Here is a 57,671-nt window from a genome sequence, read left to right as displayed (position 1 = left end):
AGGCAGCACTTATCGTATTTGAATATATCGAGACTTGGTACAACCGTAAAAGACTACATTCTGCACTGGGGTACTTGTCCCCAGAAGAATTTGGGAAAAACTTAAATAAACAAAATATTGCCGCTTAACTAAATGTCAACTTTAATGTTGCAATTCCAAATAGCAATAACGAACATCTAACTAGCTATCCATAACTAACATCTAATAGCAATCCATAACAACATCTAATAGCAATCCATAACAAACATCTAATAGCAATCCATAACGAACATCTAATAGCAATCCATAACGAACATCTAATAACAATCCATAACGAACATCTAATAACAATCCATAACGAACATCTAATAGCTATCCATAACGAACATCTAATAGCTATCCATAACAACATCTAACCAGCTATCCATATTTTTCACCTCCTAACCAACCACCACAAGGTTGTGAATAAACGATTGCCTGGTAATGCTGCTGCAACGGTGATCTGGAAGTATTAAAATCCGGATCAATAAAAAAAGGTTTAGCGATTTTCTGAGCCTCGGATCCCTCTTCAGGGAACGCAAGCCAGAAAACTGCTAAACCTTTTTTTAATTGACCCCGGGGAGAAACCTACCCAATCACCGTTCCATCACTTATTACAGCATCCTTCTTCACAACCACAATCCCATCCTTAACCGCATAAAACTCAAAATCCCCATCCTCTAAATGGATCCCCCCATTGATCACAACATCGTTTCCAATCCTGCAATTCTTATCAACGATCGCGTTAAAAATCTTGCACCTGTCCCCAATCCCGATCAGCGGTCTTCCCGCAGCATTTTCCTCCGCAATTTCTGAAAGCGTCTGATACCTGTCACTACCCATAATATAAGTATTCTCTATAGACGTACCATTACCAATCCTTGACCTGATACCAATTACAGAATGCTTAATCAGGTCCGCATTTAAAATACAGCCCTCCGCAATAACCGCTTTCACTAACGAAGTACTTAAAATTTTCGTTGGCGGCAACATCCTTGGCCTGGTGAAAATGCTCTGATTACTATCAAACAAATTGAACTTGGGAATATCATCCGTCAACCCTAAATTCGCCTCAAAGAAAGAGCAAATATTACCAATATCTGTCCAATACCCCTCATACTGAAAACTCAGTACACGCTGCGTCTGTAACACACGCGGAATAATTTCCTTACCAAAATCCTTCTCATCAGGATTCTCCGCAAATATCTTCACCAGTAAATCCCTGTTGAAAATATAGATACCCATTGAAGCCAGGTAATTACGGCCCTCAGCCTGCATTTCCGGTCCCGTATCAGAAGCCCAGTCTACCAATAAATCGGCACTAGGTTTCTCAATAAAAGAAGTAATTATATTTTCCTCATTCGCCTTTAAGATCCCGAAGCTTGTCGCATCCTTGGCCGTACTTGGAATTGTTGCTAAAGTAACCTCAGCCCCACTCTCCTCATGCGCCAATAACATTTCGTTAAAATCCATCTGATACAGCTGATCGCCCGATAAGATCAGGACATACTCAAAATCATGCTGTAACAAATGGTGCATCGTCTGACGCACCGCATCAGCCGTTCCCTGAAACCACGTTGGATTATCAGGCGTTTGCTCCGCCGCAAGAATATCCACAAAAGCATCACTAAAATGACTAAAATGGTATGTATTTTTAATGTGCTTATTTAAAGATGCTGAATTAAACTGAGTAAGTACAAACATGCGGTGAATACCAGAATTCAGACAATTAGAAATAGGAATGTCTACCAAACGATATTTCCCTGCAATCGGAACTGCGGGCTTGGAACGGGTCTGCGTAAGCGGCGATAATCTGGAGCCCTGGCCACCGCCAAGGATAACTCCTAAAACTTTTTCGGTCATATGATAAATTACATTTGATACAGATCTATATATTGTTGGGCTGCCTTATCCCAAGAGTGGTCCAATTGCATGGCGAACTTCAAAATATCCTTTACCTGTTTCTTATTCTGGTAAAGATCATAAGCTCTTCCAATCGCATGTCCAACATCTTCTACACTTGTTTGGTCATGGCAAATACCAAACCCACCATCACCTATATCCACCACAGTGTCTTTTAAACCGCCAATTCTTCTTACAACCGGTATCGTACCATAACGCAAAGCGTACATTTGATTTAACCCGCAAGGCTCTACCCTTGAAGGCATCAGCAAAAAGTCCGCTCCCGCATAAATCTGGTGAGATAACGTTTCATTGTAACCGATATAAGCATTATAATTTCCGGGAAACCATTCCTTTAACTCCACCAATCTTTCCTCAACCTCAGGATCACCCGAGCCCAGCACAAGAATGTTTATATTCCCATAGCTATGCGCTAAAGAATTATGGAAAATTGCAGGCAATAAATCCGCCCCTTTTTCTCCTACCAACCTGCCAATAAAAGTAAACAGCGGTTTTGCCGGATCTAAATTAAAAACATCACATAAGGCCGCTTTGTTTGCTTTCTTTCCGCTTTCTACCGTCCTTACCGTGTAATTTTTACTTAACATAGGATCTTTTTGCGGGTCCCATACCTCATTGTCTATACCATTTAAAATTCCGGCAGACTTTCCGCGTTCACTAGCTAAAAGATTTTCCAGTCCATTCGCATTATAACTGATTTCTTCCAGATAACTCGGAGAAACCGTCGTTACACGCCATGCACATTTAATCGCTGAAGCCAGCGGATTAATATCTTTTTTCCATTCCAGTAAGCCCGATCTCCAAAGATCAAAAGCAGGCAGATAATGTAGCTTATCCCATCCAAACTGCCCCTGATATTGCGCATTGTGGATAGTGAGTATAGTAGGGATGTTTCTAAGGTCTTTATACTTCTCACAATTGCCCGTCATAAAAGGAACAAGGCCAGTATGATGATCATGACAATGGATTACATCCGGGCGGTGCTCCCACTGATTGATCCAGTCGAGTGTAGCAATCTGGTAGGCAAGAAAACGCTCCGTATCATCCTCATAACCATATACCTTATCCCGATCCGTAAGTCCGGCGATATGAACCAGGTAAAGATCAAAACCAAGCTTATTGGTTTTCTCTCTGAAGATGCGAACAGGGAAATGACGTGTTCCAAGGTTGCCCCATCCATCATAAACTACTTCAAATTCGTTTTGCAGCAAGAATGAATTGTTATACGCAGGCATGACCACTTTGGCAAAATGGCCGAGTTTGGTTTGATATTTCGGCAATGCGCCCACTACGTCCCCTAATCCGCCAACTTTAGCTATCGGATAACATTCTGCACTAAGATGAATTATTTCCATAAATTATTTGGAGTACTGAGTAAGAGGCTGTTTATAATCTGCTATTAAAATATGAGTTATAACCCAAATAAGCGCAGTTTGTTTTCCATTAAATTGTATTATTTTTTTTCAAAGCCTATCACGCTTATTTTGTTATTGTTAGGATATTTATTTAATATTTAAACACTATCCGGAAATACAGTAGTAAGTTGAGGTTTTAATTAAATCTTAAATTTATTATTGATATGGAAATTTACAAAAAATGCTTATGGATTGGCTCAATCTTTTTATTGGGATGCTGGGGATGTAAAAAGAAAGAAGAACCGGTTCATACGCCCGAAACCAAACCTCCCGTAGTGGAAGTTGGAACCAGAAAATTAATTCCAGTTCAGCTGGGTACTGGTAAATCAAAAGTAATCCTGAATTACACCCTTCAACTCGCTATTCAGAAGATCACAAATGAAGACGGGAGAGCCATAGTGATTACTTATGATCAAACAGGCAAGCCTATAGAACTGGAGCGCTTTAAGAATGAGGAACCAGTTTCTGGCACAAGTTACGAACTGGATGAAAAAGGCAGGGTGATTACCGGTACCACCTATAAGATAAAAGGGAGTAGCTATATGCAGACCGGGATTTACGAACTGGATTACAATAAGGAAAACCAGGTCATTAAAATAAGTTATTTCGATATAAATAATAGAAAGATAGCTGAACAGGAGAAAAGCTATAATCATACCGGCAGTCTGACTATAGAAAAAGGCATTACCAGCAGTTCAAACTATGATTATGATCTCAAAACCGGCTTATTTAAACAAATCAGTTACCTGTGGCTGCTTCAATTGGAGAAAGAGAACAACCTCTTCCCTTCCGGAATGAACCTCTTTCTTTCAGGAGTAAATAACATACAGCTGTGCAATAACCTGCTCAGCCCGAATATGCAGCAGAGTTTTAGTTATATTTTTAACAAGGATGGTTATCCGGAGACTATCAATGCAACAATTGATGGCGTAAAAAGTGCTGTAAAGGTAACTTATCAGGAGATCAAATAGGTTGTATTTTAAAGCTGCCGGTTAAAAGAAACAAGTATTGTTCCGGCAGCTTTAAAATAAAATCCTAGAAATTAAACCCTACAGAGATATAAGGCATCGTACTTTCTTTTGAAAAGCCAACAGCAGCCTGGATCAGAATTAAATCTGCCGGAACAATATAAATTCCGCCTCCATAACCATGATGCCACTGATTGGAAGTTTGTCCCGGCACCCATACACGTCCTACGTCATTAAAACCTAAAAGCCCTAATGAACCCGGTACGATGTAAGAAGTAAAATCAAACAACTTCAAACGCAGATCAAGATTGTAATATAACATAGATTTCCCTGTAAAGCGGTTCGTATGGAAACCACGCAAATTATGTACACCACCTAACTGCATCTGCTGGAAAAACTCGGGGTTTCCAACTGTTGTACCGCCACCCAGACGATTGGCGATTACAAAACCAGACTGTCCTGGATTCAGATAATAACGGAATTCAGATTGTATTTTTCCGTAACGTTCCTGATCACCATTAAGCTGCTGGTTAGCAGTAATCCTGGTATTCCAGTACATTCCCTTTTTAGGGATGGAAATATTATCCCTGGAATCATATTTGACTTCAGTGATCAGCCCTGCATAAACACGATCCGAGAAAACTGATTCTTCCGGATTACTCTGATTAAAATCATTCAGGAACCGGTTTTCATTTGCTGAGCGGCTGCTCGTATAATATTCTGTGGCCAGTCCCCCGCCAATTGTCCATTTATCCACTTTTTTGTAAGCTTGGAAATCTGCCGTCAGGTAATCATATCGGTTTCTGTAATAAGACATCCCTTTAGGATACTCTTTAATAAAAGCAGTTTCATTACCCAGGCCAAAAAAGTTACTCAGGTTATTTGGCCCGAGCAGGTTCGCATTGACCTTTAAATTAGTATTTCCGATTGCTTTTTTAAAGTCTCCCGCATAACTTAAGATAAAGGATTTTCTACCCGTTGAATAATCTACCCAAAATTCCTGGTGAGACGCATAAGGAGTTTTTCTGAAACCCTGTTTCTCCAGAATCAGCCCCACACCTGCCTGTATCCCCTGGTCAATGTTGTAATTCACATGAAAAAGCGGGCCAAACTGATCAAATACAAAGCTTCTTTTATTGTATTGATTTACACTGGTATCAGTTGATAAACGAAGTTTGGCAACACCGGCAGCCGGAATTTCATTCTGTTCGTCCGAACGGTCATAGATATAAGTATTCGATTTATGGTTCAGCTCCTTTGCAATTTCAAACTTATCATTGCCATCTCCACCAATCATACGGACTTTGATCGGTGATTTCGTTTCTCCGGTAACTTCAAAAATATCGTCCCCCCCCATTCCATATAACCTGATTTCCCGGGTTAACTTAGGGTCAAAAGTGCGGTGATATAACTTTCTGCCTGTTTCACCAGTTTTTTTAATATTTCTAACCGTCAGTTCGATGCGCCCATTTTTTTTATGGTTCACCTCAAAGAATTCCCTTTTATCAGAAGCAGGGATTTCAACTGTAGTTGCAAGGAAACGATAATAAGTCATTGCACTTTTTTCCAGGTTATCTTTCCTGGCAATCATAATTTGCAACGTCTGCTCTCCACCTTGCGCAAAAATAATAGCCGGCATTAACAACATTGATTTCCTTAAGATGGCGGGAGTCAGTTTTTCCTGCACATAGCTGATTTCTTCCTGCCAGTCTTTTTCACTCAGTCCGCTCAGGAAATATCTGTCAAAATAACGCTGATAAAAATTCCACTGGTCAACAGCCCTGATATTTGGCTCATAAGGCTGGTGTTTAGCATTCAGCCATTGATGAGAAAGTATCCACGGAAATACACCAGAAGACTTAAAAAAAACTTTATCCCGGTCACGCGGAACAGGAACATATTCCTTATCCCCTTTTTTATCTTCCAGCTTCAGCCACCTCCAATTGTCTTCATGTCTGTCCCAGTCTCCAACAATAAAATCAAGTAACCTTGCTCTTAATACCAATTTTTGATTAAAATGAATATCATTGTCCTCTTCTACTTTTCGCTGTGCTTTGATTGTATTATCACTTTTCTCATAGCCTGTAGGCATACGCTCTTCCAGCAGATAAACCGCGTTGGCAAAATCCTTTCTGTACTCACCTAATGCCGGATCGTCCCCAACATATACAATTTCGGGATTCGCATGCGGAAGGTCAAGCGCCTCAGCTAACGGAGGAACAATCAATGCAGAATAAGGGTGACTCGTAGAGATCTGATCCTGTACAATGTCTTTTGCAATGGTCGCCCTGAGATTTTCAGGTAAACCTCTTTCAGAATACTTTTGTACCGTTCTTAATACCCATTCTCTGCCCGAAGCATCTTCTAAACGCATAGACCGGGTTTGCATACCTCCGCCCATTTGCAGGAATTTCATTCCTCCCTGTTCCTTCTGCAAATCAACGATCCGCATTTTTACAGGCGTAGCCCACTGCTTACGGTAATTTTCACCTAAAAAGAAACGGTGTGTTTTGGATACTGCGTCATATTCAGGAGCAATCGCCACAGTAATAGAATCCTTTGTATGCTGCAGCTGTGCTAAAGTAAATAGCGGAAAACTAAAAAACAGAGTAGTTAATGATACTGTCAGGTTTATTTTATTCTTTCTGGAAATTATGATCATTTAATCTGTTTTTAAACGGCGACTGTCACCCGCAATGCTTTAAGTCCTTCAACGCCTTGTAATTCTTCTACCTCCAGGTTTTCTACCTGATCAGTCAGTATTCCCTGTTGCTGTAATTTATGGATATAACCCAGGTATTCATCTGCCTCTGCGCCATTGAAATAGACGATTGCTATTTTACCCGGTTGAGTCAGCCGCTCTGAACTTTCTTTGACATGTGCTTTGTCAATTCTTTTCTTCACCATCTGATACCTGATATTGTAACTTCCTTCCACATCAAATCGCTGTTCATCAATCCGGAAGCTAATATCAATGATCTTTTCATAAACAAAGATCAATTGTGTCGTTTCCAAATGAATGGGTAAGGTTGGCTTCAGCTCATGCGTGAGTTTAGTAATTTCCGCAATGGCTTTCAATTGTCTCAGCCGGAAATCGGCCACCAGATCATCGCCGAATTCTCTGTCAGGGGCAATCGAATGTCCCAGGTAAATATCAAACTCTACCCCGTCAGTTCTGAATTTCTCAAAATAACAAGGATGTAGCTGCTGTAATTCTGCATTGAACTGATCCAGGTGTTTATTGACTGCCTTATTGATGGCCTGCATACTCTGTTCATAATTATCCCTGTTTTCAAAGATCCTGCCCCCCTGGCGTGTCAGCTCAAAATATTCATTGATAATGCCTTCAGCTTCAGGATATATTTCTTTAAGCACGTTCAGATATGGAGGAAGCTGATGTTGTAAATAGTCATCAGTTTTCATGATTTCCCGATCAGAGATCTCATCAAAACCTTTATGGTCCCAGGAAGATTGCTGTCTTGGAAAATCATCTGCTACAATTTCAGGAATAACAGCTTTCAGGTTTCCCAATGCCGTTTCCAGAATCTCAAAGTGTGCAAATAAATCTTTCCGGATCATCAGGTTTCTTTCAATACTGGAATTCCTAATATCAATTGCCCCATAAAAAGGATGTACATCCTTAAAATAAACGGGCTCAATAGGAAGGTCTTTCTTCCACCCACCAGATTGCATATAATTGTAAGCAACCTCGTTGAAACGCCATCCTACAGAAGATTGCAGGGCTGTAAATTTATCTGTTACAATAGACGTGATCTCATTGTTAAAATCAACAATAATATTTTGGTACAGTTGCGCAAGTAAAGGAAATGCGCTTTCAATTCTGGATAAAGTATTCCCATTGAAAGCAGCACTGTCTTTCGTATAAAGTTCCAGACAGCCGATCAGCCGTGCATTATAGTACAATGGAAAAATAGCATAAGCCTTAATTCCTGAATCTGCAACCAGCTTCAGCATTGGAAAGGCCGAATATTCTTCGATATTAATCTCAGGAAAGATCAGCCTTCTTGGATTCGCAACAAAGCCTTCTACAAGTTTAGAATATTCTGCTTCACTTACCCCATTCAGTTTAGCCTGCTGAATAATTACACTTTGAAAACCCTCATGAAAATAAGGTAAGAGCTTATCGTTCAATTTTAAATAAGGCAATAGTCCGAAGGAAATCTGATCACTGCCTACTAAAGATTTCAGTGCTGTAGAAATTGAAGCTGTACTCCATCCTACCTGACATTGATTGTGCGATATAATCGCATTTTTAATAGACTCCAATGCGTATTCTGCAGTAATATCTACTAAACTTACAATGGAGATCCCTTCTACACGGAACATTTCCGAAGGCAATAAATTCATCAGGGTATCCAGGCTGTTAGTTTCATCCTGCATATACTCCTTTACATTTTGAAGTGTCAGCTCAGGTAAGGCCTTAGTACTGGTCAATTCTACAAAACGGGTATCTATGTTTAATTTGTAATATTTTACTAACTGTGTATCATGGTCAACAATAGATTTAATAATATGCTGATCTGTTCCCAGGCTAAAGTTGTAAAACTTTTGCAGCACGAGATTGTACAGCGTGGTCAGCATCGTCTTTTGCATTTCCTGCTGAGAAGGTAAGGCCAGATCTGTATTCAGGCCTTCTTTTCTGTCATCCAGCAGCACCTTATAAAAAGCATTCGTGCCGTAGTGAAAACATGGGCAAACCGGTTTACTTAAAGCCCAAAGCTGCTCTTTCTCATCGTTGATAATAGGAGACAGTGCGGTATAAATCAGTTCATACAGGTGATTGTATTTAGCTACATTGGCAGCAGGGATTGGGTCCATCAACTCTGGAAAAGCAGAAAACTGCTCCAGCAGATAGTTGTAGAAATTAATTTTGGCTGTCTTTTCTACTTTAATCTTTTCCGTCAGAAAATTGATGAATGGTTTTAAAGAAAGCCGTATATCTGCCTTCATCCCATTTACCTCATCCCCGCACACGTACTTGTTAAAGTCAATCGTTATTGCCTGCATTTTTTATTTTCAATTATAAGAGTCATTAATTCAATCCAAACCTTTTTAACCGGGTTGTGATTGGCGTTTATATAAATTTACGCAGATTCTCATGGTTTACGTTTAAACTTTAAAATATTTCCCGAACTCAGTTCATCCCCTTCATTAGAAATGTACAGGTTCATCTGGTTGTCAAAAGCTATGCCCTCGGGCTGGTCAAACGTTGCCGAATTTAAACGGTGTACGCTTTTAACTTTCCAGTCCGGGCCCGCTACCACCAACAGTTTATTCACCGAAGAAAGAATGTACCAGTCTCCTGAATGCGGATCTTTTGTTAATGCAGAAGCTTTTAACCCGGTTTTCAAAATCTGTCCGGAAGATACCAGTTCGCCCAGATCCATAGAAAAATTCCCCGAAGCAATCAATTCCTTTTTCACCGGATTATAAGTAAAAATAGAACCAGACATCGTCTGACTTTTTTTATCTCCTTTACAGTTTTTACACAGCAGATAAACCTGGTTGGTTTGCTGGTCGGCATAAATACTCTCGTATTCACCATCTGGCAGCATATCGTTCCATTCTTTGACATTTCGCACTTTCTTTTGAATAGCCTCCGTAAAAGGAAAAGTAAAAAGTGTACCGTCACTTCTTAAAATAATGACCGTCTCATTCAAAATGGCCAGATCTTCATAATCTCCCTTTTTACCAAAAACTGCATGCTGCTGCTTTTTATTCCCCCAGGCTTGTCTGTAAAGACGGCCTTCCTCATCCTGTATAGAATAAACGGTGTCACTTTTACCTTTGTAAAAAGCAATTCCAGAAATCTCATGCAAACTTTCAGGCATGATAAATTTCTCAGGATGATTGAAATCATATCCTTTAGGGCTTGAATAAGATTGTTTTGCTGGCTTACAAGCATAAAAACCGATAAGTATCAGTAGCGGCAAAAGGTAACTCATCTTTTTAAGAATTGCTTTCATGATGCGTTATGTTCAATGGTATGTGCGGTAGTCTCTTCCAGGAAACTATAAATAGCCTGCTGAGAGCGGATTTTGTGCTCACCAGCACAATAGTTATTTTGCAGCTCGTTGTTAAGTTCAACTGCCTGAACAGTATCGTTTAATTGTAAATTTAAGATTTCTATCAGTCTTATTTTTAATTCCTGATCGTAGATTGGGAAACAGACTTCTATTCTTCCGTAAATATTCCGGTTCATCCAGTCGGCCGATCCCATATAAAGCTCCTTTTCCCCGTTGTTATGGAAAAGAAAGATCCTGCCGTGTTCCAGGTACTTATCTACGATACGTTTTACGGTAATGTTCTCACTTTGCCCTTCAATTCCAGGGATCAAACAACAAACACTGCGTACAATCAATTGTATTTTTATGCCCGCAGAGGAAGCCTCATAAAGCTTGGAAATTAAGACCCGCTCTTCCAGATTATTCATTTTGATCACTATTCCTGAAGATAACCCCTTTTTAGCATTGCTGATTTCCCGGTCTATTAATGCCAGAAACCGTTGCTGCAAATTGAATTGTGCAACCAGTAAATGTTCAAAATTAATCGCGTCTTCAAGTTGTGGTTTTTTCTTTTTCTTGCTCAGGAAACCAAATAGCTGTTTCAGCTCTTCGAGCATAGCCTGGTTCGCCGTTAATAAAATATGATCGGTATAAAAACGGGCTGTTGATTCGTTCAGATTACCTGTAGCCAGCAGCCCAAGGTAATGGCTTTGGTTCCTGACCGTTCTTTTAACCAGTGCCACCTTCGCGTGTACCTTCAATTCTTTGTTGCTATAAATAATTTTTACGCCCGCAGCCTTCATCCGGGAAGCCCATTTGATATTATTAGCTTCATCAAACCTGGCTTTCAGCTCCACCATCACAGCAACCTTTTTCCCATTTTTAGCCGCAGTCATCAGCGCATTGACAATTCTGGAATTATCTGCAACCCGGTAAAGCGTTACATAAATTTCTTCCGTAAAACTATCATTTGCAGCTTCATTGAAGAATCTTAGTATTGGATCATAATTCTGATAAGGAACATGAACCATCAAATCCCTTTTAAAGATTTGTTCAAAAAGAGTGTCTTCCTTTTTCAGCAGCAGGTTCGGCAATGCCGGCCACTTCGGATAGTTTAATCCGGTTTCCTGAAGAGGAAAATTACTCAGGTCCTTCATATTATGGTAATACCCACCTTCTACAACCGAAGAATTGGCTAAGTTAAGCGCATAAATAATCTTGTAAAGATGCCGCAGGGGTATTCCCGGCTGACATAAAAACCTGGTAGCCGTCCCCAGATCCCTTTTCTTTAATTCTTTTTCCAGTGCAATCGTAATATCTTCATCCAGGTCTTCGATTTCCTCTTTGATATTCATTTCCGCATTCCTGGTAATCTTAATATTAAAGACTCCTTTAATTTCTTCAGCAGGGAAAAGATAGTTCAGGTTATTTCTGATCACATCATCCAGGAAAACAACATATTTCTCCCCCTGTTTATTGACCGCATATAATCTGGGTAACACATCAGAAGGAATAGTAATCAGTTCCAGACGTTCTATACCGGCAGCATCCGACAGGATTACGGCCTGGTACAGCCTGTTATTTTCAGCAAAGAAACCATCTTCATCCTTCGCTACTGAAAATAACCTGATATAAGCCAGTACTTTATTAAAGAAGATCCGGGATAATTCATCTGTTATGGATTCAGGAACAGGCTCATTGTATAACCAATGTATATCTTTTGCTTTTAAAGCAGGTAAAAGCTGGTTAGCCAGTAAATGCCCGAACCTTTGCTGCTGCTGATTAATTAGAAATTGAGCTTTATAATAGTTATTATTTAATCCGGTACTGTCATCAAAATTATCAATAGCCATCAAAACCGGCATCCTGACCCGGTAAAACTCGTCCAGATTGGAAGAATAAATAGACAGAAACCTGATGCGTTCCAATAAAGGGACCTGCTCATTTTCGGCTTCCATCAGCACGCGCTCATTAAAACTTAACCAGCTCAGGTCACGGTTAAAAAAGGTATATTCTGTCATCGTATTTTTATAAAGCTACGACCGCACTGGCAATAACAAAAGCAAGAACGGCAGCAATAATACCGAACATAAACACATTATAGGCAATTCTCAGCAAACGGTATTTACGCCCTAAAACTACACCCTGAGAATATAAATCACGGATTAAACTCCCATACAAGAATTCTCTGTCTTCCATCATTTTTTGCATCCCGTTCACATAATCAGGCAAAGCCATCCTGTAAAAATTACCAAAGAACAATAAATTCACCTTTTTTTCTTCAATATCCTGCTGGCTGAAAGTTCCCGGAGGAACAGTAGGCCTGGTCGCCAGGATAGAGAATACCATAGTCACCACACAAATAATCAACAAGATCAGCGTAGGAATGATCAAATGAGGATTATCTTCCAGTTTACGCAGCAGCACACTTAAGGTAACAGACAAAATGATAGAATTGGTAGAGATCATGATATGCGCTTTATTATCTGCCATATCACTTAACCGCTGGTGGTTACCAGAAGAAATGCGGAACATCGTTTCTATCCCTTTATCAGGACGGTCACTTTTTTGCTTCTTATCTTTATCTTTTTTCTCCACAATTATTTCAGTATGCTTTTCTGAACTCACCGGAGCTGAATCATGAAACCCCTTCTCCTTTGTTTTTCCATGATGAGCTTTAAATACTTTTTCTCTCAATTCGTTCAGATTTGATTCTTTTTTAGCTGCCAGCAAATCCTGACAGTAATCTGTGTGGTAATGGTGCATTTCAAAAAGCACAATGGTCTTTGCACGCCATTCCTCTTTATCAATATCCCTGCCCGAAAAAGCAATAGCCTCTTTACGGATCAGTTTATTTCTCTCCTTAAAGTCTTCACTCCCCAAATGAAAAAGATCTGCATCACACACAATCTCTTCTAACAATCCAACCGGACGCTGCGGCATTTTTGTGGCCAGGATACAATTGCTTACCAAACCAGTTAATTCCGGTTCCGCTCCTTTGGATTCTAAAAAATCTTTAGCTAATTCTGCGCCGCGCTCTTCATGCTTTTCACAGCTGGTCAGATAGCCGATGTCATGGAACCACGCGGCTACGTTCACCACGAAAAAGTCATGATCTGACAGTTGATAATGGTTGGCTATTTTGACTACAGCCTTCACAACCTGCTCGGTATGCAACAAGTTATGGTAAGTTAATCTCTCGTCTTTATGCGTGTGAAACAAGTTTGAGACATGCGCTCTGACCTGATCTAGTATATCCAGGTAATTCATCATATAAATATGGAGGTTTAAATTCTTAATTCCCAATGCCTTCAATGAGCATTTCTACCAGCTCATCAAAATATTCATGGGATTGTATTTCAGAAGGGTTAATCGAAAGCGGAAAATGCAGACCTCTGAAAGCGACGATCAATACAAAAGACATCTTATGAATACTTTCGGCAGAAAGATCTCTGAACTCACCGCTTTGTGTACCACCCAGAATAATTTCACTGATCATGCCCAGCTGCATTTGTTCATATTTCAATCTCAGGGGCAGCAACATCCTTCTGGATTCAATCATATCTTCAAAAATCACTTTATAAAGGCTGCGGAATTCCAAAATAGCTGTACTTTGAAAATTCAGAAAAGCTTTTAGTTTATCCTCTGCAGAAAGTACGCCGTTTACTTTTTCGCGCAGGTTCTTGATCACTGCTTTCATTTCATCTTTAACAACGGCAGCGAAGATTTCGTTTTTTCCGGGGAAATAATAATAAAGGGTACTTTTCCCTTTTCCAGCTGCCGCAGAGATATCTTCTATAGTCGTCTTTTTTAAGCCAAATTTCCCAAACAAAGATTTGGCGGCAATTAAGATCTCACTAATTACGATTTCATCTTTATCCATAAGTATGGTTTCAATAGGTCTTTATGATCAGGTCTGCTGAATTTCAGGCAGCGGATTGAATTCCAAAAGTATTGAATTTAACTGGGGAAAATAATACCCTAATGAATAAAAAGAAACCCTTTCCTTTCTGAATAAATGACAAGATTAAATGGTAACAAAATAATGACAAAATGTTTTAGACAGAGGAAGACAACAAGTTATCATGAACTCAATTTATTACCAACAGAAGAGGAACGATCTTTGTCTATTCTTCTGAGAACAGACAAAATAAATGAATTCTTAATTTAACAACCCGATCAGCGTAGTGAAGTTATACTAAAAATGCAATAACGAACTTAGCAACCATAATCAGAACGGCCTGACATTATTCAAATGATTAAGAAAATATCACTTAATTTTCTTATATTAATACAATACCAGTCAGAACGTAATTTTAACGCAAAACCAATCGCATTCTTAGAATGGCAACACAATTTATCAAAAGGATGCTCGGCATTCATCATCAATCCAACGTACAACCATTGAAAAACTTAAGCTATTTCGGCTCCGCAAGACATGGATATATGGTTCCTGACCACTTTTTAGGATCACATTCCATTTGTTACTGTGTGGGCGCTGGCGAAGATATTTCTTTCGATACAGAGCTTAAAATGGCTTTTGATGCAAACGTTTATATTTTTGACCCTTCGCCTTATGGGATTAACCACTTCAATCAGGTGAAAGATTATGTTCATTATGGAATCCCGCTCACCCTGGATAAAACCCTGGCCCCTTACGTTTACAATATCAGCAGTAAACAATTTTCTGAAATAGAATTTGTGCCGGTTGGCCTTTGGGACGAGAAGAAAACATTGAAATTCTATGATCCTGAAAGAGAGAATTATTCGTCTCATTCTGCCATTTTATTTACGGAATCAAAGAGTTTTATTGAAGCACCTGTTGACCGTCTAAGCAACCTGATGAAAGAACTGGACCATCAGCATATAGATCTGCTTAAAATAGAGATAGAAGGTGCTGAATACAAAGTGATTGATACGATTATTGAAGATAAACTAAATGTTAAAGCTATCTTGGTAGAATTTGACGAAATTTACAATACAAAGGATAAATCATTCCATTTCAGAATAAAAAGAAGCTGTGATAAATTAAGGAAAGCTGGTTATGTACTGGCACATTCCACGGTTGCGATGAAACGCCTGTTTATCAGGAAAGACATTTATGATCAGTTAAAAAAATTAGAAGTTAATGCATAATATTACAAAACAGGATTTGATTGATCCGGGAGCAGTTCCATCGGTTTATTCTCTCTTTGAGGGTACGGCAAAGGATTTCCCTGAACTAACTGCGCTTTCTTTCGGGCAGGAGCAGTTCACTTATAAAGTACTTTTGCAAAAAGTTACTGCCTTAAGTGCAAAAATCACTGAATTAACGAATGAAGAGCTTATAGGTTTAAGTACAACCCGGTCTGCGGATATGATTATCGCAATGCTGGCTATACTTAAATCAGGAAAAGCATATCTGCCTTTAGATCCCTCCTATCCCAAACAAAGACTGCAGCAAATCATTACAGATTCAGCTATTAAAACCTGTATTTGTCCTGCTGAAGAGCAAGAATTCTTTGGCTCTTTCGCATTAAACACACTGACTAATTATACAGCTTTAACAGCCACACCACCACTTCAGGAATCCCCTGCCAGGCAAAATCCAAATGCTTATGTATTGTATACTTCAGGCTCTACAGGCATTCCTAAGGGAGTATATATGACGCAAAAGGCGTTGGTAAACCTTATTTTATGGCAGCAGAAAAACTCAATAACAGGGCCGGGCAGTAAAACCTTACAATTCGCCCCTATAACTTTTGACGTATCTTTTCAGGAGATCTTCTGTACACTTACCACCGGTGCAACTTTAGTCCTCATTCAGGATGATTTAAGACTTGATCCTGTTAACCTGCTTAATTTTATTAGTGAAGCAGCTATAGACCGTATTTTTCTGCCTTTTGTAGCGCTGCAGTTTTTAGCTGAAGCGGCCACCGGCAACAAACAATATCCTGCGCATTTAAAAGAAATCATGACTGCGGGTGAGCAATTGAAAATCACTCCTCAGGTCAGAGAATTCTTCGAAGGATTAAATAACTGCGTCCTTTTTAACCAGTATGGCCCTACAGAATGCCATGTAGTGACTGAACTTAAATTAACCGGGGCACCCGCCAGCTGGCCGGTATTACCAAATATTGGTCAGCCGATTTCCAATACCACGATCTATATATTAGATCAGGACAGCAATTTACTGGAAGCGGGAGAAACCGGAGAACTGGCCATTTCAGGAATTAGCCTTGCGGCAGGTTACCTGAACAGACCGGAACTAACAGCAGAAAAATTCGTCTGGATCGCTGTAAATGGTCAGCAGACCCGCGTTTATCTGACTGGTGACCTTGCCCGTTATGAAAATGATGGCACCATAGCTTTTTTAGGAAGAAAAGACGATCAGGTAAAAATCAGGGGTTATAGAATTGAACTGGGAGAAATTGAAATCCTGCTCAACCAGATCGCTGGCATCAAACAAGCTGTTGTGATCGCTAAACCTGATTTAAGTGGTCAGTATAGGTTACTGGCTTACCTGGTTGCTGATCAGGAAAACAGGAATACAAGTCTGATCAGAAATGAACTGGAAGCACGTTTGCCTGAGTATATGATCCCCTCTGCTTTAATCTGGATGGAGAAACTGCCTAAAACAACCAGCGGTAAAGTAGACAAGAAAAACCTTCCTTTACCAGAACGTAAAAGACCGGAATTAGCTGCACTATATAGTCCGGCTAAAACCCCGCTGGAAAAAAGAATCGCCGCGATCTGGAGCAACGTACTGGAAATAGACCGGGTCGGTATCCATGATAACTTCTTTGAACTGGGCGGTAACTCTCTTTTAGCATTAAAAACAGTTTCTTCTTTAAGAAATGAATACCATATCACACTGCCAATTACCAAACTTTATCAATTCCCGCAAATCAGTCAGCTCGTGAAATACCTTGATACAGCAGTAGCGGAACCGAAAAAACAAAGAGAAAGATCTTCTGATCCGGAGCAGCCTGTAGCCATTATTGGCATGGCCGGAAAATTCCCTGGTGCAGACACGATCGAAGAATTATGGGAAGTACTGCGCAATGGAAAGGAAACGATCACTTTCTTTAAAGAACTCGATTCTTCAATTCCTGATGATGTTAAAAATGATCCGCAATATGTAAAAGCGAGAGGAATTTTGAATGGAGCTGATTTATTTGACCCTGCATTTTTCGGGATCAATCCTAAACTGGCCGAACTCATGGACCCGCAGCAAAGGGTATTCCTGGAAATCAGCAGAGACGTACTGGAAAAATCGGGACATCTGCCAGCAGTTTATGATGGCCTGATCGGCGTATTCGCAGGCTCTGGAAATAATAGTTATTTCCCTCACAATGTGGCAGGCAATACCGATTTGATTAATCAGGTTGGCAGCTTCCAGGTTATGACCGTCAATGAAAAAGATTATATCTCTTCGCGCACAGCTTATGAACTGGATTTGAAAGGCCCGGCAGTGAGTATTTTCTCTGCTTGTTCTACTTCGCTGCTTGCGGTTACCCAGGCAGTGGAAAGTCTGCGGAAAAACCAATGTGACGTTGCTATTGCTGGTGGGGCGAGTATTACCTCTCCCATTCACAGCGGACATATTTACCAGGAAGGCGCTATGTTAAGCCAGGACGGACATTGCCGTTCTTTCGATGCAAACGCTACCGGAACTGTATTCAGTGATGGAGCCGGAGTGGTACTTTTAAAAACATTAACTGCTGCTTTACAAGACGGAGATACCATTTACGGACTGATTAAAGGTGTAGGTGTAAACAATGACGGGGGCGCTAAAGGAAGCTTTACTGCGCCAAGTACCGACGGACAAGCTGCCGCAATTGCAATGGCTATTGAAGATGCCCGGATTGATCCTGCTTCAATTTCTTATATAGAAACACATGGAACAGCTACTCCTTTGGGTGATCCGATTGAATTTGAAGGCCTGAAACAAGCTTTTGGGGAACAGGCTACACCACAATTTTGTGCAATAGGCTCCATTAAAAGCAATATGGGGCACATGACCGCAGCCGCAGGTGTAGCTGGTCTGATCAAAACAACCCTTGCTTTATATTATAAGGAAATCCCTCCCTCTATCAACTTTGAAAAACCTAACCCGAACATAGTATTTGCCGGTTCGCCATTTTACGTGAATGACCATTTAAAACCCTGGGATACGGATAAAATAAGAAGAGCGGGTGTAAGTTCTTTTGGTGTGGGCGGAACAAATGTTCACGTCATCGTAGAAGAACACGATCACGAAAAAGAACCGAATGAAGATCACGGACGTTTAAAGAACCTGTTTACCTGGTCGGCTAAATCAGCAGACAGCTTACAAGCTTATGAATCGGTTTTAAAAACATACCTGGATACAAAGCCTGAGCTTAATCATGCAGATGTTGCTTATACTCTGCAAACCACAAGAGCAGATTTCTTACAACGCAGTTTTTTGATTGCACGTACCGGGGCGCATTTAACAGAAGAAAATAAGGTATCTACTGCTATCGTTAAAACGCTGCCGGGCGAAACGGTATTTTTATTTCCCGGTCAGGGTGCACAGTACGTTGGAATGGGTGCTGAACTTTATGAAAACGAGCCTGTTTATAAAGCAGCTATTGATGATTGTGCAGCTATATTAACCGAATATCTGGATCGGGACATCAGGTCGCTCATTTACGCAGCAGCTGATGATTTGCAAGCAGTATCGCTGCTGAACAATACAAAATATACACAGCCCGCTTTATTTATTACTTCTTATGCGCTTGCCCGTTTATGGATGAGCTGGGGAATACAGCCCACTATACTTTGCGGACACAGTATCGGAGAATATGTTGCCGCACATTTAGCAGGCGTTTTCTCCCTTGAAGATGGGCTGAAGCTCATTGCCACCCGTGGTACAATGGTCAGCGGATTACCGCAAGGAAGCATGCTAAGTGTAAGAGCTGCTGCTTTGGAAATCGAGAAATTCCTTCCGGAAACATTAGCAATTGCGGCAATCAATAGCCCTAAACTATGTGTTATTGCCGGAAAAGATGAAGATATTGATGCTTTTCAGCTCCTTCTTGATGAGCGGCTGATTTTACATAAAAGACTACTGACCAGTCACGCTTTTCATTCTGCGATGATGGACCCCATCCTCAAAGACTTCAGTGAAATTGTAAGCCAGGTTCAATTAAACAGACCGCAAAAACCAGTTGTCTCTACGGTTACGGGTGATTTTTTGGCTGATGCACAAGCACAGAACCCTGCTTACTGGACGGAACATTTAAGGAACACAGTCCGGTTTTCTCCTGCACTGGATACGATATTGGCACTGGATCATCCAGTCTTGATTGAAGCCGGGCCAGGAAATACCTGCACTACGCTGGCCTGGCAGCATGAAGCTAAAACTACTTTTACTGCTATCGCCAGTCTGGATAAAAAAGAAGTAACAGGATCTTACGATGCTATTTTAACAGCTTTGGGAAAAACCTGGTTAGCAGGATTAACCCCAGACTGGAAAGCATTTTACAATAATCAGCGAAGGCGGAGAGTTGAGCTGCCTGCTTATAGTTATCATAAAAAAAGATACTGGGCAGAACCCAAAAACATTGCAAAACAAAATCTATTAACCAATACTCACCAAAACAATACACCCCTTACTGCCATGAGGAAAGATATACTGATCGAAAAAATAAAACATCTGCTGGAAAATGCCTCCGGAATTGAAATGGACGGCGTTACCCCGGATACAAGTTTTATTGAAATCGGACTGGATTCATTACTGCTCACCCAGGTAGCAATCACTTTTAAGAAAGAATTCTCGCTTCCGGTTAGTTTCAGGCAATTGAATGAAGAATATTCAACCATTGCTGCACTTGCTGCTTATATAGATCAAAATATGCCACAGGAGCCAGCTCCTGTAGTTACGTCAGGCTCACCCGTTTATACACCATCTGCCAGCACATCCGCTGCTTTTGCACCTGCGGATACTGCGCTTGGATTAATCGCTCAGCAGTTGCAGTTATTGACTAAACAAGTAGAATTGATGAGCGGATCTGCACCTTCCAATTACCGTGATGCTGCCCACTCTGCGCCAATACCTGCACCGATAACACTTGCACCGGCAGCAGATATTTCAGCAGAAGAACTGATCGAAATTAAAAAACCATTTGGGGCTACTGCAAGAATTGAGAAAAGTTCAACTGCTTTAACGCCAGCACAAAAAGAATTCTTAGCGCAACTCACACAACGCTACAATCAGAAAACTGCTGCCAGTAAAGCCTATACGCAAAAACACAGGGCACATATGGCAGATCCCCGCGTAGTTTCCGGATTTAAGCCTCATACCAAAGAGATTGTTTATTCTATTGTGGCTAATAAATCTGCCGGAAGCCATTTATGGGATATTGATGGCAACGAATATATAGATGCTTTGAATGGCTTTGGTTCAAACTTATTAGGCTATCAGCATCCTGTATTGAAAAATGCAATCCTGGAACAAGTAGAAAAAGGATATGAAATAGGCCCGCAGCATGAACTTGCCGGAGAGGTTAGCCAATTGATCTGTGAATTTACTGGTTTTGACCGTGCTGCCTTATGCAATACGGGTTCTGAAGCTGTTTTAGGTGCTATGAGAATAGCCAGAACAGTAACCGGACGCTCTTTAATCGTTTCCTTTTCCGGCTCTTACCATGGAATTAACGACGAAGTCATTATCAGGGGCACTAAGAAATTAAAAAGCTTTCCTGCAGCTCCGGGTATTATGCCCGAAGCCGTACAAAATATGCTGGTCTTAGACTATGGAACTGAAGAGTCTTTAAATATAATACGGACAAGAGCGCATGAAATTGCTGCTGTCCTGGTAGAGCCCGTACAAAGCAGAAGACCAGAATTTCAGCCGGTTGAATTTTTAAAAGAAATCAGGGAAATCACCTTGAAATCTGAAACGGTATTGATCTTTGATGAAGTAATTACTGGTTTCCGTGCCCATCAGGGAGGTGCACAGGCCATATTCGGTATTCAGGCCGACCTGGGTACTTATGGAAAAGTAATTGGCGGAGGCTTGCCTATCGGCGCTATCGCCGGAAAAAAACAATTCATGGATGCACTGGACGGCGGTTTCTGGTCTTATGGCGATGCTTCTTATCCCGAAGCAGGTGTTACTTATTTCGCCGGGACTTTTGTCAGACATCCTTTAGCACTCGCAGCTGGTAAAGCCAGTCTGGAATATATGAAAGCAAAAGGCCATGAATTCCAGCTCAAATTAAATAACAATACCACTTATCTCGCTGACTTATTAAATGATACTATTGAAGAATCAGGCCTGCCCCTGTTTGCTGCACATTTTGGTTCTTTATGGAAAATTAAATTTACAGCAGAATATCCATACAGTGAGTTGCTGTTTACCTTAATGCGGTACAAAGGAATTCATATCTGGGATGGTTTCCCTTGCTTTTTAACGGAAGCGCATACGCTGGATGAAATCAATCAGATTGCGGCAAAATTCAAAGAAAGCGCAAGTGAATTAATCAAAGCCGGAATGATCCCTTTAAACGAACCCACTGATTTAACTGAACCCGGCCGTTCAAAGGGAACATCCGCAATGCAGCCACCTGTTCCGGGTGCAAGATTAGGAAGAGATCAATCGGGAAATCCTGCCTGGTTTATCGCAGACCCGGAAAATCCGGGAAAATATCTTCAGGTAGAGTCAAATAGTTAAAATGATAGCGCGTAAACAAAACATAACTTACAAACCAGTTGATTTTGATCCTTTTATAGCAGGAGAAATCATTCGGACTGCACCATCAACGGAGCCCCAGTTAGAAATCTGGACTTCTTGTATGCTGGGCGGGAATGATGCGAGCAGAGCTTATAATGAATCTGTTTCACTCCGTTTGAAAGGGAATATTGAGCCCGCTTTATTCAAAGATACAATCAGAAGAGTAGCACAGCGGCATGAAGCCTTAAGATCTGCTTTTAGCAGGGATGGCGCTGCTATCCTGGTTTTTGACCAGGTAAAAGATGAACTCGATTACACAGATTTATCAGCCTTAAGTACCACTGAGCAGGAAAAGCAAATTAAGCAGTACGCTGACAATGATGCACTGTTCTTGTTTGATCTTTTAAACGGCCCGCTGTTTAAAACAGGCCTGCAAAAGCTTTCTGATCAGGAATATCATTTCACTTTTACAGGGCATCATATTATCTGTGACGGCTGGTCACTGGGGATTATTTTACAGGACATCAGTAAAATCTACACTGCGTTAGCAAAACATAAAGAGCCAGTTTTAGGAGAAGTTACTTCTTTAGCCGATTTTGCATATGAGCAGCTGGATTTTTCAAAGAGTCCGGAGCGCAAGGCCAATGAACATTTCTGGCTCAGCCAGTATGAACAGCATATTCCTGTTCTGGATATACCCACTGATCATGAACGCCCGCAGCTTAGAACCTTCAAAAGTAACCGCCTGGACTTCCCTGTTTCCCAGGAACTGATTCATGCGCTGAAAGAAACAGGAAAAGCTGAAGGAAGCAGCCTGGTGATTACCTTTCTCGCTGCATTTGAAGTTTTTCTGCACCTTTTAACCGGGCAGAGAGACGTTGTTGTGGGTTTACCGGCTTCCGGACAAGCAGTTACCGGGCATTATAACCTGGTAGGGCATTGTGTAAACTTTCTGCCGATCAGGAGTTATCCGAATAAAAACTACAGTTTTAAAGAATACCTGAAGCTGAGAAAATCAGCTGTACTGGATGCTTTCGATCACCAGGAAATTACCTGGGGCAGCTTATTGAAAAACCTTAAAATTGCGAGAGATCCTTCTCGTATTCCCCTTGCTCCTGTTGTTTTCAATGTAGACATGGGCTTAGATGACGGAGTTGCTTTTGATCAGCTTGACTATCAATTGATCAGTAATCCCAGAGCTTTTGAAAGCTTTGAATTATTTATCAATGCCAGCGGTTCAGAAAACTCTTTTGTTCTGGAATGGTCATACAATACACAGTTATTTGAACAGCAGACCATTCAGCAGATGATGGCTGGTTTTGAAAACATCTTAAAGTTTATTACCACACATCCTGATCAGAAACTCAAAACATTGGTTCAGCAGGATACCCCCTATTTTCTTTCAGCACCTGTGTTTAAAAGAAGTACGGCCATTTCAGCAGTAACCACCCCCGATTTCAGCGCAGAAATTGCTGCTTTGAACGGGATTACCATTCAGGGTTTGTTTGAAAAAGCGGCTGCCGTTTTTAAAGATCAGACCGCAATTACTTTTCAGGATGAGTCTATTAGTTATAGTAACCTGGACATCAGGGCTGATAACCTGAGCAGAGCCATTCTGAAACTTGCACCCAATGAGGAAATTATCGGGATCAGTACCACCCGCGGCATCAATATGATTGTAGCTGTTCTTGCCATTCTTAAAGCAGGAAAAGCCTATCTGCCGCTTGACCCTAATTATCCTGAAATCAGGCTGAGCCAGATCATTAATGATTCAAAACTCCATTTCTGTATTGCCGGGGCGGTAGAAAACAAGTTCTTTCAACAGCTGGATTTACAAACTATAGACTTTGATCTTACTTATAGTCTGCCAGTACAACACAGCAGTCTGCAAAATCCGAACGGGTATGTATTATATACTTCGGGCTCTACCGGGAAACCTAAAGGTGTTTACATGACGCAGCTTGCCCTGGTCAATTTAATCCAGTGGCAAATGGCCAACTCCATTGCCGGTGCAGGAAGTATCACCCTGCAATTTGCACCTTTAACTTTTGATGTATCCTTTCAGGAGATATTCTGCACCCTTTGTGCGGGCGGACAATTGATGCTGATTGATGATGTACTGCGGCTAAATCCTGATAACCTGCTTGATAAGATTGAGTTAAAAAAGATCAACAGAATTTACCTGCCTTTTGTAGCCTTGCAATTCCTGGCGGAGACAGCAGCAAGCATGGGAAAATTCCCTAAAGCACTCCAGGAAGTGATGACTGCCGGGGAACAATTGAAGATCACCCCGCAGATTGAACAGTTTTTCAGAGCAGTGCCGGGCTGTATCCTTTACAATCAATACGGCCCTACAGAATGTCATGTGGTGACCCAGCTGAAGTTAACCGGAAACCCTTCAAAATGGCCCGCTTTACCTAATATCGGAAGTCCGGTTGCGAATACAGCTATTCATATTACGACCGAAAACCTGGAAATACTGGCTCCCGGAGAAATCGGGGAATTATGTATCTCGGGCGCAAGCCTGGCTGCGGGTTACCTCAATAATCCTGAGTTAACGGCCGGGAAGTTTGTCAGTTTAAACTTACCTGACGCAAGACAGGTGCGCGTTTACCGTACAGGTGATGTAGCCAGGATTTTACCCGATGGAAATATTGAATTCCTGGGCCGTAATGACGACCAGGTAAAAATAAGAGGTTACCGGATTGAACTGGGTGAAGTAGAAGCGGTATTAAGCCGTATCCCAGGCATCGCACAAGTTGTAGTGACGGCGAAAGAAGACCATAACGGACAAAAAAGGTTAGTTGCTTATTTAGCTTCAGCTACCGGAAATCAGGACACTGCTTTTGTAAGAAATGAAATCCAGAGCAGGTTACCCGCTTTTATGATCCCTTCAGTATTTGTCTGGGTTTTGGAATTCCCAAGAACCAGCAGTGGTAAAATAGACAAAAAATCATTGCCTGCCCCCGACCATCTGCATGCCGGTGATTTCAGTAAATATACCGCGCCGCAAACACAAACAGAAGCGACCATTGTCAAACTATGGGAAGAATTACTGGATGTCAAGGAAATTGGTATTGATGATAATTTCTTTGAACTGGGCGGACACTCACTGATTGCCATTCAGTTCATGATCCAGATAGAAAAAGCCAATGGACACGGCTTACCGCTGGCTACGTTATTTGAATATCCGACCATCCGGACTTTAGGAAAACTACTGGATGGGCAGAACCGGCCAACTACTTATACTTCACTGGTCCCGATTAAACCTTCGGGTTCAAAAACTCCGATATATATTGTTCATGGAGGCGGGTACAACGTACTTAACTTTAGTGGGATCGGGCTGCATGTAGACCAGGAACAACCTGTTTTTGGTATCCAGGCGCAAGGATTGGATGGTGTGGAAGAACCTATGGATAACATGGAAGACATTGCCCGCTACTATATAGAAAGTATACTGGCTCAAAATCCGCATGGCCCTTACGCACTTGCCGGGTATTCTTTTGGAGGTTATGTCGTGATTGAAATGGCCAGACAATTAAGAGAACTGGGTCATGAAATTAAAATGCTTGGTATTTTTGATACCAATGCAAAAAACCTGGACTTCCACGGAAACAACTTCTCTGTTTTTAAAGAAAGAGTGAAGAAACAGTTGCCAAAATTCTGGTGGATTATCACTTCATTTATCAAAAACCCTAAAGCGACAGTAAACTATCAAAGACATATCATGACCACCAGGTTAAGAGAAATATTTGGTATCCAGAACAAAACGGAAGAAGAATCAGGGGGGATATATGAGATTATGCGAAGGATTGATAAGAAATATGATATTGCTTACCAGGCCTATAAACTAGCTCCCTTTGAAGAGAAAATACATTTATTCAGGGCAACTGATAATGTCTATTTTGTGGAAGATTTCAAATACCTGGGCTGGCAGAAATATGCTTTAAAAGGAGTTGAAGTACATGATGTGCCCGGAGATCATAAAACAATGCTGCTCGCTCCTTACGATAAAGAGTTTGCAAGAACACTGCAGCAGGTACTGGACAGCGTCTCTTAGACACGCAACGGTATCTGCCGGTTATTTATTTACTGAGTGTAGCTGCACAGGCTGCCTCAGTGCCAATAAATAACATTTTAGCAAACCACAGGAGACGGTTTACTCCCAATGCCCTGAGAACAGCTTAAAATCAGGATTTCCTTTTCGACTTTTCCCACGCTGCACTTTGATTTTTCTGATAATAGCGGGAAATACCAGCCAGTACGGCGTAATTCATCATGCAAAAATAATAAGGGACGAACAAAGCCTTTACGCGAATATTCCGCTGTTCAAAATAAAACCCGATGATACTCAATACATAGAAAAGTACCTGTAAAGCAAATAACACCTGGTAAAAAGCACCAGGCTGTGTAAACGCAAGGATGCCATTAAGCACAAAAACCAGGATCAGTAATAGCGGTACAATTGTCCACCGTAAAACCCTGTGGCTGATATATTGGAAGGTAAATACAAAATTACGGAATGGATTTGCTGCTTTTTTAAGGCGCAGAATGGATTGTATACCCCCGGCAGCAATCCTGATCTTTCTTTTAAGCTCTTCTTTTACATCTGCCGATGCCGTTTCCATCGCATAAGCTCCAGGCTCATAAGCAATCACATAACCATTTTCTGCGATGCGCATCGCAATCATATGGTCATCAATAATTGTATCACTTTCTACAGGCTGATACAACGCCGTGCGGATACTGAATAATTCTCCTGCCGCCCCTACATTTGAATACAATTCATAATCCAGTTTTTTCAGCTTAGATTCATATTTCCAGTAAAAACCTTCCCCCGCAGAACTCGCATCAGCTGAAGCTTCAACCAGGATTCTCTTTTCACCTGCAACTGCCCCAACCTTAGGATTCTGGTAATGCTTCACCAATTCTTTGATCGCTTCAGCATTTAAGAAAGTATTTGCATCTGTAAACACGGTAATTGCACCATTAATCAATGGGATAGCGCGTTTAATAGCCGCCATCTTTCCCGCCCTTATATCCTGGTGCAGCAATGTGATCTCTTTAAAACTACTCACCTTTGCTGCAGTCTGATCGGAAGACCCGTCCGTAATAAAGATAAGCTGAAGTTTATCTTTCGGATAATCCAGCTCCAAAGTATTCCGTATTTTATCTTCAATAATATCTTCTTCATTGTAAGCAGCGACCATCAGGGTAACCGTTGGTAAGACCGCATCTGTTTTAAAAACAAACGGCTTGCTGAACAATCCTTTGATTTTCACCAGTATATAAAGCAAAAAACCGTAACCAACAAACGTATATACAATCAGAAAAATGCTGATCCAAAAAACTATAATCATCAATATTTATATTTTAAAACCTAAATCGTTACTATCTTTTGAATGGGTAAAATTCCATTTCAACCCCAGGAATACCCATTTAATCAAGTCCTTCCTATTCTTCCTGATATACATTAATATTTGCTTCGGACTGGCAATGCCCATATAATACAAGCTAAAAAGCAATGTATTCAACCAGCCGGTATTTCTGCGGATAAACAACATCCTGTTCCGGGTCATAAAGTATGTTTTGATACTGCTTTCTTTTCCCACACTCATGGATTCTTTATGGTAAACTTTAGTACGGCCCGTAAACCAGATCTTTTTTCCCGCTTTTTTGAATTTCTCACACCAGTCCAGCTCTTCATAATACAAAAAGAAGTTCTCGTCCATTAATCCGGCAGTCTTCAGATCGGCCTTGCGGCACATCATGGCAGCACCATGGCAGAAGGCTGTTTCCCTGTATTGCGTATCATATTGCCCCCGATCAGTTTCCATAATGCCAATGGTACTGTTACGGCAAGTGATATAGTTCATTTTTGTCGAACCAGCATATTGAATCACATCAGGTGCATCAAAATACAATAATAAGGGAGAAATTAATCCGATTTCCTGATTTTCTTCAAGCGCCCCGCTCAGTTCACTCACCAGGTTTCCCGTAATTTCGGTATCGTTATTCAGGAATAAAAGATATTCTCCTTTTGCTTTTTCAATTCCCAGGTTATTCCCGCCTGCAAACCCCAGGTTCTTAGCGGAGGAAATATAGACCAGCTCAGGATATTCTTTCAGGAAAACAGCGGAATGATCTTCCCTGCTCCCGTTATCAACCAGGATAACTTCCACTTCACTTAAAGTGGTATGAAGCCTTATCGATTTAAGAAAATCCAGTGTAACCGCTGGCTGATTAAAGTTAACAGTGATAATTGAAGTGCGTTTCATTCCTTGTAAAAGTAATAATTTCCGTGCTGTAATCTGATACTAATGATTACGGCGTTATCAGCAATATTTAATCCAGATTATCATAGCTTAGTTACGGGTATTTCCGACGATATTATTATAAAATATTTAAATTTGTGTATAAGAGGATCTACAATTTGGGCAACTATTGCGATTTGTACCTCAAAATTATAATTAGTTATAAGCAATAGCTATAAAATATTAAATTTATTGCCTGTTAGCATTTAAACATTAATTAGTATAAAATAACCTACTGGGTTTTAACCGCTTTTTAATACTGGCACCATTTTTTCTATAGGGTCGGTGTTACAGTCGACATGAAATCTTCATTAACTCTACCAGAAAATGCGTATTGCCCATCTGATTCTTACTTATACCAGTCCTGAACAAACGGAGCGGATGATCAAAAGTTTATCCCATCCCAATTTCGATTTCTATATTCATGTAGATAAGAAGTTTGACATCAACCCGCACTTATTCCTTAAAGACATCCCTAACGTTTATTTCATTAACAACAGGATCGATGTCAGGTGGGCTGGCTTCAGTACTGTAACCGCAACCTTTGAATGTATTAAAGAGATTACAACTACAGGAATAAGATATGATTTTATCAATTTTCTGAGCGGACAGGATTATCCGCTTAAACCTGCTGATTATATCAATGATTTTTTCGTAAAAAACAAAGGCAAAGAATTCCTGAGTTACCGGGACATCAAAAACGACTGGAAAGAAGGGCTGATCAGAATGGAAAGATATTTCCTGACCAGCTATAATTTTATTGGGAAATACAGGCTGGAAAACCTGATCAATAAAGTCCTTCCTAAAAGAAAGCTGCCTTACAACCTGCATCCTTATGGTAAATCTATGTTCTGGATGTTAAGTCCTGAAGTGGCCTTACATGTGGTGCATACCGTTGAAAATGATCAGAAACTTAAATACTTTTTCTCTTTATGCTGGGCGAGTGATGAGTTTGTTTTCCAGACCATCTTACTGAATTCCAGATATAAAGATAGAATTGTCAATAACAATTACAGATATATTGACTGGTCAGCTGGCGGCGCTAACCCAAAAATACTGGACGAAAGTGATTTCGAAAAACTTGCAGCTTCAGAAATGCTGTTTGCAAGGAAGTTTAATATGGCCGACCATCCGGAAATCCTCAATTTAATAGATAAGAACTTATTAGCAAATGGCGCACATACTTAATATACAGACTTTTAAAGACAGCAGAGGTATTTTAACGGTACTCGATAACATTGTTCCTTTTGAGATTAAAAGATTGTTCTACATTTATGCTGTAGATGATACTGATCGCGGAGGACACAGACACCACGAAACCCATCAGGCAGCCATATGTATTAAAGGATCTTGCAAAATCACTAACAATAACGGGAAAAAGACAGAGATTTTTGATTTGGACAGTCCTGAAAAATGTTTAATGTTATTGCCTGAAGACTGGCATGTGATGCACGATTTTTCGGCTGATGCAATTCTTTTAGTGCTTGCCTCTACAGCATTTGATCCTAAAGACTATATTTATGAGCCTTATGATTCCATATGAAAGCCTGAAAATACTCAACCGTCCTTTTGAAGAAAAGTTTAAAAGTAAGTTTGCTGATTTTCTGAATAAAGGATGGTATATACTGGGAGAGGAAGTGGCTCAGTTTGAACAGGAATTTGCAGCTTACCACCAGGAAAATTACGTAGCTGGTGTGGCCAATGGCCTGGATGCACTGATTCTTTCCCTGCAATGCTGTAAATTTCAAAAAGGCGACGAGGTCATTGTACCTTCCAATACTTATATCGCAACTATCCTGGCGATTATACAATGCGGACTCACCCCCGTACTGGTTGAACCAGACAGCCACACCTATAACATTGATCCTGCATTAATTCCGGCCGCTATTACCCCAAAAACCGTGGCCATTATGGTCGTTCATCTATATGGGCAATGCTGTGACATGGACCCCATACTGGAACTGGCGAAACAACATGAGCTCAAAGTGATTGAAGATTGTGCACAGGCACATGGCGCGAAATACAAAGGCAAATTAGCAGGTACTTTTGGTGATTTCGGTGCATTTAGTTTTTATCCGACAAAAAACCTGGGTGCTTTAGGTGATGCCGGAGCTATTTTATGCCAAACTGAATCAGACTATCAAAAGATCAGACAATTAAGGAATTACGGTTCGGAAAAAAAATATCATAACGGAGTAATTGGCTATAACTCCAGATTGGACGAATTACAAGCTTCCTTTCTAAGGGTTAAACTGCCTCACCTTGATGAGATCAATACGCATAAAAGAAAATTGGCAGCGATCTATACGGAGCATTTGAATGCTGATTTTATCAAACCAAAACTTGATCCGGACTATTATAATGTTTATCATATCTACAATATCCTGCACCCCGAAAGAGATCAGTTGAAACAATATCTGATTGAAAACCAAATTGGTACAGAGGTCCACTACCCGGTAGCCCCCCAGGATCAGGGAGCTTTAAAAGATGTACTTCAGCATTTCGACTATCCTGTTTCTGCAAAAATACACCAGCAGACACTCAGCCTGCCTTGTTCTTTTGCACATACAGAGGAAGATATTTTCCGTGTCACCGAAGTCATGAATAAATTTCATTTAAAATAAAGAAGGATGTTCTATTTATTGAAAGAGCTTGCCCCTCCTATTGTGAATACCTTAAGATGGTATAGTTTTAAATATGGCTGGAAAGGTAATTATAAGACTTATGAACAGGCCAAAGAAAAATGTAAAGGCTACGATGAAGATCATATTCTGAACCGGATTATTGAAACCACTTACCAGGTTAAGAATAAGGAGATTGCTTATGAAAGGGACGGGATCGCCTATGATACCGTTCAAATGAATTTCCCTTTATTGAAAACACTGTTATACATCGCTTCAACAAATAACAATGAACTAACCGTCATTGACTTTGGCGGTTCCCTGGGTACAACTTATTATCAAAACTACCCTTATCTGAAGCACTTAAAAAAATTAAAGTGGTGTATTATCGAGCAGCCCAAGTTTGTGGAAGCGGGAAAGAAACACTTTGAGAATGAACACATTAAATTCTACAACAGTATTCAGGAATGTATGGCTGAAAACAAGCCGCAGCTCTTCCTGATCTGCAGTGTGCTGCAATATATTGACAAACCCTATCAACTGTTAGATGAGGTCAAGGAAACCAGAATCCCTTATATTATGCTCGATTATGTAGGGTATAACAGCACAAATGCCGACAGGATCACCATACAGCATGTTCCCACGGTATTTTATGGAATTGAAGCGTCTTATCCATGTTATTTTTTCAACAGGGTAAAAATACAAGACAAGCTTTATGAAAATTATGAGAAAGAATACGATTTCATTGCTGCCAGTGAAAAGTATTATGTCCAGTTCAAACCTTTCCGGTACGAAGGATCATTGTGGAAAATCAGGCCCTGATAATCTTTTATTTCCTTTTTGAGCAGGCTGCGTTGATTAACTCCTGATACAAACGAACGTTTAAAGGATCTTTAAGCAATACTTGTGCACTCTTTTTCAGTCCATATAACCACGAACCCAAAGAAAGTGCAATTGCCGCCTGTTCCTGAACCTTATCAACTTCAACCTTGAACTTCCACCTGGTTGTTATTCTTTTGATCAGCGTTTTATCTTTTAATTCAGCAAGCTTGTACCTCTTTAATAAATCAACAAGCAATTTATCCAGCATTACCTTCTGACGTTTGCCCCAGTAATGCAGTACAAACTCATCGGCTTCATGTAAGGTCTTTCTGCGCTGCAGGATTAATGAAAAGGCAATCTGCTCACTGATAAACCAGCAGGAGTTCTTATAGAACTCATCATTTAACCTGAATACATCAGGCATATACTCCGCAAAAGTGCTGTGCAAGCCTAATACACCAGAATTCCACCCATAATCATGCCTCGTAAATTTTTCCGGTTTCCCGCCAATCATCAGGTCACGGTCAGTGATATAGTCAATAAATGCTTGGGGAAACTCTCCCTCATTAAAGCTCTTAAAGATACCCAGCCCTTGTTCAAAAGTATATTCCCGCTGGTGCATGAAAGCATCCTGTTTGGTTATCCCATTGAAGAGTGCGGTCGCATCACCAGTAAAAAAAGTATCTGAATCAATAAAAATCAAGCTGTCCTGCGGATATTTCTTAAAAGTCATATCGATGGAAGCTATCTTCCGGCGGTGATAAAATAAGGTGCCCCCTAACATTTCTTCCATCACCTGGGGAGTCATGACCACATATTCAATTTCAGGCTGATCCAGGTGAGCCTGAAAAAAATGGGGCTGATCTGTATACACAAGAATCCTTGTCCTGTGAATATCACTAGCTGCTGACCAGGCGTAAAAACTTAAAATACTAAAGATAGCTCTGCGAAATTCGGACTCAGCACCGTAAGAAAGAAAGACTAAATTCTGATCAGGACTAAACCTGTTTACTGTTGGAGGTGTATTCATCGATTGCAGCTAAAATATCAATATCTATACCAACATCAAACTTCCTGGCGAAAAGCATGTGAGAGGCACGCAATTTATCCAGATCTGCCAGTGTCAGAATTTTAGGGTTTGCCATACCATCCGGGAAATCTATATAACGCAGGTTATCATTGACAATATGATCCTTTAAGGGGGAATTCATTAATATCGTCGGGATCACAAACTCATCTGTTCCCCAACAAAATTTCAGGAACTTCTTGATCTTATTCTCTGTATCGAAATAATTCGCAAGGTAACCGGCACTTTCCTTATTTATAGTCCACCAGCTGGACTTGCTGCCTCCGTATAACTTCATAGCCAGCGGAAACTTGCGTAAAGGAAGTATCTTGTTCAGCATATTCTCTATAAAGAACTTGCCGCTGAAATTATAGTCCGTTAAATGATAACGCTGGAACCTATAAACTGCCCCTTCCCACCACTTGGAATCCTCTGCTTCATAATAGATAAATGATTTGCTGCTGTTCTGCTGCAAAAAATCACAGATCTCCTGGTTGCTCTTCAGCGGATAATCCTGCGCACTCAGCAGATTATAGAACCCATACTCCACTCCATTCAGCAATACTTCTTGAAGGGAACTCATCATGGCCTGCAACGTGCTATAACCTCCCCAATTACAAATTGATCTTTCTTGTATAAACTTAACGCCCCGGATAGCTCTCAGGAATTCATAAGGTTTGATGTCAACTTTTTTATCCACATGGATATAAAAATCAAAATCGGGATGCTGCATCTTTAACAAAAGACGATTTAACTGCTCCGGATTTTTATGCGCAATTATGATATGTGCTATACGCATAGAAAAACTAAATTAACTCCAATTATAAACCCGCATTGCGTTACATTTTTCATTAGCCGTATTGATCAAAAGACAGCTCTAAAATAGTGCAAAACTAATCATAAATAAAAATGATTATTCTATATCAGTCAAAAACGGCTGATAATCAGACCCTGATAAATTAATACCCATCTGTTTATTTACGCTGGGCACTAATTTTCGATTTAGCAAAATAAACCATTATCCATATTTATTCAGGTGACCCATTTCTAACTGGTTAATCAATTTACATCAACCGATGTAAATCGGGAAATAATTACCCAAATTTCCCCATTTTTTTTGATAATATTCTAGGATTATAAATAATATGTGTATCTATGCACCATGTTGAAAAAATAATCAACAAAACTATCCCATTAAAAATGAGAACATTAACAATCATATTCCTCTTCTCTATTTCTTCAGTTTTCTTACTGGCCTCTTGCAAAAAGGGAATTATTGAAAATCCTGACATTTCGGTTATTGTTCCTGGATCAGGAGCTGATACAAGCAAAGCGCCTGCGCCGATTGTTTATAAAAGAACAGTCAATATTGGTACAGGATCAGGAGTCCTTAATTTTGACGGTGCTACTTTTGCCGTTCAATGTAATGACCTGATTAAAATCAAAGGAGGAAGCTATACTTCTATCAATATCAAGAACGTATTATCTGCCGACGGATGTCCGATTACCTTCAAAAATGACGGACTTGTGGAAGTTGCAGGAAACTTTAATGCGATGTCTCTGGAAAACCTGAAAAACGTATATATCTCCGGAGACGGAACGCCAGGACTGGCTAAAGGATTTTCGTTCAGAGACAACTCTTACAGAGCAGTAGTCATCACTGGTAGTCTGAACAACTTCACGTTTCAATACGCAGCTTTTAAAAACATCGGTGATCTGGATATTACTTTTAAATACAATGATGTTTATAATGGAACAGAAGGCTCTTATTCCAAGAACCTTAGATTCCTGAATATGTCTTGTGACAATACAGCGCAGTTCCTGACTACCGGAGGATATATCCAGGGCGGAGTGGTGTATGGATTAGTGAAGAATATTGAGATCGCTAACATTGACTTCCAGAATGCTTCGGATGTAGGGACGGTGGTTTTTATGGGAAATGTAGAAGACTACAACATTCACCATAACAAAATCAACAATATCAATACCAGCAATAACAACCATAACGGTATCTTTCAGATTGCTGGAAATGGTAGATTTCATAATAACTTAGTGACTAATCACCAGGGAAATGCAATCCGCGCCTGGGGCCATACTGTTGGCAGTACACCAAAAAATATTCTGATCTACAATAACATCGTTTTAAACTCCCGTAAATACTCAGGTTTTGAAGTTCAATCTTTTTCTGACAGAATAACCCCAGGAATTACAACTTATACAAACGCCATAGTCTTCAACAATACCTGTGGCAATTTAAACCAATCCAATGACTGGCAAGCAGCCGTAGTTGACGTATACGGCATGTCGGGCGGTAAGGTGGATGTTTACAATAACCTGGGATTCAATTTCCTTCCAAATCAGAAAATGATCGCTTTACAATGGGCTGAAGTTATTCCGAACACTTCGTATAACTTATACAATGAAACCGCTGCACAAGACGGGATTACAGACCAGACTTCACTGAATTTAACCAGTAATTCACCTGCAAAATCTAAAGGCAGACCAACACCATTTGTCATCACAGATTTCTATGGTAAACCAAGAAGCGCAACAGCTCCCTCTATAGGTGCTGTTGAATAAGCAGATAAATTTTATAAAAAAATCTCAGCTCAATATATGAACTGAGATTTTTTTTTGGCACTCTATCTGCCTACTTGTCAAACAATCTTATTACATTTATATTCATTAGCCGGGCAATTAATAGATGATGAACACCCCATACCACTTTACAAGCGTTACTTTACTGATTACCCATTACAACAGATGTAAGTCGCTTGAGCGGCTTTTAAAGGCTTTTAAAAAATTAGACTGTAATTTTGGAGACATCGTTATTTCTGATGATGGCAGTGAGAAAAGTCAACTGCAGTACATCGAAAAATTACAGCAGGAATATACTTTCAGGTTAATTACTTCCCCAATTAACAAAGGATTGGGGAATAATATAAACAAAGGCCAGGATAGCGTACAAACTGAATATACGTTATATATTCAGGAAGATTTTGTTCCTAAGGCTACTTTCCCGGAACATTTCGCAGATGCGCTGCAAATTATGGAGCAAGATAAGAAATGGGATATGATAACTTTGTATTCTTATTCTCCTTATCCTTATATGACACCGTATAAGCTCGGTTTTTCTGAAAAAGTGTTCCACCTGTCACCATGGTATACTAATAATCTCAAATTTTATCTTTACGGAGATCATCCGCATTTGCGCAAGTCAACTTTTCTTAAAGACTTCGGCAGATATCCTGAAGGCTTGAACGGTGACCAAACTGAAATGCAGATGAGTTTTGCTTTCATTAAAAACAAAGGTAAATGTCTGCTTTATGATGACCATTATGGATTATTAACACAAGAAAATTCAGTAGAAGAACCGAGCACTGCAAACTTTAGAAAATCATGGAATAATGGCAATAGTGTTCCTTTTACTATTGCTAAATTGATATATTCGAAGTATAAATTTTTAAAATACAATTTTCAATTACTTACAAAAACGGTAAAATAGGCTAAAGCACTCAAATTATTATACTCGTAAAAAAGAACTACAACAAAATGGAAAAATCAGCGCCTATTGCTATAATTTGTGTTTGTGATAATCACTATGCCATTTTACTGGCAGCTTTAATCAGATCTATTGAAGTAAATCATCAGTCTGATGAAAAACTAGAATTTTTTATTGTAGAAGATGGAATTACTAAGAAAAATAAATCAAAAATATTAAGTGGGAGTAATCCAGAAATTGTAACTATTCATTGGATGGTTAAATCTGAATGTCTACCTAAAAATGTCAAACTTCCGGTTGACAAAAGCAGTTTACCAATAAATATTTACATCAGATTATTTATCCCTCATTTCATTCCAAAATCTATCAAGCGAATTATATATTTGGATGTAGACATGATTATGCTTGAAGATATCAGCAAGTTATGGCATACAGATTTGGGAAGCAAAATAGTTGGTGCTGTGCAGGATCAGTTTATACAGGTGGTGACACGCTGGGGTGGTATAAGCAATTATGAAGAGTTAGGCATACCAGCTGATAATAAATATTTCAACTCCGGCTTAATGGTTGTTGATATAGAAAAGTGGAGAAATGCTGACATTACCAATAAAGTGCTTAACTGTCTGACTGCACATAAAAAACATGCCGTTTATGAGGATCAATATGGCCTGAATGCTGTACTCGCATTGCACTGGAAGGAATTGGATTTATTATGGAACCGCTTTGCTTATTCAGAAGAAGAAAAACCATACCTCATTCATTTTACAGGAAGAAAGCCTATCTATAAGTCATACGAATATAGTGAGAAATACAAAGAAATATTCTTTTACTATTTGAATATGACAGGCTGGAAAAACTTTAAACCAATTGGAGAAAGTTCAAGATACTTAAAGAAGCTATATAATATTTTAGAAAAGTCCAAAACTCTTTTAGGTTTAAAATAGTTATAATTCCCCTTTCTTCAATTGTTCATAAGCAAACTGGCTCGCTCTGGCAGTTAAAGCCATGTAAGTTAAAGATGGATTCTGACAGGCGGAAGAAGTCATGCAGCTGCCATCAGTAATAAAAACGTTCTTCGCCTCGTGCATCTGGTTAAACTTGTTTAAAACAGATGTTTTGGGGTCATGTCCCATACGGGCAGTTCCCATTTCATGAATGGTTGATCCTCCTGGCTTATTGTAATTAAAAGTTTCAATATTTTTGAATCCTGCCTTTTCGAACATTTCCGCAGAAGTCTGCTGAATATCGGACATCATCTTATGCTCATTATCGCGGAAAGCAAAGTCAATTTTAATTAAAGGCTGGTCCCACTTATCCTTCTGGAAGTTATCTAAAGATACTTTATTATCAAAATAAGGCAAACACTCTCCCCATCCGGCCATCCAGATTGACCATGGACCGGGCGTAGTAAGCTGTGCTTTAAATTCTTCCCCGAACCCTTCAATACTTTGCGCTTTATCCATCCACTCCTGCCGTTCACCATGACCCTGGATATTGTACCCTCTTTTAAAATTAAGACTTTTATCCTGCTGAAGATTCCTATACCTTGGGATTAGAAATCCACAAGGTCTTCTTCCTTTATAATATTGGTCCGTATAAGATTCATGTATACCATAGGCACCCGCAGAAGAATGGTGATCCATCAGATTATGCCCCAGCTGCCCGCTTCCATTACCAAATCCATCAGGGAACCTCGAAGAAACAGAATTCAATAATAAGCCCGCAGTTGCAATCGTAGATGCGTTGACAAAAACAATCTTCGCATAAAACTCCAGCACTTCATTAGTTAAAGTATCAATTACCCGCACCCCTTTAGCCTTCTGTTTTTGCTCATCAAACAGCAGCTCAGTCACAATTGAAAACGGTCTTAAAGTTAAATTACCAGTAGCCATTGCAGCTGGAATAGTCGAACTGTTACTGCTGAAATATCCGCCAAAAGGACATCCCCGGGTACACAAATTCCTGTTTTGACAAGGCCCGCGGTTATCCCATCCCCTGGTTAAGTTAGCGACCCTTGCAATCGTTAATAAACGGTGTTCGTCATGCTTGCGGATAGAATCACCCAAATGCTTTTCAATACAATTCAACTCCATTGGTGTTAAAAATTTGCCATCTGGCAACTGCGCCAGATTTTCACAGTTACCACTTACCCCAATAAACGATTCTGCATAACTATACCACTGTTCCAGATCTTTATAGCGGATAGGCCAGTCTATTCCATACCCATCCTGGTGATTGGCCTGAAAGTCAAGATCGCTCCAACGATAGCACTGTCTTCCCCAGGTTAAAGACCTGCCGCCTACCTGATACCCCCTGTACCAGTTAAATGGCTTTTCCTGTACATAAGGATGTTCAGCGTCACTGACATAAAAATGCTTGTCAGCGGGGCTGTATGCACCACTGTGAATCGGATCAGTTTCCCGGTCCTTTAGAGTATTGTTCATCCCGGCTTTAAAATCCCATGGATTAAGATTCGCGGTTGGATAATCGATAATATGCTTTACATCCCGGCCTCTTTCCAAAAGCAGTGTTTTCAACCCTTTTTTACAAAGTTCCATTGCTGCCCATCCCCCGCTGATTCCTGAACCAATTACGATGGCATCATAGGTATTGAGTTGTTTATTTTTATCGCTGATGTACATAATTTACTTGGTTGCCCAGGATTTCTGGTTTTTACGGAGTGGAATGCAGGCTTCAAAAGTATGGGGAATATAATCATAAGCAAGCCCCTGGGTAGCCCCAAGCCGGGATTGACAATAGCCCTCCACAGTGAGTTCTCTGAGCTTCAGAAAAAATGGCTTCCCAAAAAGCTTGTTATTAATTTTATTCAGAATTTTGTAAGAATAGCCTGATGAATTTCTGGCCATGTGTTTCAATACAATCTTTTTTTCTGCCAGGCTGCATTGCAAAAAATCCTTACCGTATCGTTCAGCGGTATAATCCTCCAGTTCAGCAATCCCATCAATGAACTTATTCTGCTCTTTTACAGGCGTACAATTCAGTATGACCATAATCATATAATCATGTACCATCGCTGCCCTGGCACCGGGAGTATCTGTTTGAGGGATGATCAGCTCGGCAAGTTCAGCCAGCAATTCTCTTTTATGGACGAGATCTGCAGGAACAACAGCCCTGTTCATGCTCACCCATTTAAGAATAGAGAAAGAAGCTGCACCTGCTACAGCTAAACCGAAGACACTCTTAATATATAATCTTCTGTCCACTTACAAGGATTGCTTTAAATTTTTGATTTCAGAGAGTGACAACTTATATTTTAAAGTTAAGGCGGCATAAACCATTCCGCCCAAAGCAATCTGAGCCATGGTGTGGAACGTTCCAGTATTCCCTATAAACTGTTTATACAATAAGATAACGACAGCCATGGCCACACTAAACAGAATTGGCTTGGCAATATTTTCCAGAAACGTTTTCATGAAATCACCCACCATAAACTGGATCAGGAAGAAGTTCATCACCAGCGTAATGAAGGTCGTGATTAAGAATCCATAAGCAATCCCCATAATTCCATAATGTTTAGCCATGATGTAAATCAGCGGGAATTTAATGACAAGGGTAATCAGGTTCAGGTAAAACAGCAACTTCGGTTTACCCGTAGAATAAGCTACCGTAGAAAGCGGGTACATCAGACAAGAGAAGATACCTGTAAAAACAAAGATCTTAATCAGCGGCACTGTAGCATCCCATCCCGAACCATAAATTAATGGAATTACATTGGCAGACATTAAATACAAGCCGGCCAGCAGAGGAATATTAATATAAGAAAGAAAATCAACAATCTTCAGGTAAGCACCTTTCAACTGCTCCAGGTTTTCCTTCATTCTGGCCATGATCGGATAACAGATCTGTACAATAATCGGGCAGATCCTGGCTACCGGGTAAATCGCAACCTGTGAAGCAATTGTATAATACCCCAATTCTTTGACCCCTAATAAACCACCAATCAGGATCGTGTCCATATTGCCGTTAGCAAAGCCCAAAAGACTATCCCCAATGTTGTAAATACCAAACATCAGGTGTTCTTTAATTTCCTTCAGCTTAAAATACCAGACCGGGGAAAAATAAACCCTGCCAATTACATTCTGAACCAGCATTTTAAGCGTCTGTCCGGCCAAAAGACCGTATACTAAAGATTTAGCCTGAAAGCCCTTGTACGCGAGTATAATTGTGATCGTAGTCGCTAATATGGAGCAAACAATTTCCGTTAAAGCCAGGGACTTGAATTTCAGTTCCTTTTCTAGGAGGATATTGTAAATCTGTCCAAGAAAAACGATAGGGAAATAAAAAGCAGAAATATGAAGTACCTCTAGTAAGCGCGGCTCTTTATAGTACATGACCAGCAGCGGTGAACCAAAGTAAATGATCACAAACATCGCAGAACCAATCATCAGGTTTAGAAAATAAATAGTAGATAAGACCTTGTTGTCACTTTCCTGTTTATAGACGATAGAGTTGGAGAAACCGAAATGGGCAAAAATGCCTAAAAAGGTGATCACCAAAGTACTGATACTGACAATACCGAAGGAAGACGGCTCCAGCAACCGGGCCAAAATCGCTATCTGGACAAATTGCAGCACGGTATTAACAACAGTTGAAATGGTTGTCCACTTCGCGCCGGAGATAGCTAATTTTTTGTTACTCATAAGTCACTATTTATTCAGGACAAAAGATATTGTGTCCTTCATCATTTTATATTTCAGGTACACCCAATATAAAGGCTTAATATCTGCATAAGTTTTGGTCTTCACCTTATCCGGTCTGAAAAGTCCCGGCTCATCCTCCGGATTATCATGTTCAAACAACTCATTAAAATTTTTATAATAAAGAGCCTTACCCTCATTTTTCAGAAAAGATCTGCACATTTTCATTTCCGTCACATCGCCATTTGGTGCTTCGAAATAGCGGCCGAACTTCTCAGTAAAGCTTACTCTTTTCAGATGAGGGTGATCGCTATACACATGAAATTTAAGATAATTTGTATACCATGGCCATAAACTAAAGATCATTTTAGAGAAACCTTTCTTATAAGGCGTTAAATATGGATAAGGGGACCATGGAAAAGAGTAGAATCGGACAATATCCCATTCATCTTCTGATTTCATTATTTCCAGACCGTCTTTTAATGCTGTAATGAAAGCCGCTTTCGGGACAAAATCTTCCTGTATATACAGGATATAAGGAGATTTGACTGCATCCATACCCTTATTGATATTGTTGCCAAGCCCTTTGTTAATTTCAGTAGTAATTAAAGTAAATCCTAATTGCTCCTGCATTTCTTTTAAACAATCCTGATGTTCTTTATTACTGCCATCATCAGAAACAATAATTTGCTCAAAAGATATTTCGTACAGCGCTATAGTTTTTAACAATCGAAATAAAGATTCACTTCTGTTATAATGCGTAATAAGTAAAGTAACACCAGAAATAAGTTGATTTGAGTTTTTCATCATTTAAATAACCGTTTTATCTTTTCAAATAGGCTGTTTATCATTTTCATAATTCTATACCTTATAGGTTTTTTCTATGATGTAAATTCAGATAAGATGAGGATTCTTTTCAATTTCAATAACTACTTATGTCTTTTAAACTTGGTATTGATATGAAGATCATAGTTATACTTAATTTGTCTGTAGACCAGCCTGACCAGTGAAATTAACGGGTTCCCACTTTGTCTCCAGTTACTTCTGGTTACCGTACTAGGCTCTGCCGAAGAATTCTCCTGCAGGAACAAACCATCATATTGATCATAAAATAATGCTCTGCCTTTATTCTGAATAAAAGACAAACACATTTCATATTCCGTTTTGTCAGACTTTATACCCTCGGTATACTGGCCGAAACGTTCAAAAAATGAGGAACGGCGCAAATGAGGGTGATCACTATAATTGTATATTTTGTTTTTATCTGTAAACCATGGCTTGTATACCATAGTCGAGAAACCCTTTTTATAAGGCTTTAAATAAGGATAAGGTCCATAAGCATAAAACCTGACCAAATCCAGGTCTGCTTCGGCATGTATCATATCCATCGCATCCTTAAAATGCTCCGTAAAAGCAGGCAGCGGAATAAAATCTTCCTGCACATACAAAGTATAAGGTGTTTTCACTTCCAGCTGGCCTTTATTCAGGTTATTTCCCAATCCGCCATTTACTTTTGCTTTAATCAGCCTGTAGTTATAGGCTTGCGTCATCTTTTCCAGCTGGCCCAGATGAAAGCTGTCACTACAATCATCAGAAACGATAATCTCTTTAAAACTAACATTTTGCGCTTTAAAAGCACTCAGCAGCCGTTCTAAAGAACTACTTCTGTTATAGTGGGTAATCAGCAGGGTAACATCATCAAAAAGATTCTCCTTAGCATTCACTGGCATCGTGGGCATATATTAATTTCGCGTAATAAAATTATACTTAAATCTTTTAAGGTCTTCTTTAACTCTGGAAATTACAATATTATAAAAAGATCCGTTCTGGCTCAGTGTTCTTACTCCTGTCCATACCCGGGCCTTTCTGGATTTTACCTGCCTGATCTTACCATAGCTCATTAAATCCAAACAAAGTTGTCCATCTTCACCTCTCCTGTTGATCTTTATAAAACCAATTTTGAGGCCAAATTCTTTTACATAACCCATGCTAATACCAAAAGTATTAAAATAAGGCTGTTTGATATGCCTGATTTCGGCCATCATATCTTTTAATTTCTCCAATATCCTGAGTTTCCACCTCGGGAAACCCGGCTCTCCTATAAAAGAATATCTTCCGTACACGCAGACTACATCTTTTTGTGTCAATACACGCATCATTTCATCGATCCATACTTCAGGGTAAAAGCAGTCAGCGTCAGCGGTTAAGATATATTTTCCTAAAGCATTTTCCTGTCCTTTTTGCCTGGCCGGCCCTGCACCCTGTGTCAGTTCATTAAAAGACCTGACGTGCAGCTGATCGATCGTCTGCTGTGTTTTATCTTTTGAATTATTATTCACCACAATAATCTCAAAAGGGATCTGAGTGACCATTTTAGACAAAGAAGCCACACAACGCAGGATATTTATCTCCTCATTCCATGCAATTACGACCACACTTACCAGCGGCTCTTTACTTTGTACCTGGTCAAGATCCTTATTGATTGCCGAAAATACAGCAGGATCAATATCCTCATACTTTTCATAAGTATAAAGAAACTGATTTATCCAGACGGGATTATATTGATGTTTCATAACGTTCAGCTTTGGAAGGATAAACTCAAAGTTATTTTACCTTTTCCCATATCTTATTTTCAAAATTATATACTTTTATTACTCTTGCAGGATTTCCAACCGCTACAGAATAATCAGGTATATCTTTAGTCACCACGCTTCCGGCACCTATTATCGCGTGTTTACCGATGGTAACCCCGGCTGTAATTACGCAATTTGCGCCGATCCAGACTTCATCTTTGACCGTTATACTTTTAGTAACCGTTTGCTGCTCACTCGGAGGAATATCAATTAATTCATACCCGTGATTCAGTCCTGAAATTACAATATTTTGCGCTAACATCACATGATTTCCGATCACAACCGGGCCAATGACTGTACAGCCGATCCCAATTATTGTTTTTTCACCGATTACCACATCCCCAACACCATTATTGATCGTCGAAAAATCTTCAATCAGGCTGTAATTACCCAATTCAAAATGATTGAAAGGGAAAACATCAATCCTGGTTCTGAACCGCACAATTGATCCCTTTCCTTTTTTATGTTTAAAAGGATTTATAAATAATCTGACCCATAATCTTGGTCTGAAATCGTTAGCAGGAATCAACATTCGATGTGCTATCTTTTTCAGTACCGGATTTGCTTTTATTTTCGCGGATAATGACATTTATATTTTATATAACTTGATTAATAGCCTTATATAATTCACCTACACTATTTTCCCAGGAATGTGAGTATGCAGTTTTCACCCGGTAAGCTGCTAATTCTTCCGTATTTTCCTGCAAGCCTTTTTCAATCAGTGTCACAAAGCGCTCTTTATTTTCAGCAAGGTAAACCGTGTCTTCAAAAATTGTTACGGCCTCAGTATGGGTGGCGACTACAGGTTTCCCCATCGCCAGGTACTCATCAATTTTCCTCGGATAGTTTCCGATGGTCACCTGGTTCACCAGCTGAGGATTGATACACAAATCAAAGGCGTTGATATACTGCGGCAAATCTTCAGGCTTCTGCGCACCCAGAAAATGGACGTTCGGTATTCCATGTAAGTTACTCATTTTAAACACATCATCCTCAGGGCCTACCAGAATGATATTCCAATCCGGTTTGGTTACTGCAATATGCGCAATCAATTCTATATCCAGGCGAATACTTTGTAACGCACCTACGTACCCTATTTTAGGCCCTTTTAAGCTATCAATAGCGGCTATGGCAGGTAAAGCAGCAGAGCTGGTAAAAATATCCAGTTCACAGCCCTGGCCAATATAAAAAGAAGCCGGGTTATATTGTTTACAGTAATTACTTAAGTAAGTGGAATTTGCAACACACAGATCACTTTTTCTGATCAATGCAGGCTCAATTCTTGTCCCGTGTTTTTTCCAGTAATCTACAGCAAGCATAAAATCTCTGGAATAATAAATACTTAACGAAGGACGCAGGAATTCTTTCAGATAAAAACTCTTAAACATATCATTATCATTAAAGAGGATAATATCCTTAAATCCCAGTAATGCCGTTGTTTTTAAGATTGATTTAGCAAACAGCCTGTTATTCCGCTTGTTGAGCCAGTCGAAAATACCAAAATTATTAATCCAGTTGACAGATTCTATCAATACATCCGGATATAAAGTCCATAAGTTATCTGCAACTGGAATCAGGCCATTCGTTTTTCCCTGAATGACCGCTTTACGTTTGATAATCTTACTATCTTTTCTGTTCCGGAGTAAAGTTATTCTGTCCAACGCAGAATTAACATATAAAACCCTGTTATGTTTAGCCAGTTCAATGGCTATATTTTTGCAATTGCTCCCAATGTTAACATCCCATGGCTGCTGACCAACGATCACGATGTCCCTTCCTGAAATGATTTCTTCCTGTGATTGACTAATCATATAATTTATGAGGTAACATCATGTTTAGTAGCAACAGAGCGCTTATTAGCCTGCTTTGCATGCACTAAAGATAACAATTGAAAAAATATAAACTTAGGAATGTTAATTAAGGATTTGTAAATTCTGGAGTCCGTAGGATAACGCAAAAGTGCAATCAGGAAACCAGCTGCAAAAAGTCCAAAAGCAATGCACCAGATTAAAGTATAAAATGGGAAAATAAACAAATTGATAAAAGCGCAAAATATGGATAACAAAATGAACATAAACAAAGGCGGTCTTAACAAGATCACACCAAATAAAAACTGGTTCCAGTTCAATCCCCTGATTCCTTTAAATAAGATCTCAAACCCATATCCAAAATACTTAAACCAGGTATTGATCCACCGGGAACGCTGATTAACCAGCTGTGCAGAATTTGTAGTTTTTTCATCAAATACAATCGCATTTTCAGCAAATGCAATACGTTTTCCCTGCTTTAAAAGCTGTGCCTGTAAGACCTTATCAAATCCTGCCCCGGTAATATCCAGATTTTCAAAACACGCTTTGTATAAAGCTGTTTTGAAAGCCATTCCAGATCCGGCCAGTGTAGCAGAGGAACCCAGTTCAAATAAAACCTCCCCGTCATAAAAATGATAATAAATATCTCTTGCTGCATCCAGGCAGGCAAAAGTTGTATTCAGATTTTTAGCTGCCCGCACCCCCTGTACTGCGTCAAATCCCTGGTCAAAAAACACGTTTAATTCATTGATATATTCAGGGTCTGTCAGGTTATCACTATCAATAATAGTCAGGATCTCATGCGCTCTTTTAAAATGGCTGATCGCATAAAGATGTGACCTGGTATTGCTGGCCAGAACAGTTTCTGGTCTGAGCAGAATTACTTTTTCGTGGTTAAAATTTAAATTGGAAATATCGCAGTTATCAGCGACTACGTAAATCAGGTAATTTTTATAATTCAGCTGGAGCAAAGAATCCACCACCGCATGTAACAGCCCGGTTTGTTCATAAGCAGTCACAATGATCGCATAATCATAGTCTGTTTGCTGCAGGCTACGTTTTCTATCTTTTTTAAAGAGTTTATAAAACAGGAAAAGTACTATTGGAAGCACAAGATTGTATCCAATAATAATTTGCAGAACTATCCAGAGCGTTGTCTTCATGAGCAGTCTTTTCTAGTAATTATTTTCTTCTTTCAACTCCTGTTGCTGTTCAAAGTATTTTTTGGATTTATAAAACCCATAGGCAAAGAAGAGTAAACCGGGAATAAGAAATATTTCAAATGGCATGACGGATCTGATTAAATAGGTTTAACTACAATTAGGCTGTTGTGATCAGGGTTATTTGTATCAATTAATAAGTTCTCCTGTGCAATCTCTTTATCAAATTTCGGTCCCAGATAAACCAGCACAAACGAAATACAGACAATTAAAGAAGAAGGCATATTATTGATCACCTCATTTCCGTAACTGCAGAAGAAAATACCAGCACTCGCTGATAAGATTGCAATCAGTTTTACTTTCAGTTTTTTATCCTGTATCATCCAGATAATCCCGCAGCATTTTCCTAAAATATACATCAGCATACTAAACCAAAGTGTTAATCCCACAATGCCATACATCGCCCATATTTTAACCCAATAACTATCCGGTTGAATGATAGATAAGAATTTATCCTGATTATATTCCGAGTAAGCCCCTAAAACACCCAATCCACCACCAAAAGGCCGTGAACTGAGATATTCTCTTAAAATCCGCTGCGTATTGAAACGAACATTCAAAGATGGATCTTCAGGATCCATAGAGCTTCTGAAACGATTAATTTCATAATAATTACTTCCGATAGTCGTATATTTCAGGCCTCCTAAGAAGACAGCCATAAACAAACCACCAAAAAACAATACTTTAAAGTTTTTAGTCAGGAATATGGCAAAAACAGCCGCAACTACCAAGGCGAAAAATGCCCCCCTGGTACCAGAGAGTAACATAGCATAGCCATAAATACCAGCAAGGGTTAATAACGTTACTTTTTTCCAGAGCGTTGAAGAGCCTAGAGCGAGGACTACAGCCATAACCACAAATACCGCTTCAAATGCACCAAACTGCCCCGCATCGTAAAAAGAGAAGGCACGCAGTTTTCCAAAAATCAAGTGGGTAGCTCCGCCAGGGCCATCAATAAACCTCTGTTCACCTGGGAATAAGCCAAAATGTATTTGTTTAATTCCATTTAAAGCAGCAACCAGCGCTAAACCAAGGATTAGTTTGATGAAAAGATCAAGATCACTTTTTTTGTTGAAGACAATGAAACTCAAAGGAATAAGTAATACCGGGTATAAGGCAACAGGCCTGATTTCCATCAGCCAGCCCATTACACTTGCACCAGCCGGATTAATTACTTCGATCACACTGACAATAAACCAGATCAGGAACAATAAGCTCAAATCATTGCGGATCACCAGCCAATCCTCCTTTTTATAATAAATCAGGGAAGATAACCAGGTCAGGATCAGCAGTAATTCGATCCCCATTCCATAAGACAGCCCTCCTATTTCCCGGCCTAAAAAGCCCAGTAAAAAACAGTAAATGACTAAAGTCACCAGCCCTACCTTTGGATTTCTGAAAAGAAAGATCAGGTAAACAGTGAATACTGCCAGCAGCGCTAATACTACCGGAACTAATAATTCCAGTTTTGCTGTTGCAAAACTGGATATTCCCGCTATTAAAAGACCAAAAATTAAAAACTTTATTCTCGACTTCTTTAAAAACAGGTGATTAGAATCTCGCTGCATAATTAAATATCTACCACTAAATTAACCATCTATTCCGGCTAATTTTATTTTATTTATCACCCAGCCCATAAATCCAGGCTGTTTTTTAAGAAAAGCTATTAAATCTTTATCTGAATCAGTCAATGTTTTACCTGCTTCAAATACTGCCACATTCTTCTCTGTAAATGAAAGCCATTCTTTAGCCAGGTTAATATTCAATAAGCTATTGACATCAATGATAATAATATCAAATTGTTTTTTAAGTACATCAAAACCAGCTCTCAGGTTTCTTTCACTCTGAATTTCCAATAAAGATCTGGTTTCATCTATCTTATTCAGACGCGTGATCATATCATCGATCTGTATCTCTCTTTTCACTAAAAAGGTTTCAAAGTTCTGGCTGATCTGCAGTTGCTTAGAGTCCGATAAGACCGGCGCTACCTGATCACCACCTATTAATAATACCTTTTTACCAGTCATTGCATAAGCATAAGCCAGGTTCGAAGCCAGGAATGTTTTTCCTTCCCCTACCCCTAAACTCGTAATCCCTAATACACGGCTGTCATCCTTCGCCATTTCATCACCAATTTCAAACCTCAATGATCTCAGTAAATCTTTATGGATTGTATAGTTATTATTCTTACTATCATTCCAGATAGATTTAATATCAGTAACCTGCTCAGGGATATAATTCAGACTACCCAGTACACGCATTTTAGTCGCAGCTTCCAATTGGTGGATGGTATTGATAGAATGGTCAGTTAAAAAAAGCAGCACTAAAAGAGAGAAACAAACTGCAAAAGTTGCAATACCCGATAAAGCGATATAAACAATCGTTTTCGAAGCTTCAGCAGAACCCGGCAAACCGACCTGTGCAACCTGAAGTTTTAAACCCGTATTTTGTTCTGTACGGCTTGTATTGGTACGTTCCAGCGCTGCCATATAGTCTTTTGTCGCAATATCAGCATCACGTTCGTAATTTTGTATCCCGGCATCAAAAGGAACCATCGTATTGTATTGTCCTTTCAATTTCGCAAGTTGTTTATCAATAGAACTGATCGTATTTTTAATCTGTTCAGTGGAAATATCAAGGTTATTTTTTTGCTGTATTAATCCCTGTTTTGCAATCTGCGGATCAACTACATTCTTATCAGAATTCCGCGCAGACTGTCTGGATATTAAAGTTTGTAAAGAATCTACTTTACGTTTATCAGCCTGTCTGAAACTGTTATCAATATAACGGTCATTCGCTACTTTCAATTCGTTTTTTAAATTCAGGATCGTATTGTTGTCTTCTACAACAGTTCCGCCCATATACGGATCTCCTACGCCTCTGAGTTTGCTGTTAATAGCAGAAAGGGCACCCTGGTTAGCCTGAATATCACGGATCGCCTGCGCTTTTCTTTCTTCATACTGAGAGATCTGTGAATAAACCGTAGCGGCCTGCTCGTTCAGATTCAGTACTCCATTTTTCATTTTGAAGCCTTTCAATGCGCCATTTTTAGCATTCATTTCTCTTTCCTTCTTTTTAAGCAGGGAATCAAGCACGGCTATAGAGTTATTCTGATTGGTATAGACATCAATACTATAATTACTGATAAATTCAGTAGCTAATGTATTAACCAGGTAAGCAGATAACAACGGATTTTCTGAAGCGAAATCGATATTTACAAAATCACTGTTATCAGGTCTGTAAATCGTCATTTTTTTATTCAGTGCAGCCTCGCCATACCCCATTGACTGCAGAATATCATATAATTTGAACTTTCCTTTATTATCATAAACGGTAACCGGAACCTTTTGCGCAAGTCTTTGCTTGTAAGTATCCAGTAATTCAGATTTCTGTGCAGCAGAAAGAGAATCCAGTTTAGTACTATATTTTCTGAAAGTGTTTTTCGGATTTTCCAGGTCATGAATGATCAGGTTATAAGAAAGAATACTCATGATCTTCCTCATTTTCATCTTTTCGATAATATTGCTGAACTGCTGACTGGTTTTAAAATAATCGTTTTGTGTCTGTGAAGAAAGTTGTTTAGACTGGTCCACCAGACCTGTAGAAATCTGAACCTGAGATTTATACTCTTTAGGTATATTTTTAGATAAGAAATAAGTGATAGCAGCAGCGACTACAGGTACCAGTATCAGTATCCATATATATCTTTTGAGTAGCTTTAAAAATCTTTGAATGTCCATTTTCAGTAATAAACTTGAGTTATTTTATTTTATGTCGGTAAGTTTTACACCAATTATTTCTTCCAATGCATCTTTAGCATTTAAAAAATTCACCTCAGTCTGTATTTTAGCAGAATTAGAATTTGACAATTGAATTCTGCTTCCATTATAATTATCCAGCGAAATCTCACCCTTTTCAAATTTACGGCGTTGATTCTCAGCAACTCCATTGTTGTCCTGTGTAGTCTGAGTTTTAATTTTAAGCTCACTTAACATTTGAATATAGGTATAATATCTCTTTTTAACTTCGTTTACTAACGCATAATCGTAATCTGCAGTTTGTAACTGTGCAACTTTATAATCTGCTTTAGCGCGTTTAACTAAAAATGGTTTTTGTAAAAAAGCACCAAGGTTTAAACTGATCCCGTATTGAATACCATTTACAATATACGGATTTGCAGTCTCTCCTGGATTACTAATTGCTTGTTTATCACCCGGACGGTAAAAATAAGAAGCACTGAACATATCCAGATAAGATATTTCTGCCACAGCTATACCTGTTTTAATAGCATCTTCCTGTGCTTTAAGTATCTTGCGTTTTGGATAATTTTCTTTTGCAGCCTGGATATATTTTTCCAGCTGACCGTAATTGATGTCTCCGATAATCGAGTCTTGTGCAGATACGTGTAAGCATAGAAACGACAGTAAAAGAACTGTGAGAGCAGATACTTTTTTCATTTGATTATAAATTTAGTTGATTTATTATTAGGGTTGATTTTATCTATTTATACTTTTTCTCTTTGGAACAGGGCAGGGAAGGTTTTTAACATGATACTCATATCAAACCATACCGAGTAATTCCGTGCATAAAAGTTATCCAGTTTTTTACGTTCTGTATCAGACATGTCTGCTTTTCCTCTTTTGCTGATCTGCCATAAGCCGGTAAGACCTGATGGGCCTAAAAAACGCATTGACCATTCATTGGAGGTTAACATTTCTGCCTCATATAAAGGCAAAGGTCTGTTTCCTACTAAAGACATATCTCCTTTCAGTACATTCAGTAACTGAGGAATTTCATCTATGCTGGATTTCCTTAAGAAATTACCCAGTTTAGTTACGCGGGGATCATTCTTAATTTTAACAAAGGCATTGGTACCACTTCCGTCATCCGCATACTGATTCAGCGCAGATAAATTTTTCAGTTCCAGGTCTGCACCAGCTTTCATAGATCTGAACTTATAAAAATCGAAGATTTTATAACCTGTACCTACCCTTTTACTTTTATAAATGACAGGACCTTTGGAATCCAGTTTTATAAATAAAGCTACGATCAGTAAAAATGGAGATAAAACCAGCAATACGCCACCGGCAGCTACCACATCAAACATTCTTTTTGTAGTAGGTATGATATATTCTTTCTGCTTTTTAATAACCGAAAGCTGTTCAATATTAGGTTTGATCAGTTTAAATTTGATTAAGAAATTCAACCTGTCCTTTAAGTCTTCCATCTGATAAGGCAGGAAATACAAATCATGTATTTTTGCTTTGATAGCCCTTGCTCTTAACTTTGCATCGTGCTGCTGTGCTAACAACACAATAATCAATCCGCTGGTTAACGGGTTATTTTTGATCTTCGCTATAATCGCAAAGACTGCTTCCTGCTCTTTGACCTCGATCATAATCACATCAGGTGTCGAGAACAATGATAAAGAACTTAAATAGGCCTCCAGTTTAGAGGGGTCATCCAGGTGAAAAATATTATACTCCTGTCCTAAAACTTCAGCTGATTCAGCTGAAAGTTCAGTACCGCAGTAAACCAACCTCATTCCTTTGTAATTATAATCCATTTTTTCTTTAAATAGCAGTTGTTAATGTAGCTAAGACTCTGGCAATTTCCGTTTTTAAACTCTCGGGATTAAATGGTTTTGGAAAATGCGCTTCTACTTTGAAAGGCAAATTTGCGACTATTTTATCAAGATCTTCTGCTGCCGATAAAATAATAACAGGAATTTCTCTGTAGTAACCACTAATCTTAATACTCTTTAGAAAAGAAGTACCATCAAAATGAGGCATGTGCAGATCCAGGATAATAATGTCCGGAAAATTACCTTCCTCCAACCATAAATGAGCCTTATATCCACTTTCCTTAGCGTGGACAGCGTATTGTTTTGACAGGATGAAGTTGAGTAATTTTAAAATACTTGGCTCATCGTCAACTATTAAAATTTGCTTTTTACCAAATGAGACATTTTCCATTTAAAAGGGTATAAGATGTAGATTTATATGATTCAGAGATTTTTTATTTGACTAAATAACCATGTTTTTGTGTGTATCAAAAGCATTACAATTATTATGCAAGTTATACATCCTATCAACAATTACGAATTAAAATAAACATCAGTTTTATAATTTAACATCGATTGATAAAATAATTTCTAATTATCAATGCCGATTGTATTTACATTCTATATTCCCAATATCTTGCCAAAATCGGCCACCTAATGTAATTCATGAAGGGCAACAGGGGGAAAATCATAAATCACGGGCTTAAGCAGCGTAAATTATTTAACGTAAACCCCGGAATATAAGCAATCAATCAAACCAGAGGCATTAAAGATTATATAGCCTACCCATTTCATACTATTCTTATTTTATCAGTATGAACTTATTTTTAACCTCTTTTTTTTAGGTTAATACCCCAAAAGCACAAAATTAGGGGAATTATCTCAACTAACTGTAAAATTTATACCCCCAGTGCTCAAAACGGGGGATATTCCGGGGAATTCAAGGCTGCTGAAGGCCAAAACAATATCCCATTCTCTAATAAGTTAGCACATAATTTGCAGTTAATAAATAGATTACAAATATTTAACTTCATGATTACCCTTTACGTATGAAATATATCTTCTTAAGCCTGGTGCTGTTGACTGCAATTTCTTTCACAGCTTCAGCACAAGACACCACCACAGTGACCAGCGCTGCTACCGAAACAAGTATCCCTCTTCCTGTTGTTAAATTGATTAAAACTCCGGCTGCACTTGGAATCTCACCGAAAACACAAAAAAGTATTGCAGCTATTGCTAATCCACCGATTAACCTCGCACTTTTCGCCGTAGACAGACGGGATAAAAATCAGGAAGGAAACTCTGATGTTATCATGATTATTACCATTGATCAGGTAACCAAAAAGATTAAAATGTCTTCTATACTGCGTGATACCTATGTCAATATAGAAGGTAAAGGAATGGATAAAATCAATGCTGCATTTGCCTTAGGAGGCCCTCAGCTGGCTATAAAGACAATTAATCAGAATTTTGATATGGATATTCAGGATTATATCAATGTTGATTTTTTCGGTACTGCTAAAATGATCGATGCACTTGGTGGCGTAGAGATCAATGTTAAACCTGAGGAAATCCCTTACCTGAATAATTACCTGAAAGAAATTTCCATTATTGAGAACATCCCACCTGTAAATGTAACCAATGCCGGTATCCAGGTATTAAACGGCAGACAGGCTGTTGCCTACACCAGAATCAGAGCAGTTGGCCGTGGTGACTATGAAAGAACTGAAAGACAAAGAACAGTTCTTGTCGCACTTTTTAACAAGATGAAAGGCGCAGGACCAGCATTGTACCCGGTATTTATGAATCAGATCTTACCGAATATGGAAACCAGTTTATCGGGAATGAACCTCTTTAAAATTGGCGGGGATATTCTGAATTCAAAAAGCAAAACTATTGACCAGGCAAGATTTCCGCTGGATTCTTCCAGTAAAGGTATCAGGGTCAACAACATCTGGTATTTATCTGCTGATCTTAAAATCACCACTGCAGCAATTCATAATTTCATCTATAAAGGAATTAGCCCGGCTCGTTAAACCATTAAAAAACAGAAATTAATTCACTATAAACAAACAGGTTAGGCTAAAAACACGTTAACTGATTAAACTAAACAATAACTCCGGCTCGTTAGTAGTGATAAAATCGATCTTGTTTTCCAATAAGGTTAACATATCTTTTTTATCATTAACGGTCCAGGCGTTGATCGTTATTCCCAGGCTATGGGCGCGGTTAAACCAATCACCCTCCTGATAAATATGGAAGTCGTAATCGGCCTGCAGGATATGATCTTTTTTTAAAGTTTCAACCGGGAGTTCATCATTGATCTCAGCCAAAAATGCTGTCTTTGCAGCTGGATCACGTTGTAATATCCGCAACAGTGCTTCATAACTAAAACTAATGTATTCTACCCATGCTCCAGCATTCATCTTTTGCACCATTTCAAACACGGCATCCGTAAGGGCTAAAGTATCCGCAAGAGTCGCCGCAACTTTTATTTCCAGGATCAATTTCGTCTGATCCTGCTTCATTCCCTCTTCCAGGTATGCTTCCAGAGTTGGAAGGTATTCCCCATTGTGTAGCGTTTTTTGCCTCAGTTCAGCATAAGTGGAAGAAGCAATTGGTATCCCCTGAAAATCTTCATCATGATTTACCACAATTAAATTATCTTTTGTGAGGTGTACATCGAATTCAGATCCGTAACATTTTAGCCTGATTGCCTCTTTTAAAGAAGCAATTGAATTTTCAGGCAGGTTATTCTTTTTAAAAGCACCCCGATGGGCAATTACTTTATTGTTGTTCCAGCTCATTATACGATCACGCTCTTGTTCCTAAATAGAATTTATCCCGGTATTCACTGGGAGTCATTCCAACTGTTTTTCTAAACACTTTTCTAAAAGCTTTGGGGTCATTATAGCCTGATTTATAAATGACTTCCGTCATCTGTTCAACGGTTTGCTCCAAAAGTTTTTTTGCCGCTTCAATACGGGTCTGCTGTAAATATTCGATCAATGTAATCCCGGTAACCTGTTTAAAGCGTCTGACAATATTTCTCCTGCTGGCAGGAATATCTTTAATCATTTCTTCAATAGTTCCGGTATTATGATAAGCGGTTTCTATCTTTTGCTGCGCCATTGCAACCAAATCATCATTGTGTTTTCTGGAAATCTGGAAGGTATTGAAATAAGTTTGCGTATGCCGGTCCATGTCTATGGCAAAAAGCTTCGCAATTTTTATCGCGATTGTATTTCCGCAGTGAATCTGTAAAAGATGCAGCATCAAATGAAAACTAGAGGTCGCCCCACCGCTGGTATACAACCTGCCATCCTGAGTAACCGTTTTATCTGCCTGAAGACTAACCTCAGGAAAAGCACTGGCAAAAGCGGCGCAGGCATCGACATGTGTAGTTGCAATCTTTCCATTAAGAAGTCCTGTTGCCCCTAACAGAAAAGCACCGGTACAAAAACTGGCCAGCTCCGCCCCTGCCGCATATTGCTGATTTAACCAGGTAATGGCTGAATAATTTTCAGCAACTGCATGCTGAATATCTTCATTGATAAATGAAGGGATTAAAATAAGATCCTGGTTGGATGGTTTTTGAATAGATAAAGGCTGATAACCATAAAAATAGGTACCGGGGTTGCTTAACAGGCTGTCATCACTACAGAACAAATCAATTTGAAAGGGAGCCATAAGACCATCCTGAGCATAAAGTTTGTTGACTGTTTCAAAGACATCCAGTATCGCAGCTACGCTTAATAATCTGTACTGGTTCGTTAGGAGAAGACCAAGTTTTATCATTTGATTATTTTTTATACCTAAATATAACACATAAAAATCAAAGTATTCATCCACTGTTACCGAGGTTTGTTTTTCTTTTATACTGGAGAAGGTTATTACATTTGCAGAAGAAAAATATAAAAACATACTATGATAGCTCACCACGCTTTATTCTGGTTAAAAGCCGATACTACAGCAGATCAAAAAATTGCCTTTAAAAAAGGTCTGGAATCTTTAGAAAAGATAGAAACTATAACAAACATCCATATTGGAGTTCCTGCTCCTATTGAACGTTCAGTTGTCGATACCACTTATACCTTCTCGGCAGTTTTATTTTTTGAAGATCTTGCTGGCCACGATGTTTATCAGGGTCATGCCATACATAAAGCCTTTTTAGACGAGTTCAGAGGATTCTTCGAAAAGGTTATTATTTACGACGCTATTTAAGAAATCAGTGAATTGTAATCTTCTTTGAAGATGCAAACGCACTATTTTTCAAATGGCACCTGCAAAATGATTCCCAATTTTAAAAGAATCATTTTGCATTTAGTTCTCATCGGCATCACTTTTCTCCAAAACAGATAAGATATTGCCGGACGGATCTTTAAACCAGGCAATCTTAGGACCTCCGCCATGGAATACCCCCTGATCATCAGTTTCAAAGTCTTTTTCTTTGTAAATGATAAACACTATCCCTGTTTTGCGCAACTCATCCATCGCCTCCTTCAGGTTAACCACCGGAAAATTAAGCACCGTAAAAGTTGCAGGTACATGATTAGGTTTCCCATAAACGAATACAGTTCCGCCACCTGCGATATGCAGTACTAACTGCCCCATGGTCTGGGAAATTTCCAGGCCCAGTATATCCTTGTAAAATTCAATTGCTTCGGGTATCTCTTTTACAGAGAAACCACTGAATGCCTTCACTTCTTTAAACATCGCCATAAGCTTAAAATTAAATTTACTGATAATTCATTAGGCCAAGTTGAGCATATTAATTGAATCCTGCCGGGGTTGAACCGGGCAATTTACGGGGGCAACTGCGACATATTTAGTTTTCTGACCTGTAGTCAGCGCATGACATAAAACAAAATCAGTATAGTCTTCAGCCGTTTACAAGCCTAATACTAAACTGGAAGAAATAAGGTCAAATAGTGTATTCAAATGACCTTGAAGCGTGGTTGGGATGAGGTTGGAATGACCCAGGTCATACCAAGGTCATTCCAACCTCATCCCAACCTCATCCCAATGTCATTTCAAGGCACTGTTCTACCCGGTTTCAACACCTGTTCTATACGCCAACGCCACGTTTGTCTTATACTGATTTCACTTGACACATGGTCTTGTCCGGTTTTTAGTTTACAGTTTTGAAGAGTGAATATTTCTACTTAAAACTATACATTATGATTTGATTGTAACTACATCTGGCACTTTTTTCTTTCTGGTATTTTTCCAGTATTTTATCAATGGTTCAGTAGTTTGATGAGCAACTTCTGGAGTTAGAAAACTACAACTCATATGTGGTCTAATATTATTGTAGGCTTCTATTGCTGTTTTTACTGCGAATAATGCTTCAGTTCGGGATTTGAATATCCTGCTTAGTTTAAATTCAGTTTTTAGAATACCATTTATCCTTTCAGCAATTGGATTTTCATAA

44 protein-coding genes (1 of these 44 running past the window's edge) are annotated in these 57,671 nt (G+C 39.3%); 14 read left to right on the top strand and 30 right to left on the bottom strand.

What is annotated here, in order from left to right:
* On the top strand, positions 1-128 hold part of the coding region annotated (locus LY11_RS23180) for an IS3 family transposase (RefSeq protein WP_146610880.1) (this coding region is incomplete at its 5' end). 167 nt of the annotated region lie to the left of the window's left edge; 128 of 295 annotated nt are visible.
* A gap of 478 nt (positions 129-606) precedes the next feature.
* Here the strand turns inward: LY11_RS23180 and LY11_RS23175 are convergent.
* Together LY11_RS23175 and LY11_RS23170 are read right to left on the bottom strand one after the other, a co-directional pair.
* Positions 607-1,881, bottom strand: a complete 1,275-nt coding sequence (locus LY11_RS23175; protein WP_111635995.1) for a glucose-1-phosphate adenylyltransferase — start codon at positions 1,879-1,881, stop codon at positions 607-609.
* 8 nt (positions 1,882-1,889) lie between these two features.
* Positions 1,890-3,296 (bottom strand): glycogen synthase, encoded by a 1,407-nt coding sequence (locus LY11_RS23170; RefSeq protein WP_111635994.1) that lies wholly within the window; start codon positions 3,294-3,296, stop codon positions 1,890-1,892.
* Positions 3,297-3,520: 224 nt separating this feature from the next.
* On the opposite strand from LY11_RS23170, the gene LY11_RS23165 reads away from it, so the two are divergent.
* Complete coding sequence (locus tag LY11_RS23165) at positions 3,521-4,327, top strand: hypothetical protein (RefSeq protein ID WP_111635993.1); 807 nt, start codon at positions 3,521-3,523, stop codon at positions 4,325-4,327.
* A 64-nt stretch (positions 4,328-4,391) separates the two neighbouring features.
* On the opposite strand, the gene LY11_RS23160 is transcribed toward LY11_RS23165, so the two are convergent.
* The 6 genes from LY11_RS23160 to LY11_RS23135 all read right to left on the bottom strand — a co-directional run bounded on the left by LY11_RS23160 (position 4,392) and on the right by LY11_RS23135 (position 14,233).
* On the bottom strand, positions 4,392-6,986 hold the full coding sequence (locus tag LY11_RS23160) for a BamA/TamA family outer membrane protein (protein WP_111635992.1): 2,595 nt from the start codon (positions 6,984-6,986) through the stop codon (positions 4,392-4,394).
* 11 nt (positions 6,987-6,997) lie between these two features.
* Positions 6,998-9,352 carry a GAF domain-containing protein gene (locus tag LY11_RS23155; protein ID WP_111635991.1) on the bottom strand — a complete coding sequence of 785 codons (2,355 nt, stop codon included), beginning with the start codon at positions 9,350-9,352 and terminating at the stop codon, positions 6,998-7,000.
* A gap of 89 nt (positions 9,353-9,441) precedes the next feature.
* A complete protein-coding gene (locus LY11_RS23150; RefSeq protein WP_111635990.1) occupies positions 9,442-10,311 on the bottom strand; it encodes an SdiA-regulated domain-containing protein in 870 nt (289 codons plus the stop codon).
* A complete protein-coding gene (ppk1, locus tag LY11_RS23145) occupies positions 10,308-12,371 on the bottom strand; it encodes a polyphosphate kinase 1 (protein ID WP_111635989.1) in 2,064 nt (687 codons plus the stop codon). The genes LY11_RS23150 and ppk1 overlap by 4 nt, the downstream gene beginning before the upstream one ends.
* A 7-nt stretch (positions 12,372-12,378) precedes the next feature.
* Complete coding sequence (locus LY11_RS23140; protein WP_317048013.1) at positions 12,379-13,623, bottom strand: Pycsar system effector family protein; 1,245 nt, start codon at positions 13,621-13,623, stop codon at positions 12,379-12,381.
* A gap of 22 nt (positions 13,624-13,645) precedes the next feature.
* A complete protein-coding gene (locus LY11_RS23135; protein ID WP_111635988.1) occupies positions 13,646-14,233 on the bottom strand; it encodes a TetR/AcrR family transcriptional regulator in 588 nt (195 codons plus the stop codon).
* Between the two features lie 461 nt (positions 14,234-14,694).
* On the opposite strand from LY11_RS23135, the gene LY11_RS23130 reads away from it, so the two are divergent.
* The 3 genes from LY11_RS23130 to LY11_RS23120 are packed head-to-tail and all read left to right on the top strand — an operon-like array spanning position 14,695 to position 26,090.
* Positions 14,695-15,486 carry an FkbM family methyltransferase gene (locus LY11_RS23130; protein ID WP_111635987.1) on the top strand — a complete coding sequence of 264 codons (792 nt, stop codon included), beginning with the start codon at positions 14,695-14,697 and terminating at the stop codon, positions 15,484-15,486.
* Positions 15,479-22,030 carry a polyketide synthase gene (locus LY11_RS23125; RefSeq protein WP_111635986.1) on the top strand — a complete coding sequence of 2,184 codons (6,552 nt, stop codon included), beginning with the start codon at positions 15,479-15,481 and terminating at the stop codon, positions 22,028-22,030. Before LY11_RS23130 ends, LY11_RS23125 begins: the two co-directional genes overlap by 8 nt.
* Before the next feature lies 1 nt (position 22,031).
* Positions 22,032-26,090: a non-ribosomal peptide synthetase gene (locus LY11_RS23120; RefSeq protein ID WP_111635985.1), complete on the top strand. Its 4,059-nt coding sequence runs from the start codon at positions 22,032-22,034 to the stop codon at positions 26,088-26,090.
* Between the two features lie 130 nt (positions 26,091-26,220).
* Here LY11_RS23120 and LY11_RS23115 read toward each other — a convergent pair whose 3' ends face one another.
* A complete protein-coding gene (locus tag LY11_RS23115) occupies positions 26,221-27,390 on the bottom strand; it encodes a glycosyltransferase family 2 protein (protein ID WP_111635984.1) in 1,170 nt (389 codons plus the stop codon).
* Between the two features lie 6 nt (positions 27,391-27,396).
* Positions 27,397-28,308 carry a glycosyltransferase family 2 protein gene (locus LY11_RS23110; protein ID WP_111635983.1) on the bottom strand — a complete coding sequence of 304 codons (912 nt, stop codon included), beginning with the start codon at positions 28,306-28,308 and terminating at the stop codon, positions 27,397-27,399.
* 363 nt (positions 28,309-28,671) lie between these two features.
* Here LY11_RS23110 and LY11_RS23105 point away from each other — a divergent pair, with 363 nt between their 5' ends.
* The 4 genes from LY11_RS23105 to LY11_RS23090 are packed head-to-tail and all read left to right on the top strand — an operon-like array spanning position 28,672 to position 31,787.
* Positions 28,672-29,532, top strand: coding sequence for a beta-1,6-N-acetylglucosaminyltransferase (locus tag LY11_RS23105; protein WP_111635982.1), 861 nt, complete (start codon positions 28,672-28,674; stop codon positions 29,530-29,532).
* Entirely contained in the window at positions 29,516-29,887 is a 372-nt protein-coding gene (locus tag LY11_RS23100; RefSeq protein ID WP_111635981.1) for a sugar 3,4-ketoisomerase, read from the top strand. The genes LY11_RS23105 and LY11_RS23100 overlap by 17 nt, the downstream gene beginning before the upstream one ends.
* A complete protein-coding gene (locus LY11_RS23095; RefSeq protein WP_211321640.1) occupies positions 29,865-30,968 on the top strand; it encodes a DegT/DnrJ/EryC1/StrS family aminotransferase in 1,104 nt (367 codons plus the stop codon). The genes LY11_RS23100 and LY11_RS23095 overlap by 23 nt, the downstream gene beginning before the upstream one ends.
* Positions 30,969-30,974: 6 nt before the next feature.
* Positions 30,975-31,787 (top strand): methyltransferase, TIGR04325 family, encoded by an 813-nt coding sequence (locus LY11_RS23090; protein ID WP_111635979.1) that lies wholly within the window; start codon positions 30,975-30,977, stop codon positions 31,785-31,787.
* Positions 31,788-31,794: 7 nt separating this feature from the next.
* Here LY11_RS23090 and LY11_RS23085 read toward each other — a convergent pair whose 3' ends face one another.
* Together LY11_RS23085 and LY11_RS23080 are read right to left on the bottom strand one after the other, a co-directional pair.
* The gene (locus tag LY11_RS23085; RefSeq protein ID WP_111635978.1) at positions 31,795-32,817 is read right to left on the bottom strand and encodes a hypothetical protein; all 1,023 of its coding nucleotides are present in this window, start codon (positions 32,815-32,817) and stop codon (positions 31,795-31,797) included.
* Positions 32,786-33,652: a beta-1,6-N-acetylglucosaminyltransferase gene (locus LY11_RS23080; protein WP_111635977.1), complete on the bottom strand. Its 867-nt coding sequence runs from the start codon at positions 33,650-33,652 to the stop codon at positions 32,786-32,788. The genes LY11_RS23085 and LY11_RS23080 overlap by 32 nt, the downstream gene beginning before the upstream one ends.
* Positions 33,653-34,053: 401 nt before the next feature.
* Here LY11_RS23080 and LY11_RS23075 point away from each other — a divergent pair, with 401 nt between their 5' ends.
* The 3 genes from LY11_RS23075 (at position 34,054) to LY11_RS23065 (ending at position 37,299) form a co-directional block, all read left to right on the top strand.
* Positions 34,054-35,433 carry a hypothetical protein gene (locus LY11_RS23075; RefSeq protein WP_146610905.1) on the top strand — a complete coding sequence of 460 codons (1,380 nt, stop codon included), beginning with the start codon at positions 34,054-34,056 and terminating at the stop codon, positions 35,431-35,433.
* A 124-nt stretch (positions 35,434-35,557) separates the two neighbouring features.
* The gene (locus LY11_RS23070) at positions 35,558-36,358 is read left to right on the top strand and encodes a glycosyltransferase (RefSeq protein WP_245952867.1); all 801 of its coding nucleotides are present in this window, start codon (positions 35,558-35,560) and stop codon (positions 36,356-36,358) included.
* A 47-nt stretch (positions 36,359-36,405) separates the two neighbouring features.
* Positions 36,406-37,299: a glycosyltransferase family 8 protein gene (locus LY11_RS23065; RefSeq protein ID WP_111635975.1), complete on the top strand. Its 894-nt coding sequence runs from the start codon at positions 36,406-36,408 to the stop codon at positions 37,297-37,299.
* Here the strand turns inward: LY11_RS23065 and LY11_RS23060 are convergent, their stop codons facing one another.
* The 14 genes from LY11_RS23060 to LY11_RS22995 all read right to left on the bottom strand — a co-directional run bounded on the left by LY11_RS23060 (position 37,300) and on the right by LY11_RS22995 (position 52,649).
* Positions 37,300-38,997 (bottom strand): GMC oxidoreductase, encoded by a 1,698-nt coding sequence (locus tag LY11_RS23060; RefSeq protein WP_111635974.1) that lies wholly within the window; start codon positions 38,995-38,997, stop codon positions 37,300-37,302. It abuts the gene before it with no gap.
* Between the two features lie 3 nt (positions 38,998-39,000).
* Entirely contained in the window at positions 39,001-39,579 is a 579-nt protein-coding gene (locus LY11_RS23055; RefSeq protein ID WP_111635973.1) for a gluconate 2-dehydrogenase subunit 3 family protein, read from the bottom strand.
* Positions 39,580-41,016 carry an MOP flippase family protein gene (locus LY11_RS23050; RefSeq protein WP_111635972.1) on the bottom strand — a complete coding sequence of 479 codons (1,437 nt, stop codon included), beginning with the start codon at positions 41,014-41,016 and terminating at the stop codon, positions 39,580-39,582. It lies immediately after the preceding gene.
* 6 nt (positions 41,017-41,022) lie between these two features.
* Positions 41,023-41,823, bottom strand: a complete 801-nt coding sequence (locus tag LY11_RS23045; protein WP_211321639.1) for a glycosyltransferase — start codon at positions 41,821-41,823, stop codon at positions 41,023-41,025.
* A gap of 119 nt (positions 41,824-41,942) precedes the next feature.
* Complete coding sequence (locus LY11_RS23040; RefSeq protein WP_245952866.1) at positions 41,943-42,752, bottom strand: glycosyltransferase; 810 nt, start codon at positions 42,750-42,752, stop codon at positions 41,943-41,945.
* Positions 42,753-42,755: 3 nt separating this feature from the next.
* Entirely contained in the window at positions 42,756-43,586 is an 831-nt protein-coding gene (locus tag LY11_RS23035) for a glycosyltransferase family 2 protein (protein ID WP_170132759.1), read from the bottom strand.
* A 31-nt stretch (positions 43,587-43,617) separates the two neighbouring features.
* The gene (locus LY11_RS23030; protein ID WP_111635969.1) at positions 43,618-44,235 is read right to left on the bottom strand and encodes an acyltransferase; all 618 of its coding nucleotides are present in this window, start codon (positions 44,233-44,235) and stop codon (positions 43,618-43,620) included.
* 7 nt (positions 44,236-44,242) lie between these two features.
* Positions 44,243-45,457, bottom strand: coding sequence for a glycosyltransferase (locus tag LY11_RS23025; protein ID WP_111635968.1), 1,215 nt, complete (start codon positions 45,455-45,457; stop codon positions 44,243-44,245).
* Between the two features lie 5 nt (positions 45,458-45,462).
* Positions 45,463-46,617, bottom strand: coding sequence for a glycosyltransferase (locus tag LY11_RS23020; protein ID WP_111635967.1), 1,155 nt, complete (start codon positions 46,615-46,617; stop codon positions 45,463-45,465).
* A 137-nt stretch (positions 46,618-46,754) separates the two neighbouring features.
* On the bottom strand, positions 46,755-48,242 hold the full coding sequence (locus LY11_RS23015; protein ID WP_111635966.1) for an O-antigen ligase family protein: 1,488 nt from the start codon (positions 48,240-48,242) through the stop codon (positions 46,755-46,757).
* Between the two features lie 21 nt (positions 48,243-48,263).
* Positions 48,264-50,414 carry an exopolysaccharide transport family protein gene (locus LY11_RS23010; protein ID WP_111635965.1) on the bottom strand — a complete coding sequence of 717 codons (2,151 nt, stop codon included), beginning with the start codon at positions 50,412-50,414 and terminating at the stop codon, positions 48,264-48,266.
* Positions 50,415-50,438: 24 nt separating this feature from the next.
* Entirely contained in the window at positions 50,439-51,131 is a 693-nt protein-coding gene (locus LY11_RS23005) for a TolC family protein (RefSeq protein ID WP_111635964.1), read from the bottom strand.
* 47 nt (positions 51,132-51,178) lie between these two features.
* Entirely contained in the window at positions 51,179-52,240 is a 1,062-nt protein-coding gene (locus tag LY11_RS23000; protein WP_111635963.1) for a sugar transferase, read from the bottom strand.
* 7 nt (positions 52,241-52,247) lie between these two features.
* Positions 52,248-52,649, bottom strand: a complete 402-nt coding sequence (locus LY11_RS22995) for a response regulator (RefSeq protein ID WP_111635962.1) — start codon at positions 52,647-52,649, stop codon at positions 52,248-52,250.
* A gap of 637 nt (positions 52,650-53,286) precedes the next feature.
* On the opposite strand from LY11_RS22995, the gene LY11_RS22990 reads away from it, so the two are divergent.
* A complete protein-coding gene (locus LY11_RS22990) occupies positions 53,287-54,273 on the top strand; it encodes an LCP family protein (RefSeq protein ID WP_111635961.1) in 987 nt (328 codons plus the stop codon).
* 57 nt (positions 54,274-54,330) lie between these two features.
* On the opposite strand, the gene LY11_RS22985 is transcribed toward LY11_RS22990, so the two are convergent.
* Together LY11_RS22985 and LY11_RS22980 are read right to left on the bottom strand one after the other, a co-directional pair.
* Positions 54,331-55,044: a glycerophosphodiester phosphodiesterase gene (locus LY11_RS22985; RefSeq protein ID WP_111635960.1), complete on the bottom strand. Its 714-nt coding sequence runs from the start codon at positions 55,042-55,044 to the stop codon at positions 54,331-54,333.
* 7 nt (positions 55,045-55,051) lie between these two features.
* A complete protein-coding gene (locus LY11_RS22980; protein ID WP_111635997.1) occupies positions 55,052-56,035 on the bottom strand; it encodes a GlxA family transcriptional regulator in 984 nt (327 codons plus the stop codon).
* A gap of 129 nt (positions 56,036-56,164) precedes the next feature.
* Here LY11_RS22980 and LY11_RS22975 point away from each other — a divergent pair, with 129 nt between their 5' ends.
* Positions 56,165-56,461 (top strand): Dabb family protein, encoded by a 297-nt coding sequence (locus LY11_RS22975; protein ID WP_111635959.1) that lies wholly within the window; start codon positions 56,165-56,167, stop codon positions 56,459-56,461.
* A gap of 99 nt (positions 56,462-56,560) precedes the next feature.
* Here the strand turns inward: LY11_RS22975 and LY11_RS22970 are convergent, their stop codons facing one another.
* Positions 56,561-56,959, bottom strand: coding sequence for a VOC family protein (locus LY11_RS22970; protein WP_245952865.1), 399 nt, complete (start codon positions 56,957-56,959; stop codon positions 56,561-56,563).
* A gap of 456 nt (positions 56,960-57,415) precedes the next feature.
* On the bottom strand, positions 57,416-57,671 hold a 256-nt coding region (locus tag LY11_RS22965; protein WP_146610904.1), incomplete at its 5' end, for an integrase core domain-containing protein.

It is taken from the genome of Pedobacter cryoconitis (assembly GCF_003259615.1).
In the GTDB taxonomy this organism is placed as follows: domain Bacteria; phylum Bacteroidota; class Bacteroidia; order Sphingobacteriales; family Sphingobacteriaceae; genus Pedobacter; species Pedobacter cryoconitis.
This window is presented reverse-complemented; position numbering and strand designations above follow the sequence as displayed.

Coding starts and splice junctions, on each gene's coding strand:
- LY11_RS23175 (WP_111635995.1), bottom strand. CDS start 1,881: ATGACCGAAAAAGTTTTAGGAGTTATCCTTGGCGGTGGCCAGGGCTCC.
- LY11_RS23170 (WP_111635994.1), bottom strand. CDS start 3,296: ATGGAAATAATTCATCTTAGTGCAGAATGTTATCCGATAGCTAAAGTT.
- LY11_RS23165 (WP_111635993.1), top strand. CDS start 3,521: ATGGAAATTTACAAAAAATGCTTATGGATTGGCTCAATCTTTTTATTG.
- LY11_RS23160 (WP_111635992.1), bottom strand. CDS start 6,986: ATGATCATAATTTCCAGAAAGAATAAAATAAACCTGACAGTATCATTA.
- LY11_RS23155 (WP_111635991.1), bottom strand. CDS start 9,352: ATGCAGGCAATAACGATTGACTTTAACAAGTACGTGTGCGGGGATGAG.
- LY11_RS23150 (WP_111635990.1), bottom strand. CDS start 10,311: ATGAAAGCAATTCTTAAAAAGATGAGTTACCTTTTGCCGCTACTGATA.
- ppk1 (WP_111635989.1), bottom strand. CDS start 12,371: ATGACAGAATATACCTTTTTTAACCGTGACCTGAGCTGGTTAAGTTTT.
- LY11_RS23140 (WP_317048013.1), bottom strand. CDS start 13,623: ATGATGAATTACCTGGATATACTAGATCAGGTCAGAGCGCATGTCTCA.
- LY11_RS23135 (WP_111635988.1), bottom strand. CDS start 14,233: ATGGATAAAGATGAAATCGTAATTAGTGAGATCTTAATTGCCGCCAAA.
- LY11_RS23130 (WP_111635987.1), top strand. CDS start 14,695: ATGGCAACACAATTTATCAAAAGGATGCTCGGCATTCATCATCAATCC.
- LY11_RS23125 (WP_111635986.1), top strand. CDS start 15,479: ATGCATAATATTACAAAACAGGATTTGATTGATCCGGGAGCAGTTCCA.
- LY11_RS23120 (WP_111635985.1), top strand. CDS start 22,032: ATGATAGCGCGTAAACAAAACATAACTTACAAACCAGTTGATTTTGAT.
- LY11_RS23115 (WP_111635984.1), bottom strand. CDS start 27,390: ATGATTATAGTTTTTTGGATCAGCATTTTTCTGATTGTATATACGTTT.
- LY11_RS23110 (WP_111635983.1), bottom strand. CDS start 28,308: ATGAAACGCACTTCAATTATCACTGTTAACTTTAATCAGCCAGCGGTT.
- LY11_RS23105 (WP_111635982.1), top strand. CDS start 28,672: ATGCGTATTGCCCATCTGATTCTTACTTATACCAGTCCTGAACAAACG.
- LY11_RS23100 (WP_111635981.1), top strand. CDS start 29,516: ATGGCGCACATACTTAATATACAGACTTTTAAAGACAGCAGAGGTATT.
- LY11_RS23095 (WP_211321640.1), top strand. CDS start 29,865: ATGAGCCTTATGATTCCATATGAAAGCCTGAAAATACTCAACCGTCCT.
- LY11_RS23090 (WP_111635979.1), top strand. CDS start 30,975: ATGTTCTATTTATTGAAAGAGCTTGCCCCTCCTATTGTGAATACCTTA.
- LY11_RS23085 (WP_111635978.1), bottom strand. CDS start 32,817: ATGAATACACCTCCAACAGTAAACAGGTTTAGTCCTGATCAGAATTTA.
- LY11_RS23080 (WP_111635977.1), bottom strand. CDS start 33,652: ATGCGTATAGCACATATCATAATTGCGCATAAAAATCCGGAGCAGTTA.
- LY11_RS23075 (WP_146610905.1), top strand. CDS start 34,054: ATGAGAACATTAACAATCATATTCCTCTTCTCTATTTCTTCAGTTTTC.
- LY11_RS23070 (WP_245952867.1), top strand. CDS start 35,558: ATGATGAACACCCCATACCACTTTACAAGCGTTACTTTACTGATTACC.
- LY11_RS23065 (WP_111635975.1), top strand. CDS start 36,406: ATGGAAAAATCAGCGCCTATTGCTATAATTTGTGTTTGTGATAATCAC.
- LY11_RS23060 (WP_111635974.1), bottom strand. CDS start 38,997: ATGTACATCAGCGATAAAAATAAACAACTCAATACCTATGATGCCATC.
- LY11_RS23050 (WP_111635972.1), bottom strand. CDS start 41,016: ATGAGTAACAAAAAATTAGCTATCTCCGGCGCGAAGTGGACAACCATT.
- LY11_RS23045 (WP_211321639.1), bottom strand. CDS start 41,823: ATGATGAAAAACTCAAATCAACTTATTTCTGGTGTTACTTTACTTATT.
- LY11_RS23040 (WP_245952866.1), bottom strand. CDS start 42,752: ATGCCCACGATGCCAGTGAATGCTAAGGAGAATCTTTTTGATGATGTT.
- LY11_RS23035 (WP_170132759.1), bottom strand. CDS start 43,586: ATGAAACATCAATATAATCCCGTCTGGATAAATCAGTTTCTTTATACT.
- LY11_RS23030 (WP_111635969.1), bottom strand. CDS start 44,235: ATGTCATTATCCGCGAAAATAAAAGCAAATCCGGTACTGAAAAAGATA.
- LY11_RS23025 (WP_111635968.1), bottom strand. CDS start 45,457: ATGATTAGTCAATCACAGGAAGAAATCATTTCAGGAAGGGACATCGTG.
- LY11_RS23020 (WP_111635967.1), bottom strand. CDS start 46,617: ATGAAGACAACGCTCTGGATAGTTCTGCAAATTATTATTGGATACAAT.
- LY11_RS23015 (WP_111635966.1), bottom strand. CDS start 48,242: ATGCAGCGAGATTCTAATCACCTGTTTTTAAAGAAGTCGAGAATAAAG.
- LY11_RS23010 (WP_111635965.1), bottom strand. CDS start 50,414: ATGGACATTCAAAGATTTTTAAAGCTACTCAAAAGATATATATGGATA.
- LY11_RS23005 (WP_111635964.1), bottom strand. CDS start 51,131: ATGAAAAAAGTATCTGCTCTCACAGTTCTTTTACTGTCGTTTCTATGC.
- LY11_RS23000 (WP_111635963.1), bottom strand. CDS start 52,240: ATGGATTATAATTACAAAGGAATGAGGTTGGTTTACTGCGGTACTGAA.
- LY11_RS22995 (WP_111635962.1), bottom strand. CDS start 52,649: ATGGAAAATGTCTCATTTGGTAAAAAGCAAATTTTAATAGTTGACGAT.
- LY11_RS22990 (WP_111635961.1), top strand. CDS start 53,287: ATGAAATATATCTTCTTAAGCCTGGTGCTGTTGACTGCAATTTCTTTC.
- LY11_RS22985 (WP_111635960.1), bottom strand. CDS start 55,044: ATGAGCTGGAACAACAATAAAGTAATTGCCCATCGGGGTGCTTTTAAA.
- LY11_RS22980 (WP_111635997.1), bottom strand. CDS start 56,035: ATGATAAAACTTGGTCTTCTCCTAACGAACCAGTACAGATTATTAAGC.
- LY11_RS22975 (WP_111635959.1), top strand. CDS start 56,165: ATGATAGCTCACCACGCTTTATTCTGGTTAAAAGCCGATACTACAGCA.
- LY11_RS22970 (WP_245952865.1), bottom strand. CDS start 56,959: ATGGCGATGTTTAAAGAAGTGAAGGCATTCAGTGGTTTCTCTGTAAAA.